The 56257-nt window shown below is 75.3% G+C and carries 49 protein-coding genes and 4 pseudogenes (2 of these 53 running past the window's edge); 35 read left to right on the plus strand and 18 right to left on the minus strand.

The genetic code is table 11. The features are described 5' to 3' along the window. Window positions 1-1286: the 3' portion of an oxidoreductase gene (locus QMQ26_RS28595; protein WP_282203219.1), read on the plus strand. It extends 718 nt beyond the left edge of the window; 1286 of the gene's 2004 nt are visible here — the last part of the coding sequence; its start codon lies off the left edge, out of view; the stop codon is at window positions 1284-1286. 87 nt (window positions 1287-1373) lie between these two features. On the opposite strand, the gene QMQ26_RS28600 is transcribed toward QMQ26_RS28595, so the two are convergent. Further along, on the minus strand, window positions 1374-2249 hold the full coding sequence (locus QMQ26_RS28600; RefSeq protein ID WP_282203220.1) for a S1 family peptidase: 876 nt from the start codon (window positions 2247-2249) through the stop codon (window positions 1374-1376). 284 nt (window positions 2250-2533) lie between these two features. Here QMQ26_RS28600 and QMQ26_RS28605 point away from each other — a divergent pair, with 284 nt between their 5' ends. Continuing rightward, window positions 2534-3196, plus strand: a complete 663-nt coding sequence (locus tag QMQ26_RS28605) for a PadR family transcriptional regulator (RefSeq protein ID WP_404813978.1) — start codon at window positions 2534-2536, stop codon at window positions 3194-3196. On the opposite strand, the gene QMQ26_RS28610 is transcribed toward QMQ26_RS28605, so the two are convergent. Continuing rightward, window positions 3189-3845 carry a TNT domain-containing protein gene (locus QMQ26_RS28610; protein WP_282203221.1) on the minus strand — a complete coding sequence of 219 codons (657 nt, stop codon included), beginning with the start codon at window positions 3843-3845 and terminating at the stop codon, window positions 3189-3191. The genes QMQ26_RS28605 and QMQ26_RS28610 overlap by 8 nt on opposite strands. A 248-nt stretch (window positions 3846-4093) precedes the next feature. Between QMQ26_RS28610 and QMQ26_RS28615 the strand changes: the two genes are divergently transcribed. From QMQ26_RS28615 to QMQ26_RS28630, 4 genes are all read left to right on the plus strand, one after another. Then, window positions 4094-5182: an LLM class flavin-dependent oxidoreductase gene (locus tag QMQ26_RS28615; protein WP_100839722.1), complete on the plus strand. Its 1089-nt coding sequence runs from the start codon at window positions 4094-4096 to the stop codon at window positions 5180-5182. Next, a complete protein-coding gene (locus QMQ26_RS28620) occupies window positions 5179-5811 on the plus strand; it encodes an FMN reductase (protein ID WP_282203222.1) in 633 nt (210 codons plus the stop codon). Before QMQ26_RS28615 ends, QMQ26_RS28620 begins: the two co-directional genes overlap by 4 nt. An 18-nt stretch (window positions 5812-5829) precedes the next feature. After that, complete coding sequence (locus QMQ26_RS28625) at window positions 5830-6141, plus strand: GNAT family N-acetyltransferase (RefSeq protein ID WP_100839720.1); 312 nt, start codon at window positions 5830-5832, stop codon at window positions 6139-6141. A gap of 135 nt (window positions 6142-6276) precedes the next feature. Beyond that, entirely contained in the window at window positions 6277-7089 is an 813-nt protein-coding gene (locus tag QMQ26_RS28630) for a DUF1028 domain-containing protein (protein WP_282203223.1), read from the plus strand. 8 nt (window positions 7090-7097) lie between these two features. On the opposite strand, the gene QMQ26_RS28635 is transcribed toward QMQ26_RS28630, so the two are convergent. Then, window positions 7098-8249, minus strand: coding sequence for a trans-sulfuration enzyme family protein (locus QMQ26_RS28635; protein WP_282203224.1), 1152 nt, complete (start codon window positions 8247-8249; stop codon window positions 7098-7100). A 111-nt stretch (window positions 8250-8360) separates the two neighbouring features. Here QMQ26_RS28635 and QMQ26_RS28640 point away from each other — a divergent pair, with 111 nt between their 5' ends. Then, window positions 8361-8843, plus strand: a complete 483-nt coding sequence (locus QMQ26_RS28640; protein ID WP_233533582.1) for an Lrp/AsnC family transcriptional regulator — start codon at window positions 8361-8363, stop codon at window positions 8841-8843. 310 nt (window positions 8844-9153) lie between these two features. After that, window positions 9154-9591: an ATP-binding protein gene (locus QMQ26_RS28645; protein ID WP_100839716.1), complete on the plus strand. Its 438-nt coding sequence runs from the start codon at window positions 9154-9156 to the stop codon at window positions 9589-9591. Window positions 9592-9803: 212 nt separating this feature from the next. Here QMQ26_RS28645 and QMQ26_RS28650 read toward each other — a convergent pair whose 3' ends face one another. Next, a complete protein-coding gene (locus tag QMQ26_RS28650; protein ID WP_282203225.1) occupies window positions 9804-10967 on the minus strand; it encodes an alpha-hydroxy-acid oxidizing protein in 1164 nt (387 codons plus the stop codon). A gap of 158 nt (window positions 10968-11125) precedes the next feature. Here QMQ26_RS28650 and QMQ26_RS28655 point away from each other — a divergent pair, with 158 nt between their 5' ends. Together QMQ26_RS28655 and QMQ26_RS28660 are read left to right on the plus strand one after the other, a co-directional pair. Beyond that, window positions 11126-12046 (plus strand): helix-turn-helix domain-containing protein, encoded by a 921-nt coding sequence (locus QMQ26_RS28655; protein ID WP_282203226.1) that lies wholly within the window; start codon window positions 11126-11128, stop codon window positions 12044-12046. Between the two features lie 172 nt (window positions 12047-12218). After that, entirely contained in the window at window positions 12219-13943 is a 1725-nt protein-coding gene (locus tag QMQ26_RS28660) for a serine/threonine-protein kinase (protein WP_282203227.1), read from the plus strand. A gap of 24 nt (window positions 13944-13967) precedes the next feature. On the opposite strand, the gene QMQ26_RS28665 is transcribed toward QMQ26_RS28660, so the two are convergent. Beyond that, the gene (locus QMQ26_RS28665; RefSeq protein WP_282203228.1) at window positions 13968-14915 is read right to left on the minus strand and encodes a GlxA family transcriptional regulator; all 948 of its coding nucleotides are present in this window, start codon (window positions 14913-14915) and stop codon (window positions 13968-13970) included. Window positions 14916-15117: 202 nt separating this feature from the next. Here QMQ26_RS28665 and QMQ26_RS28670 point away from each other — a divergent pair, with 202 nt between their 5' ends. From QMQ26_RS28670 to QMQ26_RS28680, 4 genes and pseudogenes are all read left to right on the plus strand, one after another. Next, complete coding sequence (locus QMQ26_RS28670; protein ID WP_282203229.1) at window positions 15118-16035, plus strand: NAD-dependent epimerase/dehydratase family protein; 918 nt, start codon at window positions 15118-15120, stop codon at window positions 16033-16035. A 350-nt stretch (window positions 16036-16385) separates the two neighbouring features. Further along, a pseudogene (locus tag QMQ26_RS28675) lies at window positions 16386-18055 on the plus strand (MDR family MFS transporter). Continuing rightward, window positions 18004-18357 carry a hypothetical protein gene (locus tag QMQ26_RS38420; protein ID WP_404813979.1) on the plus strand — a complete coding sequence of 118 codons (354 nt, stop codon included), beginning with the start codon at window positions 18004-18006 and terminating at the stop codon, window positions 18355-18357. The pseudogene QMQ26_RS28675 and the gene QMQ26_RS38420 overlap by 52 nt, the downstream one beginning before the upstream one ends. Before the next feature lie 161 nt (window positions 18358-18518). After that, window positions 18519-19509, plus strand: a pseudogene (locus QMQ26_RS28680) (YdcF family protein). 4 nt (window positions 19510-19513) lie between these two features. Here the strand turns inward: QMQ26_RS28680 and QMQ26_RS28685 are convergent. The 3 genes from QMQ26_RS28685 to QMQ26_RS28695 form a co-directional block, all read right to left on the minus strand. Further along, window positions 19514-20233, minus strand: coding sequence for a class I SAM-dependent methyltransferase (locus QMQ26_RS28685; RefSeq protein ID WP_282203230.1), 720 nt, complete (start codon window positions 20231-20233; stop codon window positions 19514-19516). Window positions 20234-20318: 85 nt separating this feature from the next. Further along, window positions 20319-21146: a helix-turn-helix domain-containing protein gene (locus QMQ26_RS28690; RefSeq protein WP_282203231.1), complete on the minus strand. Its 828-nt coding sequence runs from the start codon at window positions 21144-21146 to the stop codon at window positions 20319-20321. 191 nt (window positions 21147-21337) lie between these two features. Next, entirely contained in the window at window positions 21338-22270 is a 933-nt protein-coding gene (locus QMQ26_RS28695) for a 1-phosphofructokinase family hexose kinase (protein ID WP_282206636.1), read from the minus strand. A gap of 261 nt (window positions 22271-22531) precedes the next feature. Here QMQ26_RS28695 and QMQ26_RS28700 point away from each other — a divergent pair, with 261 nt between their 5' ends. Beyond that, complete coding sequence (locus QMQ26_RS28700; RefSeq protein WP_100839708.1) at window positions 22532-23380, plus strand: DMT family transporter; 849 nt, start codon at window positions 22532-22534, stop codon at window positions 23378-23380. A 29-nt stretch (window positions 23381-23409) separates the two neighbouring features. Here the strand turns inward: QMQ26_RS28700 and QMQ26_RS28705 are convergent, their stop codons facing one another. After that, entirely contained in the window at window positions 23410-24825 is a 1416-nt protein-coding gene (locus QMQ26_RS28705) for an aminotransferase-like domain-containing protein (protein WP_282203232.1), read from the minus strand. A gap of 67 nt (window positions 24826-24892) precedes the next feature. Between QMQ26_RS28705 and QMQ26_RS28710 the strand changes: the two are divergent. Then, window positions 24893-25779, plus strand: a pseudogene (locus QMQ26_RS28710) (DMT family transporter); the annotation flags it as partial. A 113-nt stretch (window positions 25780-25892) separates the two neighbouring features. On the opposite strand, the gene QMQ26_RS28715 reads toward QMQ26_RS28710, so the two are convergent. Further along, window positions 25893-26390, minus strand: coding sequence for a hypothetical protein (locus QMQ26_RS28715; protein WP_282203233.1), 498 nt, complete (start codon window positions 26388-26390; stop codon window positions 25893-25895). 144 nt (window positions 26391-26534) lie between these two features. Between QMQ26_RS28715 and QMQ26_RS28720 the strand changes: the two genes are divergently transcribed. Then, window positions 26535-27977 carry an MFS transporter gene (locus QMQ26_RS28720; protein WP_282203234.1) on the plus strand — a complete coding sequence of 481 codons (1443 nt, stop codon included), beginning with the start codon at window positions 26535-26537 and terminating at the stop codon, window positions 27975-27977. Here the strand turns inward: QMQ26_RS28720 and QMQ26_RS28725 are convergent. Together QMQ26_RS28725 and QMQ26_RS28730 are read right to left on the minus strand one after the other, a co-directional pair. After that, complete coding sequence (locus QMQ26_RS28725) at window positions 27971-29065, minus strand: sugar ABC transporter substrate-binding protein (protein WP_100839704.1); 1095 nt, start codon at window positions 29063-29065, stop codon at window positions 27971-27973. The genes QMQ26_RS28720 and QMQ26_RS28725 overlap by 7 nt on opposite strands. A gap of 161 nt (window positions 29066-29226) precedes the next feature. After that, complete coding sequence (locus QMQ26_RS28730) at window positions 29227-30240, minus strand: EamA family transporter (RefSeq protein WP_282203235.1); 1014 nt, start codon at window positions 30238-30240, stop codon at window positions 29227-29229. Between the two features lie 246 nt (window positions 30241-30486). Between QMQ26_RS28730 and QMQ26_RS28735 the strand changes: the two genes are divergently transcribed. Beyond that, a complete protein-coding gene (locus QMQ26_RS28735) occupies window positions 30487-31974 on the plus strand; it encodes a lipase maturation factor family protein (protein WP_282203236.1) in 1488 nt (495 codons plus the stop codon). A gap of 252 nt (window positions 31975-32226) precedes the next feature. After that, window positions 32227-34119 (plus strand): hypothetical protein, encoded by a 1893-nt coding sequence (locus QMQ26_RS28740; protein ID WP_282203237.1) that lies wholly within the window; start codon window positions 32227-32229, stop codon window positions 34117-34119. A gap of 84 nt (window positions 34120-34203) precedes the next feature. Here QMQ26_RS28740 and QMQ26_RS28745 read toward each other — a convergent pair whose 3' ends face one another. Both QMQ26_RS28745 and QMQ26_RS28750 read right to left on the minus strand, forming a co-directional pair. Further along, complete coding sequence (locus QMQ26_RS28745; RefSeq protein WP_404813980.1) at window positions 34204-34692, minus strand: nucleoside deaminase; 489 nt, start codon at window positions 34690-34692, stop codon at window positions 34204-34206. Between the two features lie 78 nt (window positions 34693-34770). Beyond that, window positions 34771-35532, minus strand: a complete 762-nt coding sequence (locus QMQ26_RS28750; RefSeq protein WP_282203239.1) for a DeoR/GlpR family DNA-binding transcription regulator — start codon at window positions 35530-35532, stop codon at window positions 34771-34773. A gap of 90 nt (window positions 35533-35622) precedes the next feature. Between QMQ26_RS28750 and QMQ26_RS28755 the strand changes: the two genes are divergently transcribed. From QMQ26_RS28755 to QMQ26_RS28770, 4 genes are all read left to right on the plus strand, one after another. After that, window positions 35623-36918 carry an MFS transporter gene (locus QMQ26_RS28755; RefSeq protein ID WP_282203240.1) on the plus strand — a complete coding sequence of 432 codons (1296 nt, stop codon included), beginning with the start codon at window positions 35623-35625 and terminating at the stop codon, window positions 36916-36918. Window positions 36919-37030: 112 nt separating this feature from the next. Then, entirely contained in the window at window positions 37031-37936 is a 906-nt protein-coding gene (locus tag QMQ26_RS28760; protein ID WP_282203241.1) for an EI24 domain-containing protein, read from the plus strand. Between the two features lie 83 nt (window positions 37937-38019). Next, window positions 38020-39219 (plus strand): cytochrome P450, encoded by a 1200-nt coding sequence (locus tag QMQ26_RS28765; RefSeq protein ID WP_282203242.1) that lies wholly within the window; start codon window positions 38020-38022, stop codon window positions 39217-39219. Window positions 39220-39240: 21 nt separating this feature from the next. Continuing rightward, entirely contained in the window at window positions 39241-41691 is a 2451-nt protein-coding gene (locus QMQ26_RS28770) for a tetratricopeptide repeat protein (protein WP_282203243.1), read from the plus strand. A gap of 56 nt (window positions 41692-41747) precedes the next feature. Here the strand turns inward: QMQ26_RS28770 and QMQ26_RS28775 are convergent, their stop codons facing one another. Further along, window positions 41748-42005 carry a Prokaryotic metallothionein gene (locus QMQ26_RS28775; protein ID WP_100839697.1) on the minus strand — a complete coding sequence of 86 codons (258 nt, stop codon included), beginning with the start codon at window positions 42003-42005 and terminating at the stop codon, window positions 41748-41750. A gap of 166 nt (window positions 42006-42171) precedes the next feature. Between QMQ26_RS28775 and QMQ26_RS28780 the strand changes: the two genes are divergently transcribed. Further along, window positions 42172-42510 carry an antibiotic biosynthesis monooxygenase family protein gene (locus QMQ26_RS28780; RefSeq protein ID WP_159073298.1) on the plus strand — a complete coding sequence of 113 codons (339 nt, stop codon included), beginning with the start codon at window positions 42172-42174 and terminating at the stop codon, window positions 42508-42510. Window positions 42511-42555: 45 nt separating this feature from the next. Here the strand turns inward: QMQ26_RS28780 and QMQ26_RS28785 are convergent, their stop codons facing one another. Then, a complete protein-coding gene (locus QMQ26_RS28785; RefSeq protein ID WP_100839695.1) occupies window positions 42556-43011 on the minus strand; it encodes an Lrp/AsnC family transcriptional regulator in 456 nt (151 codons plus the stop codon). A gap of 135 nt (window positions 43012-43146) precedes the next feature. Here QMQ26_RS28785 and QMQ26_RS28790 point away from each other — a divergent pair, with 135 nt between their 5' ends. Then, entirely contained in the window at window positions 43147-43779 is a 633-nt protein-coding gene (locus tag QMQ26_RS28790; protein ID WP_100839694.1) for a LysE family translocator, read from the plus strand. 111 nt (window positions 43780-43890) lie between these two features. On the opposite strand, the gene QMQ26_RS28795 is transcribed toward QMQ26_RS28790, so the two are convergent. After that, window positions 43891-44346, minus strand: coding sequence for a MarR family winged helix-turn-helix transcriptional regulator (locus QMQ26_RS28795; RefSeq protein WP_100839693.1), 456 nt, complete (start codon window positions 44344-44346; stop codon window positions 43891-43893). Between the two features lie 328 nt (window positions 44347-44674). Between QMQ26_RS28795 and QMQ26_RS28800 the strand changes: the two genes are divergently transcribed. The 10 genes and pseudogenes from QMQ26_RS28800 (at window position 44675) to QMQ26_RS28845 (ending at window position 55369) form a co-directional block, all read left to right on the plus strand. After that, window positions 44675-45322 carry a beta-ketoacyl-[acyl-carrier-protein] synthase family protein gene (locus QMQ26_RS28800; RefSeq protein ID WP_282203244.1) on the plus strand — a complete coding sequence of 216 codons (648 nt, stop codon included), beginning with the start codon at window positions 44675-44677 and terminating at the stop codon, window positions 45320-45322. Beyond that, on the plus strand, window positions 45280-45612 hold the full coding sequence (locus tag QMQ26_RS28805; protein WP_282203245.1) for a 3-oxoacyl-[acyl-carrier-protein] synthase III C-terminal domain-containing protein: 333 nt from the start codon (window positions 45280-45282) through the stop codon (window positions 45610-45612). The genes QMQ26_RS28800 and QMQ26_RS28805 overlap by 43 nt, the downstream gene beginning before the upstream one ends. A gap of 570 nt (window positions 45613-46182) precedes the next feature. Next, window positions 46183-47211 carry an AfsA-related hotdog domain-containing protein gene (locus tag QMQ26_RS28810; RefSeq protein ID WP_282203246.1) on the plus strand — a complete coding sequence of 343 codons (1029 nt, stop codon included), beginning with the start codon at window positions 46183-46185 and terminating at the stop codon, window positions 47209-47211. Beyond that, window positions 47202-47924 (plus strand): HAD family hydrolase, encoded by a 723-nt coding sequence (locus QMQ26_RS28815; protein ID WP_282203247.1) that lies wholly within the window; start codon window positions 47202-47204, stop codon window positions 47922-47924. Before QMQ26_RS28810 ends, QMQ26_RS28815 begins: the two co-directional genes overlap by 10 nt. A 159-nt stretch (window positions 47925-48083) precedes the next feature. After that, window positions 48084-49160: a 3-oxoacyl-ACP synthase III family protein gene (locus QMQ26_RS28820; RefSeq protein ID WP_100839689.1), complete on the plus strand. Its 1077-nt coding sequence runs from the start codon at window positions 48084-48086 to the stop codon at window positions 49158-49160. A 184-nt stretch (window positions 49161-49344) separates the two neighbouring features. Further along, window positions 49345-50735, plus strand: a pseudogene (locus QMQ26_RS28825) (MFS transporter). A 188-nt stretch (window positions 50736-50923) separates the two neighbouring features. Next, the gene (locus tag QMQ26_RS28830) at window positions 50924-52603 is read left to right on the plus strand and encodes an FAD-dependent monooxygenase (RefSeq protein WP_282206637.1); all 1680 of its coding nucleotides are present in this window, start codon (window positions 50924-50926) and stop codon (window positions 52601-52603) included. An 81-nt stretch (window positions 52604-52684) separates the two neighbouring features. Next, window positions 52685-53638: an aldo/keto reductase gene (locus QMQ26_RS28835; protein ID WP_100839687.1), complete on the plus strand. Its 954-nt coding sequence runs from the start codon at window positions 52685-52687 to the stop codon at window positions 53636-53638. Between the two features lie 133 nt (window positions 53639-53771). Continuing rightward, window positions 53772-54689, plus strand: coding sequence for a quinone oxidoreductase family protein (locus tag QMQ26_RS28840; RefSeq protein WP_282203248.1), 918 nt, complete (start codon window positions 53772-53774; stop codon window positions 54687-54689). A gap of 5 nt (window positions 54690-54694) precedes the next feature. Continuing rightward, entirely contained in the window at window positions 54695-55369 is a 675-nt protein-coding gene (locus QMQ26_RS28845) for an MBL fold metallo-hydrolase (RefSeq protein ID WP_282203249.1), read from the plus strand. A gap of 147 nt (window positions 55370-55516) precedes the next feature. Here QMQ26_RS28845 and QMQ26_RS28850 read toward each other — a convergent pair whose 3' ends face one another. Next, window positions 55517-56257 carry the 3' portion of a PucR family transcriptional regulator gene (locus QMQ26_RS28850; protein WP_282203250.1) on the minus strand. 699 nt of this gene lie beyond the right edge of the window, so only the last 741 of its 1440 coding nucleotides appear in the window; the start codon falls outside the window, past its right edge; its stop codon occupies window positions 55517-55519.

The raw sequence follows: 56257 nt of genomic DNA on the forward strand, positions 1-56257 counted from the left end.
TCGAGGCGGCCGGGGCCACCCTGATCAACACCGGCATCGGCTGGCACGAGGCCCGCATCCCCACCATCGCCACCTCGGTGCCGCGCGGCGCCTACGCCTGGGTGACGAAGAAGCTGATGGGGAAGGTCGGCATCCCGCTGGTCACCACCAACCGGATCAACACCCCCGAGGTCGCCGAGCACCTGCTCGCCACCGGCCACGCCGACCTGGTCTCGCTGGCCCGGCCGATGCTCGCCGACCCCGCCTTCGTCAACAAGGCCGCCGCCGGCGCCCCCGAGGCGATCAACACCTGCATCGGCTGCAACCAGGCGTGCCTGGACCACACCTTCAGCGCGAAGATCACCTCCTGCCTGGTCAACCCGCGCGCCTGCCACGAGACCGAACTCGTCCTCGCCCCCACCCGCCGGGCCAAGCGGATCGCCGTGGTCGGCGCCGGACCGGCCGGCCTCGCCTTCGCCACCTCCGCCGCCGACCGCGGCCACCACGTCACCCTGTTCGACGCCGCCGACGCGATCGGCGGACAGCTGAACGTCGCCCGGCGGGTGCCCGGCAAGCAGGAGTTCGACGAGACGCTGCGCTACTACCGGCACGAACTCGCCCGCACCGGCGTCGAGTTGCGCCTCGGGACGGTCGCCGACGCGGACACCCTGACCGGCTGGGACGAGGTGGTGCTGGCCACCGGCGTCAGCCCGCGCGTCCCGGAGATCGACGGCGTCGACCACCCCAGCGTGCTCGGCTACCTGGACGTGCTGCGCGACGGCGCGAAGGTCGGCGACCGGGTCGCGGTGATCGGCGCGGGCGGCATCGGCTTCGACGTCGCCGAGTACCTCACCGACCCGGGCAGCGGCGCCGACTTCCTCGCCCAGTGGGGCGTCGACCGCGAGCACACCGCCCCCGGCGGCCTGGCCGCCCCCGTCCGGGCCGCGAGCCCGCGCAGCGTCTTCCTGCTCCAGCGCAAGAGCGGCAAGGTCGGTGCCGGGCTCGGCAAGACCACCGGCTGGATCCACCGCACCGAACTGCGCCACCGCGGCGTGGTGATGGTCCCCGGCGTCGAGTACCGCCGGATCGACGACGCGGGCCTGCACGTCACCGTGGGCGGCGAGGAGCAGGTCCTGCCGGTCGACACCGTGGTGCTGTGCGCGGGCCAGGAGCCCCGCCGCGAGCTGCTCGACGCGCTGCGCGGGCGCGGCGTCGAACCGCACCTGATCGGCGGCGCCGACGTGGCCGCCGAACTCGACGCCAAGCGCGCCATCGACCAGGGCACCCGGCTGGCCGCCGCGCTCTGAGCGCGCGCCGACGCCCACCGGGGCCGGGGCTCCGGTGGGCGTCGGGCGGGCGTCGGGCGGGTCCGGTGGGGCGGCCCCGCGCCGGGATCAGTAGAGCGAGACCCCGTACGCCGACAGCGCCTCGGTGACGGGCTGGAAGAACGTGGTGCCGCCGGAGGTGCAGTCGCCGCTGCCGCCGGAGGTCAGGCCCAGCGCCTTGGTGCCGTCGTACAGCGGGCCGCCGGAGTCGCCGCCCTCGGCGCACACGGTGGTCTGGATCAGGCCGCTGACGGTGCCGCCGTCGGAGTAGCGGACGGTGGCGTTCAGGGCGGTGACCTTGCCGCTGTGGGTGCCGGTGGTCGAGCCGGTGCGCTTGACGGACTCCCCGACGACGGCGTTGGCGGCGGTGAAGCCGCCCGGGTGGCTGAGCGAGGTGTTGGTGTAGCGGACCAGGGCGTAGTCGTTGCCCGGGAAGCTGGAGCCGGAGGTGGTGCCGGCCACCGTGCTCTGGCCGGAGTTGGTGTACCAGGTGCTGGCGATGTTGCCGCAGTGCCCGGCGGTGAGGAAGTAGTACGTGCTGCCCTTGACCACGTTGAAGCCCAGCGAGCAGCGGTAGCCGCCGCCGTAGATCGCGGCGCCCGCGGACAGTTTGGGGCTGAAGGTGCCGGAGGTGCGCTCGACCTTGAGGCGGGCGGCGTCCGCCCCGGCGGCCGCGGTGAGCCGGGCCAGCGCGGCCGGGGTGACGGTGCTGTCGGCGGTCACCACGATCCGTCCGGTGGCGGTGTCGGTGTGCCAGGCGATGCCGCTGACGCCGCTGAGCTCGACCGAGTCGCTGACCCGGGCCAGCGTCGCGGCGTCCGGCGCCGGGGTGGCGGCCCCGGCGGCGGGCACCGCGAGGGCGGTCGCCGCCGCGAGGGCGGCGGCCACGGCGAGCAGGCGGCCGCCGGTGCGGCGCGGGCGGGAGGTGGTGCGCGTGGTCCTCACAGATCTCCTCCTGGGGGAGTGGGAGAGGCCCTGGGGTAGGGGCCGTGAGGCGCGGGCAGGAGCGGTCGGGACCGGCCTCATGGGCCGGTTTTTGATGTGCTCCTGACAGGCGCTATCCGGGAGTATGCGGACCGGCGGCGGGGCTGCGCAAGACCCCGCAAGAGTTTTCCCGCCCGGAGACCCGGCGTCAACGCCCCTGCGGCGGGCCGCACTTGGCGTCCCGTCACCGCGCGCCGCCCGGCCCGCGCGGCGGTCCGGACCGGCCCCACCCGTACGATCGCCGCATGTCACTGCCGCACGCGATCCTCACCGCCCTGCTGGAGAAGCCGTCCTCGGGGCTGGAGCTGACCCGGCGGTTCGACCGGTCGATCGGGTTCTTCTGGTCGGCCACCCACCAGCAGATCTACCGCGAACTGGGGCGGCTGGAGCGCGAGGGGCTGGTGCGGGCGTCCGGGCCGGCGGCCGGGCGGGGGCAGCGCAAGGAGTACGAGGTGCTGCCGGAGGGGCGGGCGGAACTGGCCCGGTGGACCGCCCTGGCGCAGGACCCGAAGCCGGTCCGCGACCCGCTGCTGCTGCGGCTGCGGGCGGCCGCCGTGCTCGGGACGGGCGGGCTGGAGGCGGAGCTGGCCCGGCACCGCGAGCTGCACCGGGCGCAGTTGGCGGAGTACCTGGAGATCGAGCGGCGGGACTTCCCGCCGGAGCGGGCCGAGACGGAGAACCGCCCGCAGCACCTGGTGCTGCGGGCGGGCATCCAACTGGAGTCGTTCTGGTTGGCCTGGCTGGACGAGGCGCTGGCCGGCCGGGCCGGGGGCGGTGCGGGCCTGTCCGGGGAGGGCGTCGGCCCGGGCGGGAGCGGTGTCGGTTCGGGCGGGAGCGGGGCGGTGCGGGCCGGGGGCGGCGGTGCGGGCCCGGGCGGTGTCGGCCCGGCCGGGGGCGGCGTCAGATGATCCGATCGAGGTAGCCGTTGGCGACCAGCCAGGCCACGTTCAGCCGGCTCGGGGCGCCCGGCACCAGGGCGCCGTCCAACTGGTACTGGAGGCCCAGGCCGGGCTGGCCGAACCAGGGCGCGATCGGGCCGGAGTGCACCTCGAACGGCTTGAGCACCCGGTAGTCGTGGTAGTTGCACCCGGCCGCCGGGCTGCCGTCCAGGCTGGACGGCGGGATCGAGCGGTTGGCGTACGGCAGGCCCTCGGGGGCGAGGAACGCGCCGTACTCGCTGCCGTAGCGGTCGACGGCCTGGCCGGGCCGCAGGGTGGTCTCGCCCTCGATCGGGGTGCCGTCGGGCAGCAGCAGGTAGCCGTCGGAGGGCGGGTACTTCCAGCTGCCCGCCGCGCTGTCGTAGTAGGTGCTCAGGAACTGCTGCTCGCCGAGCAGCCCGGTGCGCAGGTAGCCGAACAGCTGGCGGCCGACCGGCCCGGCGTCGGGCAGCCGGTCGGGGCCGAGGCGGGCGTCGTCGTGCCGGAAGGCGGCGGAGCACTCGGTGCCGAGGCCGAGGCCGATCCGCACCTCGACGGGGGCGGCGGACGCGCCGGGCGCGGCGGTGGCGAACAGGGCGACGGCGGCGACGAGCGGGGCGAGGAACTGGCGCAGGCGCACGGACACTCCGGGGCGGTCGGGCGGGACGCGGGAGGGCTCCGGCGCGGCGGGGTGACCGTCCGCTTCCGGTGCCGCACCTCAGGTAAGCGGACCGGACGTCGGCCGGTCAACTCTGCGTGCCCGTACGATCGCTGAGAGTGTCGGCGATTCGGTCAACCCCGGGAGCGCCGTGGCGGGAATAGGTCGGGGTGGCGTCCCGTTGTCGCGAGTGGTTGAATGTTGAATCAACCTCGAAGGAGTTGAGAACGGTGCAGTTCGGCATCTTCAGCGTCGGCGACGTGACCACCGACCCCACCACCGGGCGGACCCCCACCGAGCACGAGCGGATCAAGGCCATGGTGGCCATCGCGCTCAAGGCCGAGGAGGTCGGGCTCGACGTGTTCGCCACCGGCGAGCACCACAACCCGCCGTTCGTCCCGTCCTCGCCGACCACCATGCTCGGCTACGTCGCGGCCCGGACCGAGAAGCTGATCCTCTCCACCTCCACCACGCTGATCACCACCAACGACCCGGTGAAGATCGCCGAGGACTTCGCGATGCTCCAGCACCTCGCCGAGGGCCGGGTCGACGTGATGATGGGCCGCGGCAACACCGGCCCGGTCTACCCGTGGTTCGGCAAGGACATCCGCCAGGGCATCCCGCTCGCGGTCGAGAACTACGCGCTGCTGCACCAGCTCTGGCGCGAGGAGAACGTCGACTGGCAGGGCCGCTTCCGCACCCCGCTGCAGTCCTTCACCTCCACCCCGCGCCCGCTCGACGACACCCCGCCGTTCGTCTGGCACGGCTCCATCCGCAGCCCCGAGATCGCCGAACAGGCCGCCTACTACGGCGACGGCTTCTTCGCCAACAACATCTTCTGGCCCAAGGAGCACTTCCAGCGCCTGATCGAGCTCTACCGGGAGCGCTACGCCCACTACGGCCACGGCACCCCCGAGCAGGCGATCGTCGGCCTCGGCGGGCAGGTCTTCATGCGCGCCAACTCCCAGGACGCGGTCCGCGAGTTCCGCCCCTACTTCGACAACGCCCCGGTCTACGGCCACGGCCCCTCGCTGGAGGAGTTCACCGAGCAGACCCCGCTCACCGTCGGCAGCCCGCAGGAGGTCATCGAGAAGACGCTCGCCTTCCGCGAGACCTTCGGCGACTACCAGCGCCAGCTCTTCCTGATGGACCACGCCGGGCTCCCGCTCAAGACCGTCCTGGAACAGCTCGACCTGCTCGGCGAGGAGGTCGTCCCGGTGCTGCGCAAGGAGTTCGCGGCCGGCCGCCCCGCGCAGGTGCCCGACGGCCCCACCCACGCCGCGCGGGTCGCCGCCCGCGAGGAGGTGACCACCCCGTGAACGCCCTCGACCTCGTCGTGGTGACGGCCGGCCTGAGCGTCCCGTCCTCCACCCGGCTGCTCGCCGACCGCCTCGCCGAGGCCACCGCCCGCGACCTGCGCGCGGCCGGCCGGGCGGTCGACGTCCGGGTGGTCGAACTGCGCGGACTCGCCCGGGACATCGCCGACAACCTGGTCACCGGCTTCCCGCCGCCCGCGCTGCGCGACGCCGTGCGGGCGGTCGAGGAGGCGGACGGGCTGATCGCCGTCACGCCGATCTTCTCCGCCTCCTACAGCGGGCTGTTCAAGTCCTTCGTGGACGTGCTCGACCGGGACGCGCTGACCGGCAAGCCCGTGCTGATCGCCGCCACCGGCGGCACCGCCCGGCACAGCCTCGCCCTCGAACACGCCCTGCGCCCGCTGTTCTCCTACCTGCGCGCCGCCGTCGTCCCCACCGCGGTCTTCGCCGCCTCCGAGGACTGGGGCGCCGACGGCACCGACGGCGGCGACGGCTCGCTCGCCGGACGGATCGCCCGGGCGGCCGGCGAACTCACCGAGAGCCTCGCCGGCCGGCCCGCCACCCCCCACGCCCGGCCGACCGAGCAGGTCGTCCCCTTCGCCCAGCAACTCGCGGCGCTGCGCGCCCACTGACCCGAGGAGCAGACACCGATGGAACCCCAGATCCGCGACAACGCCGAGCAGTCCCGCTTCGAGATCAGCACCGACGCCGGCCCCGCCGGCTTCGCCGAGTACCAACTCCGCGACGAGGGGCGGACGTTCGCCTTCGTCCACACCGTCATCGACCCCGCCTTCGAGGGCCAGGGCCTGGGCGGCAAACTGGCCCGCGCCGCCCTGGACACCGTCCGCGACCGCGGCGCGAACGTCCTGCCGTACTGCCCGTTCATCCGCGGCTGGATCGCCAAGCACCCGGAGTACGTGACGCTGGTGCCGGAGGAGAAGCGCGCCACGTTCGACCTCTGAGCGCGGGGGGCTGCCGCGCCGGACGGCGGAACCGGGGGTGCGGGGAACCGCGCCCCTGTCGCGCGTTGTGCCGGGGTTTGCCGGGGGGTCGCCGGGCGTGGACGAACCGCCCGGGGAGGGCTATCGTCGCCGGTCGTGACCTTTTCCATCGTGGCCCGGCAGGGCAGTGCGCTCGGTGTGGCAGTGGCGAGCAAGTTCCTCTCGGTGGGGGCGTTGGTGCCCGCGGCCGAGGCGGGGGTCGGGGCGTTGGCGACGCAGGCGTGGGCCAATCTGGCGTACCGGCCGCAGGGGATGGCGATGCTGCGCAGCGGGGCCTCGCCGGCGGAGGCGGTGGCGGCGCTGCTGGCGGCCGACGAGCGGCGCGCGCACCGGCAGTTGGGCGTGGTCGGGGCGGACGGGCGGGCGGAGACGTACACGGGGGAGGAGTGCCTGCCCTGGGCGGGGGGCCTGGCCGGGGACGGGTACGCGGTGCAGGGGAACATCCTGACCGGGCCCGAGGTGGTGCGGGAGATGCGGTCGGCCTGGCTGGCCTCCGCCGAACTGCCGTTCGCCGGACGGCTGGTGGCCGCCCTCGCGGCCGGGGACGCGGCGGGCGGGGACGCCCGCGGGCGGCAGGGCGCCGCGCTGTACGTGGTGGACCCGGGGAAGGGCGTCGGCGGGTGGGGCGACCTCGCGTACGACCTGCGGGTGGACGACCACCCGGACCCGGTGGGCGAGTTGGGGCGTCTGCTGGCCGTCCACGAGGTGCTGCACGGGGTGTCCGACCCGGCCGAGCTGCTCCCGCTGGAGGGTGAACTGGCCGAGGAGGTGCGGCGGTTGCTGGGCGGGCTCGGGTACGACTCGCTGGACCGCTGGGCCGGGGTGGAGAACCTGGAGGGCCGCCTCGCCGAGGGCCGGATAGACCCGCTGGTGCTCGACCACCTGCGGGCGGCCTCCGGGGTGCGGTGACGGCCCGCTCAGCGCAGCAGTGCCTTGGCCAGGTCGGCGATCAGGTCGTCCGGGTCCTCCAGGCCGACGGAGAGCCGCAGGACGGCCCCGGCGGGCTTGTGCGCGGCGGCCACCGGGCGGTGGGTGAGCGAGGCGGGGTGCTGGATCAGGGTGTCGACGCCGCCGAGCGAGACCGCGTGGGTGATCAGTTCGCAGCGCTCGGCGATCGCCGCGGCGTGCGCCGAGCCGCCGACCGCCTCGAAGGCCAGGGTGCTTCCGCCGCCGCGGAGTTGGCGTCCGAGCAGCGGCGAGCCGGAGCGGCCGGGGTAGTGCACGGCGGCGACCTCGGGCTGTTCGGCCAGCCAGTCGGCGATCCGGGCGGCGGAGGCGGAGGCGGCGCGCACCCGCAGCGGCAGGGTCTGCAGGCCGCGGTGCAGCAGGTACCCGGCCAGCGGGTGCAGGACGGCGCCGGTGACGGCCCGGACCCGGCGCAGCCGCTCCGCCCACGCGGCGGTGCAGGCCACCGCCCCGGCCAGCACGTCGCCGTGGCCGCCGATCGACTTGGTCGCCGAGTGCAGCACCAGGGTGGCGCCGAACGCGGCGGGGTTCTGCAGGACCGGGGTGGCGAAGGTGTTGTCGACCAGCAGCGGGACGCCGCCGCAGCGCTCGGCGGTCACGGCCAGGTCGAGCAGGTCCAGGGTGGGGTTGCCGGGGGTCTCGACCAGGACGAGCCCGGTGTCGGGGCGCAGCGCGGCGGCCAGCGTGTCGGGGGCGGCCCAGGTCACCTCGGTGCCGAGCAGGCCGGAGTCCAGCAGGTGGTCGGAGCCGCCGTACAGCGGGCGCAGCGCGACCACGTGCCGGCGGCCCTCCGCGGCGGCGGCGAGCAGGCAGGCGGAGAGCGCGGCCATGCCGGAGGAGAAGGCCACCGCCTCGGCGCAGCCCTCCAGTTCGGCCAGCGCCTGTTCGAAGCGGGCGACGGTGGGGTTCCACAGCCGCTGGTAGACCAGGCCGCCCTCGGCGGGCGGGCGTCCGCCGGTGGCCAGCGCCTGGTAGGCGTCGCCGCCGGTGGTGAGGTCCGGTACGGGGTAGGTGGTGGACAGGTCGAGCGGGGGGACGTGCGTGCCGAGTCCGGCGAGGTCGTCGCGGCCGGCGTGCACGGCTCGGGTGTCGAGTCGGCTCATGGCGCTCGATGGTGAACGGGTGGGCGTCGAATGGCCAGAGTGACGGCAGATGATTCGGCGGGGACGGCGGCACCCTTGCGGATGTTCGGCGCGGGCCGCCACGCTGGTGGCGTGCCGAACATTCCACGGGCCCGCGCGGCGGAGCTCGACGAGGTCGACCGCGCGATCGTGCGGGCGCTGCTGGCCGACGCCCGCACGCCCAACAACGCGCTGGCCGAGCAGGTCGGGGTGGCCCCGTCCACCTGCCTGGCGCGGGTGCGGGCGCTGCGCGGGCGCGGGGTGATCGCCGGGTACCACGCGGAGGTGGACCTGCCGGCGGTCGGGCTGCCGCTCCAGGCGATGATCTCGGTGCGGCTGCGGGCGCACACCCGGGAGCAGAACGGCAGCTTCCGGGCCGCCGCGCCCGGGCTGCCGGGCGTGCTGGCGGTGTTCCACATGGCGGGCAGCGACGACTACCTGCTGCACGTGGCGGTGGCCGACCCGGAGGCGCTGCGCTGCTTCGTGGTCGACCACCTGACCACCCACCCGGCGGTCGCGCAGACCCGCACCAACCTGGTCTTCGAACGCATCCCCGGGGCCGGATCGCCGATCTGACGACCCGTCACCCCGCCTGCGGCCGCATCCGTCCGGCACCCGCGGGTGCGGCGTTGCCCCCCGGCGGACCGGGGCCGAGCGGTTCCGGCAGGTCGGCGGACCCGATCCCCGGGATGCGCGGGGTGGTGGCGAGTTGTGGCCACTGTCCAGCATCCGCCGCCGCAGTCGGGCCCGTTCGGCCTTACCGTACTGAGTATCGGTGATCTGTCCGGTTCGCTCGGACGGGGCAGGGCTGCCGAGCCCCGACGCGGCCGGACGACGGCGCCCTTCCGCTCCCACCCCGGTCGCCCCCGTTGCGAAGGGACCGACCATGGCCGTCGCGGACCCACCCCAGAGCGTGCGCTACTGCCTGAGCCTGGCGACCGTGCCCGCGTCCGTACCCGAGGCGCGCCGGGGGGCGCGCGCCGAACTGGCCGCCCGCGGGATCGGCCCGGACGATCCGCTGACCGACACCGTGCTACTGGTGGTCAGCGAACTGGTCACCAACGCGGTCCGCCACGCCGCCCCGCGCTCGCCCCGCACCATGCTCCAACTCGACTTCGGCGCGGGCGAACTGGCGATCCGGGTGCACGACCGGCACCCGCACTGCCCGCAGCGCCCCGAAGTCCCGCACCAGGACGGCAGCGGCGGCTGGGGCCTGGGTCTGGTGCACGAGCTGGCCGCGCTGGCCGGCGGGGTGACGGAGACCGTCGCCGATCCGGACGGTGGCGGCAAGACCATGGTGGTGCGCCTGCCGGTCGAGCCCTGAGCGCGCCGGGGGCGGGCGGGCGCCGAGCCGGGCAGGTACGGGCGCCGAGCCGGGCGGGCGCGCGGGGGAGAGGTCTGGCGCGGGGCCGGCGCCGCGTCCCGGCGGACGCCGGTTGGGAAGACGATCGTCGGACGACCCCGCGGCTCCACTCTGCTGCATGCCAACTGTTATTGCAAGTAAGTCGCAATAAGCCGGAGCGCCGGACCCGGCGCTCAGCAGCGCCGCAGCGCGCCCGGCGCGCGCAGACTCTCCAGCGACGGGTAGCCGTCCACCGCCATCAGCAGGTCCGCCTCCGCCAGCAGCGAGCGCAGCACGTGCACCGCGCCCGCCTCCCCGCCCAGCGCCAGCCCGTACACGTACGGCCGCCCCACGCCCACCGCCGTCGCGCCCAGCGCCAGCGCCTTGACCACGTCCGCGCCGCTGCGCACGCCCGAGTCGAACAGCACCGGCCGGCCGTCCGCCGCCTCGACCACCTCGGCCAGCGACTCCAGCGCGGGCAGCCCGCCGTTCGCCTGCCGGCCCCCGTGGTTCGAGCAGTAGACCCCGTCCACGCCCGCGTCCACGGCCCGGCGCACGTCCTCCGGGTGGCACAGGCCCTTCAGCACGAGCGGCAGCCCGGTCAGCGAACGCAGCCACGGCAGGTCGTCCCAGGTCAGCGGGTTGCCGAAGACCTGCACCCAGTCCATCACCGCGCCCCGCGGGTCCCCGTCCGGGTCCTGGAGCCGGGCCCGGAACACCGGGTCCGAGGTGTAGTTCGCCAGGCAGTGCCCGCGCAGCTGCGGGAAGCTCCCGCTGCCCAGGTCGCGCGGCCGCCAGCCGGTCACCCAGGTGTCCAGGGTGACCACCAGCGCCTTGAACCCGGCCGCCTCCGCCCGGTGCACCAGCGACTCGGCCAGCGCCCGGTCGGTCGGCGTGTACAGCTGGAAGAAGCCCGGGGTGTCGCCCAGCTCCGCCGCCACCGCCTCCATCGGGTCCACCGAGAGCGTCGAGGCCACCATCGGCACCCCCGTGCGGGCCGCCGCCCGGGCCGTCGCCACGTCCCCGTGCCCGTCCGGCGCGCACAGCCCCACCACCCCCACCGGCGCCAGGAACAGCGGCGAGGCCAGCTCCAGCCCGAACAGGTCCACCCGCAGGTCCCGCTCCTTGGCGCCCACCAGCATCCGCGGCACCAGCCCCCACCGCTCGAACGCCGCGGCGTTCGCCCGCTGGGTGTGCTCGTCGCCCGCCCCGCCCGCGACGTACGACCACAGCTCCGGCGCGAGCGCCGCCCGGGCCCGCTCGGACAGGCCCGCGTACGTCATCGGGTACGTCGGGGCGACGCCGAACAGCGCCTCGAAGTAGATCTCGTTCTGGTAGTCGCCGAACTGGGGGGCCATCCGCGCTCCTCGGGGTGGGTGGGGGGAGGCCCCACGTTCCACCGGCCGCCGGGCGGTGGTCAAGGGCCGCGCCACCGGGCCCCCGGCCCCGCGCCCGGCCCTTCCGCCCTCCCGGTGGAAGATCGACCGGAGGTAGCCTGGCAGCGGATGTGGTGACCATGCGAGCGAACCAACCCCAGACGTCCGGGACGGCGATCCCCGAGGTCCCGTTCACCGCGCCACCCGGCGGACCGGCCGGCGTCGAGGTCATGACGCTCGCCGACCTGCGCGCCCGCCGGGCCACCGCCACCGACGGGGACTTCCACCGCCCGCAGCGCCCCGCCTTCCACCACCTGCTCACCCTGGAACGCGGCCGGCTGCGCCACACCGTCGACTTCACCGCGCACACCGTCGAACCCGGCAGCTGGCTCTGGGTCCGGCCCGGCCAGGTCCAGCAGTGGGGCGAACTCGGCGACGCGGACGGCACCCTGGTGCTCTTCGAACCAGGCTTCCCCGACCCGGCGACCGTCGCCGCCGCCCGGCTCGACGACCCCTTCGCCGCCGCCGTCCTGCACACCGACGGCACCGACCGGGAGGCCCTGCTCCACGCGGTGCGCCACCTGCACCGCGAGTACGCCTCCGGCGCGGACCTGCCCGCCGAGGTCCGCCACGCCCTGCTGCGCCACCTGCTGGCCGCGCTGCTGCTGCGGCTGGCCCACCCCGCCGTGCCGTGCGGCAGCGCCGCGAACGAACCCGGCGAGACCTACCGGCGCTTCCGGCAGGCCGTCGAGCACCACTTCACCCGCACCCGCCGGGTCGAGGACTACGCGCGGCTGCTCGGCTACTCCCCGCGCACCCTCTCCCGGGCCACCCTGGCCGCCGCGGGCGTCGGCGCCAAGGAGTTCGTCGACCGCCGGGCCGTCTTGGAGGCCAAGCGCCTGCTCGCCCACAGCGACAGCTCCGCCGCTCGGATCGCCGACCACCTGGGCTTCGCCGACGCCGCCAACTTCGCCAAGTTCTTCCACCAGCGCACCGGCACCACCCCCACCGCCTTCCGCGCCGCCGTCCGCGGCAACGCGACCGGCGCTGACCGGCGCTGACCGGCCCCCGTGTCCGCGGTGCGTCACCGTCAGGTTCCGATCCGGTCTGGAAAAGGGCCGGGCGGTGTCGTCGGGAGGGGGCGGACCTCTAGGGTGCCCGGTGAAGGTCCTGTGATCGGTCGCGGGGGCTTCTCCTGACAGCAGCGCGGAACCAGCCTAGGAGCACGGAACGTTGGAGACTCTCGGGGCGGGCGATCCGCACACGGTCGGCCCGTACCGGCTGCTCGGGCGGCTGGGGGCCGGCGGCATGGGCGAGGTGTTCCTCGGGCGGACGGCGGGCGGCCGGACGGTGGCGGTGAAGACGGTCCGCCAGGAGTTCGCCGGGGACCGGGAGTTCCGGCAGCGCTTCCGGCAGGAGGTGGCCGCGGCCCGGCGGGTCGGCGGCCGGTGGACCGCGCCGGTGCTGGACGCCGACACCGAGGGACCGCAGCCGTGGGTGGCCACCGGCTACGTCGCCGGGCCCTCGCTGTCGGACGCGGTGCGGCAGTTCGGGCCGCTGCCGCCGGTCACCGTGCGGGCGCTGGGCACCGGCCTGGCCGACGCCCTGGCGGCCGTGCACGAGCTGGGGCTGCTCCACCGGGACGTCAAGCCGTCGAACGTGCTGCTGGCGCTGGACGGGCCGCGGCTGATCGACTTCGGCATCTCCCGGGCGCTGGACGCGACCTCCGCCCTGACCAGGTCCGGCTACGTGGTCGGCTCGCCCGGGTTCATGTCGCCCGAGCAGGCCCGGGGCCGACCGTCCGGACCGGCCGGCGACGTGTTCGGGCTCGGCGCGGTGCTCGCCTTCGCCGCCACCGGGCGGGCCCCGTTCGGCGAGCAGGACAGCGCCGCCGGACTGCTCTACCGGATCGTCCACGAGGAGCCGGAACTCGACGGCCTGGACGGCGAGTTGCTCGAACTGGTGCGCAACTGCCTGGACAAGGACCCGGAGCGCCGGCCGACCCCGGCCGCCATCCGGGAGCGGCTGGTCCGCAGCGCCGCGGGCCAGACCGGGCTCGGGGACCGGGGCTGGCTGCCCGGCGCGGTCTCCGAGGAGGTGGCGCGGATGGCCGTCGCCCTGCTCGACCTGGAGTCGCGGCCGCTGCCCCCGCCCACCGTCCTGGCCGCGCCGCCGACGCCCGCCGCGCCGCCGACCGCCCCGTACCAGGCGGCCACCGCCCCGTACCCGGCGTCCCCGGGCTTCGGCCCGCCCCCGCCGGGCTACCCGGCCGCCGCGTCCACCCCGCCCGGCCAGTACCCGTACCCCCAGCCGCACACGCCCGCGCCGTACCCCGCCCCGCAGCCGCCGGCCAAGCGCCGGGTGGCGCCGCTGGTCGCCACCGGTGTCGTCGCGGCGGTGCTGGCGGGCCTGGGCGTGTGGGCCGCGACGGGCGGGACGGGCGGGACGGACGACGTCGCGGACGGCCCGTCCGGCAGCCCGGCGGTCACCAGCAGCCGGAGCGCCCGGCCGACCGGGACGGTCACCCCGGCCGGGCACGACAGCAAGAAGGCCGAGCCCGCGCCCTCGCCCTCCCCGTCGGCGTCCCCCTCGCCCTCTCCCTCCGACGACGGGGACGCCGTCGCGGACGCGTTCCTGGGCATCTTCGAGGGGCCGATCAGCGCGTCCGGGAACGGGCCGCGGCTCGTCATCCGGATCACCGTCCACCAGGGTGCGGTCGGTGACACGATCGCCTTCGTGGAGAGCGACGGCGGCCTGGGCACCAATCAGGTCGTGTGCACCAACGAGGCGGCCCTGGTCTCCGCGACCAAGACCCGCCTGGTGGCCCGCTCGCTGCCCGAGACGGTCAGCGCCGGCTGCACCCCGCTCGCCGGCGACGGCGTCCTCACCCCGAACAAGGACGGCTCGCTGCACTTCGTCCAGCAGGGCTTCACCGGGGACCTGGCGCGCCACTCCTGACACCGGCGCACCGTGGCGCCGCGGTCACCCGCGCCGGGTGAACGCGGCGCGGTAGGCGGTCGGGGTGAGGCCGGTGCGGCGGGCCAGGTGGTGGCGCAGCGAGTCGGCGGTGGCCAGGCCGCTGAGCTCGGCGACCCGCGGGACGGGCAGGTCGGTGGTCTCCAGCAGCTCCCGGGCGCGGTCGACCCGCTGGTGCAGGAGCCACTGGAGCGGCGTCAGGCCGGTCTCGGCCTCGAAGCGGCGGGTCAGGGTCCGGACGCTGACCTTCGCGTGCGCCGCGAGGGCGGGGCGGCCGAGCGGCTCGTGCAGGCGTTCCAGCGCCCAGGCGCGGGTCGGGGCGAGCGAGGCGCCGGCCCGGTCCGGCGGCAGCGGCGACCGGATGAACTGGGCCTGCCCGCCCGGCCGGACGGGTGCGGCGACGATCAGCCGGGCGGCGGCGTTCGCGGCGGCGGTGCCGTGGTCCAGCCGGATCAGGTGCAGGCACAGGTCGATGCCGGCGGACAGCCCGGCCGAGGTCAGCACGGTGCCGTCCTCGACGAACAGCACGTCCGGGCGGAGCGTCACCGCCGGGTAGCGGCGGGCGAACTCCGCCGACCGGGCCCAGAAGGTGGTGGCGGTGCGGCCGTCCAGCAGCCCGGCCTCGGCGAGGACGAACGCGCCGGTGCAGATCGAGGCGATCCGCGCGCCGTTCGCGTGCGCCCGGCGCAGTGCGGCCAGCACCGCGGGGTCGACGTCGTCGCGGGCGCCCGTGCCGGTGACCAGCACGGTGTCGGCGTCGTCGACGGCCTCCAGCCCGTGCGGGACGGCCACCTGCAGGCTGCCGCCGGAGGCGACCGGCCCCGGCGCGCTGCCGCAGACCCGCACCCGGTAGGCGCGGTGGCCGTCGACCCGGGCCTCGCCGAGGACCAGGTCGGGGATCGACAGGTCGAAGGCGGTGACGGGCGGGACGGCGATGACGGCGACGCGGTGCATGACCCGGACCTCCGGAGGCGCTGGTGTGCGGGCCGCCAGGCTACGGGCCGCCGGGAGCGGCCCCGGGCGGGGGAGCGGCGGGTGGCCCGAACTTCCGCACGGACGGCATCCGGGCCACTGCCCGGCGCCCGGCCCGGGGAGCAGGCTGGCGGGACCGGGGCGCGCAAGGCCCCGGCGTTCCCGGAGCGAGAGAAGAGCACGCATGTCCTCCCTGTACGTCGTCGTGGGCGCCGGAGCGACCGGAGCCGCCACCGCGCTGCTGCTGGCCCGGGCCGGTGAGCGGGTCCGGCTGGTGACCCGCCGGGGCGCGGGCCCGGTCCACCCGCGGATCGAGCGGATCGCCGCCGACGCCACCGACCCGGTCCGGCTGGCCGGACTCGCCTCCGGCGCCGCCGCGCTGGTGAACTGCGCGATGCCCCCGTACCACCGCTGGCCGGAGGAGTTCCCGGCGCTGGCCGCCGGGCTGCTGGGCGCGGCGGAGCGGACCGGCGCCGGGTACGTGATGCTGGGCAACGTCTACGGCTACGGGCCGGTGGACGGCCCGGTCACCGAGGACCTGCCGCTGCGGCCGAGCAGCGTCAAGGGCGAGGTGCGGGCCCGGATCTGGGCGGACGCGCTGGCCGCCCACCGGGCGGGCCGGGTCCGGGCGACGGAGGTGCGGGCCGGGGACTTCCTCGGCGCGGGCGCCGTCTCGCCGTTCACCCTGCTGGTGGCCGCGCCGGTGCTGGCGGGCCGGCCGGCCGCCTACCCCGGCGACCCCGACGCCCCGCACAGCTGGACGTACACCGGGGACGCCGCCCGCACCCTGGTCGCCGCCGCCCGCGACGAGCGCTCCTGGGGCCGGGCCTGGCACGTGCCGTCCGCCTCGCACGCCCCGGCCCGCGAACTCGCCGTCCGGCTGGCCCGGTTGGCGGGCGCGCCCGCCCCGCGGCTGGACCGGATGAGCACCGAGGTGCTCGCCGGGGCCGCCCGCGCGGACGTGGTGATGGCCGAGGTCCCGGAGATGCTCTACCTGTACGACCGCCCGGCCCTGATCGACTCCACCGCCACCGAGACCGCCCTCGGCCTCCCGCCCGCCACCCCGCTGGACACCGCCCTCACCGAGACGGCGGCCCGCTGACCGCCGCCGCGCCCGGCCCCGCCGCCCGGCTCGGACGGTCGTCCGGGCGGGGGAGGTGACCAGGGCGGCCGGCCGGGCGAGGGCGAGGGCGAGGGCGAGGGCGAGGGGCGAGGGCGAGGACGGGGTGCCGGTCGTCGTCGGGCGGTCCGTGGCCCTCGCGCGCGGCGGCCCCGGGCCCTTGTCGCACCACCGGCCGATCGTGCGGCGCAGTGGCGGGGTGTCGGACCGGACAGAACGGGACGAAGTGTGACGATGCGAGGGTGACCACCTCCAGCCAAGTCAGCCAGGCAGCCCCGCCCGTCCTCGACCGGCGGCAGCGGAACGTCGTGTTCGGCACCATCGTGCTCGGCATGCTGCTGGCCGCCCTCGACCAGACCATCGTCGGCACCGCGCTGCCCACCATCGTGGCCGACCTCGGCGGCGCCGCCCACATGTCCTGGGTGGTGACCTCCTACCTGCTCGCGGAGACCGTCACCACGGCGCTGGTCGGCAAGATGGGCGACCTGTTCGGCCGCAAGATCGTCTTCCAGGTCTCCACGATCGTCTTCATCATCGGCTCGTTCCTGTGCGGTCTGTCCACGAACATGCTGCTGCTGATCGTCTGGCGGGCGGTCCAGGGCGTCGGCGCCGGCGGCCTGATGGTCACCTCGATGGCGCTCATCGCCGACGTCATCCCGCTGCGCGAGCGCGGCAAGTACCAGGGCGCGATCGGCGCGGTGTTCGGCGTGGCCACGGTCATCGGCCCGCTGCTCGGCGGCCTGTTCACCGACCACCTGTCCTGGCGCTGGGCGTTCTACGTGAACGTGCCGATCGCGATCGTGGTGGTGATCGCCGCCGCCCGGAACATCCCGTGGTCAAGTCCGCCGTCCGCCCGGTCATCGACTACCTGGGCATCGCGCTGGTCGCGATCGGCGCCAGCGCCCTGATCCTGGCCACCAGTTGGGGCGGCAACGAGTACGCCTGGGGCTCGGCCACGATCATCGGCCTGTTCGTGGCCGGGGTGGTCGCGCTCGCCCTGTTCTGCTGGGCCGAGACCAGGGCGGCCCAACCGACCCTGCCGATGCGGCTGTTCCGCAACCAGGTGTTCACGGTCTGCTCGATCCTCAGCTTCATCGTCGGCTTCGCCATGCTCGGCGCGCTGACCTTCCTGCCGACCTTCCTCCAGTACGTCGACGGCGACTCGGCGACCGTCTCCGGCGTGCGCACCCTGCCGATGGTGCTCGGCCTGCTGATCGCCTCGATCTTCTCCGGCAACGTGGTCTCCAAGACCGGCCAGTACCGGTTCTTCCCGATCGTCGGCTCGCTGGTGATGGCCGCCGGCCTGTACCTGCTCTCGCTGCTGGACGTCGGCACCAGCGCCTGGCTGGCCAGCCTCTACATGTTCGTGCTCGGCACCGGCATCGGCCTGTGCATGCAGGTGCTCACCATCGCCGTGCAGAACACCGTCGACTACGCGGACCTGGGCACCGCCACCTCGGGCGTCACCTTCTTCCGCACCCTGGGCTCCTCGTTCGGCACCGCCGTCTTCGGCACCATCTACGCCAACACGCTCAAGACCAACCTCGCCGACGGCGTCGCCGAGTCCGCCCGGGCCACCGGCGCCGACCCGCGGCTGCTCGGTGCCGCCGCGCAGAGCCCGCACGGCGTCCACGACCTGCCCCCGACCAGGCCGCGCCGATCATCCAGGCGTACGCCGACTCGCTGCACACCGTCTTCCTGTGGACCATCCCGGTCGCCCTGGTCGGCTTCGTGGTCGCGCTCTTCCTCAAGCAGGTCAAGCTCCGCGACTCCGCCCGGGCCAGCTCCTCCGACATGGGCGAGGGCTTCGCGCAGCCCTCCTCCGGCGACTCCGCCCGGCTGCTCGAACTCGCCGTCGCCAAACTCCTCGGCAGCGCCGGGCTGGACACCGCCCGGGAGGTCGTCCACGTCTCCGGCACCCGCCTCGACGTGGCCGGCGCCTGGGCCGTCATGCAGGTCGAACTGTTCACCCGCACCGTCGGCCACGCCAGCCTCAACCTGATCGCCGCCCGCCGCCGCATCCCCCCGGAGGTGCTCCAGCCGGTCTTCGACCGGATGGTCGCCGAGGGCTACCTGGAGGGCGACAGCGGCTTCTACCAGCACACCCCGGCCGGCGCGCAGGAGGCCGCGACCATCACCCGCACCTGGGCCGACTGGCTCAACCGCCGCCTGGAGGAGGACCGCGGCCGCCCGCGCAGCGCCGAACTGCGCGCCGCCGCCGACACCATCGCCAAGCGGATGATCGCCGAGGACCTCGCCGAGGGCATCCCGGTGGTCGGCAGCACCCTCGCCGGCCGCCGCTGACGGCCCGTTCACCGACCCCGGCCCGCCGCGCCGCGCCCGCCCCCGTCCGGCTCCGTCCCGCCCCGCCCCGTCCGGCCCCGCCCGGCCCCGCCCGGCCCCGTTCCGCTCGGCCCGCGGGCGGGGCCGTCGGGCGGTGCGAGGACAGGCCCTAGGCTGCCCCCATGCTCCTGTACGCCCTCGCGCTCGTCTTCCTGTTGCTGTTCGGCGTCGGCGTGCTGCGCGACCGGCGCCGCTTCGGCAACGCCGTCTGCCTCGGACTCTCCGTCACCCTGCTCACCCTCGCCCTGCTCGCCACCCTCCACCGGGCCGACTCGGTCGCCGCCGAGGCCGTCCTGATCGTGGTGGTGCTGGCCCCCGCGCTGGGCAGCCTGGTCCTTGCCGGGTTGCTGATCGCCAACGGGCTCAAGATGGTCCGCAAGGAGGGCCGCAGCCTCGGCAGCCTGCTCGCCCTGCTGGCCGGCCTCGCCATCCTGGCGGTGTTCGCCCTGCTGCTGGCCGCGACCGGGGCCGACTCCGAGGTGCTGGTCGCGATCGCCCGCACCGTCTTCGTACTCGCCTGCTACCTCTCCTTCCTGTTCGTCTGCTTCGTCGGCTACGCCTACCTGTACGGCCGCCTGACCCCCGCGAGGACGTCGACTACGTGGTCGTCCTCGGCACCGGCCTGCGCGACGGCAGCCGCGTCCGCCGCTGCTCGCCAGCCGCCTGGAGCGCGGCCGCCGCCTGTACGAGCGGCAGGTCGAGCGCGGGCGCTCCCCGTTCATGATCGTCTCCGGTGGCAAGGGCTCCGACGAACAGCTCCCCGAGTCCCACGCCATGGCCGACCACCTGGTCGAGCACGGCTTCCCCGCCGACCGGATCATCCGCGAGGACCGCTCCCGCACCACCGAGGAGAACCTCCGCTTCAGCCACGCGATCATGGCCGCCGACGACCCCGACTACCGCTGCGTCGTCGTCACCAACAACTTCCACGCCTTCCGCGCCGCCGTGTTCGCCCGCCGCGAGGGCGTCAACGGCCACGTGGTCGGCTCGCCCACCGCCGCGTACTTCTGGCCCAGCGCGACCATCCGCGAGTTCGTCGCCGTGCTGGTCACCTACCGGTGGGCCAACCTCGCGGTGGCCGCGCTGCTGGTGCTGGAGTCGCTGAGCGTCTGAACCGTCAGCCGTCCTTGCGCAGTTCCAGCATCGACACCGGCAGCCACGGCCCGCCGTACCAGTACGCCGGGCCCAGGCCGCGGACGGTGCCCGCGCCCAGGTGGGCGGCGTAGCGGCGGACCATCGGGGAGAAGTCGGCGAGCAGCAGCCGGCCGCCCGGGCGCAGCACCCGCAGCGCCTCGTCCAGGGCACGCAGGCGGGCGGCCGGGTCGGGGACGTTGTGCAGGACCAGGGCGGAGGTGACCAGGTCGAAGGCCGCGTCCGGGAACGGCAGCGCGGTGACGTCGCCGGTGTGCACCTCGACCCGGTCCCGGACCCCGGCCGCGGCGGCGTTGGCGAGCGTCGCGGCCGGGGTGTTGCCGCTCTGGTCCTTCGACGCCCACAGGTCCACCCCCACCGCCCGCCCGCGCGGCAGCCGCCGGGCCGCGCCGATCAGCACCGCGCCCCGGCCGCACCCCAGGTCCAGCAGCCGCTCGTCGCCGCGCAGCCCCAGCGCGTCCCACTCGCGCTCCCACACCCGCAACTTGCCGCGCAGCGTGGTGTACAGGTACACCCCCGCCTGCGCCAGCAGCCCGGCCCCCAGGCCCGCCACCGCCGCCCGGCCCCGGAACGGGCGGGCGGCGGCCGCGAACGCGCAGGCCGCGCCGAGGGCGGTGGTCGAGGAGACGAAACCGGGCGCGTCGACGCCGTACCGGGACAGGGACGTGAACAGGTTCTCGGTCATGCCCGCAGTCTCGCGGCCCGGACCGGGACGGGTCTTGGACGAATGTTCCGGTGTCCCGGTGTCCCGGTGTTCCGGCCTTCCGGCGCTACCCGTTCAGGTAGCCCGGGGCGGACCAGGCCACCTCGTCCACCGACAGCCACGGCTCGCGCGCCACCGCGGACGGCGTCACCCGGGCGAAGTCGGCGACCTCCCGGTGCAGGTGCGACTGGTCCGCGTACCCCGCCTCCGCGGCGACCGCCGCCGGGCGGTGGCCCGCCGCCAACCGGTGCGCCGCGTGGTCGAACCGCACCAGCCGGGCCGCCTGCTTCGGCGACAGCCCCACCTGCGCCCGGAACCGCGACCACAGCCGCTTGCGGCTCCACCCCGCCGCCGCAGCCAGCCCGTCCACCCGCGCCGTCCCGTGCGAGCGCGCCAACTCGCGCCACGCGTAGGCGACTTCCGGGTCCACCCGGCGGCCCTCCGGGAACCGGGCGGCCAACGCCCCGGCCACCAGCGCGAACCGCGACTCCCAGGACGGGGCCGCCCGCAGCCGCTCCTCCAGCCGGACGGCGTCCCGGCCCCACACCTCGTCGAGCCCGACCAGCGGGCCGCCCTCCGCCGCGAAACCCGCCAGCACCGCGTGCGCGACCAACGGCGACATGCGCACCTGTAGGCACTCCACCTCCCGCCCGCTCCCGCGCAACCCCTCCGGGGCCAGCCCCACCACCGCGCTGCCGCCCACCCGCCGCCCCCCGTCCGCGACCACCAGCGGCTCCGCCCCCAGATCGATCGCCAACGTCACCGCCGGAAACGGCACCACCCCCAGATCCGCCGCCCCCCGCGCCCGGAACCCGGCCATCGCCACCCCGGGCAGCCGCCAGGCCCGCGACGGCGTCGCGATCTCCCACAGGGCAAGCGGCTCGACGGGCTGCACCCCTCCAGCCTAGAGAGCCGAACGGCCCGGGGGGAACGGCGGGTCGATGCCGCTGCGCGCCGGAGCCGTCGGAAAGTCCGTGCCACCGGCGGCTTCTGCCGCCAGGAACCCCAGCAGCCCCGGTACCGTCCGGCAGCCCCGGTACCGTCCGGCAGTCCCGAGACCGCCGTTCTCGCCGGGCCCCGGTGCGGTCAGGAGGTGAGGGAGGTGGCGGCGTCGACCCGGGTGGCGGTGAGGGTGGCGCGCAGGTGGTGGTAGGCGGGGGTGTCGAAGTGGCCGGCGCGGGGGTGCAGGACGGTGGCGGCGGAGAGGGCGACGGCGTCGGGGAGGACGGCGGGCCAGCCCGCGTTGCCGGAGAGGCCGGCGGCGAGGGCGGCGACCACGGAGTCGCCCGCGCCGGTGGGGTTGCCGGTGACGGCGGCGGGCGGGGCGCAGCGCCAGGTGCCCTGGCGGTCGACGGCGAGCAGGCCGTCCGGGCCGAGCGAGGCGAGGACGGACTCGGCGCCGCGCCGGATCAGCACCCGGGCGGCGTCGCGGGGGTCGGGCAGGCCGGTGGCGGCGGTGAGTTCGGCGGCGTTCGGCTTGATCACGGTGGGGCCGGCCGGGAGCGCGGCGAGCAGCGCCGGGCCGTCCGCGTCGAGCACCACGGGCAGGTCGAACCGCCGCCCCAGCGCGACGAGTCGACCATAGCCGTCGGCGGGGGCGCCGGGCGGCAGGCTGCCGGAGAGCACCAGGACGGCGGCCTGCGGCAGCTGCCGGGCGGTCTCGTCGAGCAGGGCGTCCCACTCGGCGGCGGTCAGCGCCGGGCCGGGTTCGTTGAGCACGGTGGCGTCGGCGCCGTCCGCGACGGTGACGGTGCGCCGGGTGTCGCCGCCGATCGGCACCGCGGCGTGGTCCAGCCCGGCGGCGGCCAGGTCGGCGCGCACCGCGTCCCCGGTGGGCCCGCCGAGCGGCAGCACGCAGCGGACGGAACGGCCCAGTGCGGCGAGCACCCGGGCCACGTTGACGCCCTTGCCGCCCGCCTGGGCGGCCACCTCGGTGACCCGGTGGCTGGTGTGCGGGCGGAACCCGGGCACGGTGTAGGTGACGTCCAGCGCCGGATTCGGCGTGACGGTGAGGATCACGGCGGACGCCCCCAGGGTGGTGGTCGGTTGTTCGTCGGACGGGTGCACGGACGGTGTGCATGACTGAATCTGCGTGATCATATCGGTTTTCGAGCAGATTCGAGCATGAAAGTGGGATTCTCGGCCGTTCGGCCCGAGGGTGGTGCCGGTCGGGGCGCGGTCGGGGTGCGGCCGGGGCGGGGGCGGTGATAGTCGGGGCGGCGAGGGACGCTAAGTTGGCTGTACATCTTTTGGGGTCGGACCGTTGTGGAGGGAGAACCCGTGAGTCAGGGCGCCGTCCCGTTCGTGGTGCTCGCCGCCGCGCTGCTGCACGCCGTGTGGAACGCGCTGGTGCACGGGGTGCGCGACCGGATGGCCGGGATCGCGCAGATGAACCTGGTGTTCGTGGCCTTCGGCGGGGCGCTCGCGCTGTTCGTCCCGCCGCCCGGCGCGGGTGCCCTGCCGTACCTGCTGGCCTCCGCCGCGCTCCAGACCGGGTACCAGCTGCTGCTGGTCCGCGCCTACGGGCTCGGCGACTTCGGCCAGCTGTACCCGATCGCCCGCGGCACCTCCCCGGCGGTGGTCGCGCTGCTCTCCGCCACCGTCCTGCACCGCCCGCTGCCCGCCGGGCAGTTCGCCGCCGTCGCGGTGATCTCGCTCGGCCTGGCCGGGCTCGCGCTGGTCGGCGGCGTCCCCGGCCGGGACCAACTCCCGGCGATCGGAGCCGCGTTGGGCAACGGCGTACTGATCGCCGGGTACACCGTGGTCGACGCGGGCGGGGTCCGCGCCGCGCACTCGGCCGCCGGGTACATCGCCTGGATGTTCCTCCTCCAGGGCCTGGCCGTCCTCGCCGCGGTGGCCGCCGTCCGCCGCGGCACCCTGCGGCCCGCGCTGCGCGAGGGCCGCGCCGTCGGCCTGGCCGGCGGGCTGATGTCGCTCACCGCGTACGGACTGGTGGTCTGGGCGCAGACCGTCGGCGACCTGCCCACCATCGCCGCCCTGCGCGAGACCTCCATCGTCATCGCCGCCCTGATCGGCACCCTGGTCCTGCGCGAACGCCTCGGCACCCTGCGGCTGGCCGCCAGCGCGACCGTGCTGGCGGGCATCGCGCTGCTGGAACTCGCCCACTGAGATCTCAAAGAAGGAGAGTTGACGGGCCGTCAGTCGAAGGACTCCAGGGCGGCGGCCAACCGGTCTGCTGCGGTGGCGAGTTGGGCGGGATGCTCGGCGGCGGCGAGGCTGACCCGGGTGCGGGGGCCGGGCTCGGCGGTGAAGTAGTTCCGGCCGGGGGAGAGGGCGACGCCGTGGCGCAGGGCGGCGGCGGTGAAGGCGGCCGGTTCGATCCGGTCGGGCAGCGGCAGCCAGAGGTGGAAACCCCCGCGCGGCAGGCCCGGCGGCAGCAGGGCGGGCACCCGGGCGGCCAGCGCGGTCGCGAAGAGCTGCCGTCGCTCGGTCAACTCCCGTGCCAGCGACCGCAGGTGGCGCGGCCACTCGGCGGCGGTGACCAGCTCCAGGGCGGCCTCCTGGAGCGGGCGGGGCACGAAGAAGGAGTCCACCGCCTGGACGGAGCGCAACCGGGCCAGCGCCGGGCCCCGGGCCACCAGCGCCCCCACCCGCAGGCTCGGCGAGGCCGCCTTGGTCAGCGAGCGGACGTGCACCACCACGCCGTCCGGATCGTCGGCGGCCAGCGGCGCGGGCAGCTCGCCCGCGTCGGTGTGGGCCAGCAGCCGGGCGAAGTCGTCCTCCACCACGAACGCCCCCGCCCGCCTCGCCGCCGCCAGCACGGCCCGCCGCCGCCCCGCGGGCAGAACGGAGCCGGTCGGGTTCTGGAACAGCGGCTGGCAGACGAACAGCCGCGCCCCCGACGCCGCGAACGCCTCCTCCAGCAGCTCCGGGAGCACCCCGTCCGCGTCCACCGGCACCGGCACCGGGCGCAGCCCCGCCGCCCGGGCGATCGCCAACAGGCCCGGGTAGGTGGGGGACTCGACCAGCACCGGCGCGCCGGGCGGGGCCAGCGAGCGCAGCGCGCAGGTCAGCGCGCTCTGCCCGCCCGCGGTGACCAGCACCTCCGCCGCCGTGACCCCGCCGCCCACCTCCCGGGCGAACCAGCCGCGCAGCTCCGGCAGCCCCTCCAGCGGCGGCCGCCCCCACGCCCCGGGACGCCGGGCGGCCCGGGCCAGCGCACCGGCCAGCGCCCGCTCCGGCAGCAGCGAGGCGTGCGGGTAGCCGCTGTTCAGGTCGATCACCTCCGGCGGGGCCAGCGCGAGCGCCGCCAGCACCCCCGAGGCGTCCACCACCCGGGCGGGCGGCGCGCCCGCCTGCGCGCTCAGCGCCACCTCCTGCCAGGAGAAGTCACCCCGCGCGGCGGGCGCCGGCCGCGGCCCGGCCCGGAACACCCCCGCGCCCGGACGCGACACCACCACGCCCTCCGCGACCAGCTCGCGGATCGCCCGCGACACCGAGACCGGGCTGACCCGGTAGCGCTCCACCAGCTCCCTGCTACTGGGAATCCGCTCCCCGGGGGAGTAGCGCAACACCGTGCCGCGCAGCGCGTCGGTCAGCTCCTGGACGGTCATCTGCTGTTCTCCTCCGGGGCGCGGGACGGCCCTTCCGGGCGGCGGGCGACAACTGCTACCGTCCTGTATGTCAGACAAAGATAGCGCTACCGCACTTCGCCCGATAGCGGTCGGCGGCACCGCCCAGGCCGCCCTCGGGGTGTTCGCCTTCTCGTTCAGCTTCCCCGCCACCGCCTGGGCCCTGGAGGGCTTCGGCCCGTGGACGGTCACCGGCCTGCGCGGAATCCTCGCCGGACTGCTGGCCGGGCCTGCCTGCTGGCCACCGGCGCCCGCGTTCCGCCCCGGTCCGCCTGGCCGGGCCTGGCGGCCGTCGCGGTGGGCTGCGCGGTCGGCTTCCCGCTGCTGTCCACGCTCGCGCTGCGGCTCTCCTCCACCGCGCACTCCGCCGTGGTGATCGGCCTGCTGCCGCTGGCCACCGCCGCCGTCGGCGCCCTGCGGGCCGGGTCGCGGCCCCCGCGCGCGTTCTGGGCCGCCGCGCTGGCCGGGGCCGCCGTCGTCCTCGCCTTCACCGTCCAGCAGAGCGGCGGCGCGGGCCTGACCACCGCCGACCTGTACCTGTTCGGGGCCCTGCTGGTCTGCGCGTTCGGCTACGCGGAGGGCGGGCGGCTGGCCCGGCGGATGCCCGGCTGGCAGGTGATCGGCTGGGGCGTGGTCGCCGCGCTGCCCGTCACCGCGCTCACCGGCGCGCTCGCACTGACCGTCGAACCCGTGCACTGGAACTGGCACGGCGTCACCGGACTGGCCTACCTGGCGGCGGTCTCCCAGTTCGGCGGCTTCGTCGTCTGGTACCGCGGCATGGCCGCCATCGGCGTCCCCCGCGCCAGCCAACTCCAGCTCGCCCAACCGCTGCTGACGCTCTGCTGGGCCGTCCTGCTACTCGCCGAGACACTGCCGGCCACCGCCGTCCCGACCGCCCTCGCCGTCGTCGCCTGCATCGCGGCCACCCAGCGGGCCGGGCGGAAGCGGGCCTGGTGGAAGGGAGCCGGGCGGAAGCGGGCCTGGTGGAAGGGGATGGCGGAGGAGAACGTGGCGGAGAAGGGGGCGGAGCGGGTGCGGGCGGCGGACGGTCAGGCGGTCAGGACGCAGTAGAGGTGCTGTCCGTCCTGCTGCGCGCGGCGCGCCAGGACGCCCAACTGGTGGATCAGCTTCATGAGTTCGATCCGCTCGACGCTCTTCACCTCTTCGGTGCGGGCCCACTGGCTGGTGAGCTGGGGCAGTCGCTTGCGCTGCACGCCGGCCAGGGCGTCCCGGGTCTCGTCGGAGAGTTCGACCACCCAGGGGCCGGTCATCCACGGGTCCTCGAAGTCGATGGCGGTGGCCGGGGCCTCCTCGTGCCAGGGTTGCAGGCCGGTCGGCCACACCGAGCGGTCCGGGCCGTCCTTGGCGGTATCCGGGGCGTCCTCCTCGCGCAGCGCGCACACCAGGCGGGGCAGGACCACGGTCGGGTCGATCCCCCGGGCCCGCACCGATTCGAACACCTCGGCGGCCGGGCGCTCCCCGCTCGTCATCACCTTCCGCACGGCGGCCTCGTCGGCGGCCCGGAAGTAGTCGGTCTGCACGTCCATGTCGCGACGCTCCCCCTCGTTCGGCAAGGCGCCCAGTGCATCACAGCCCGGGCCGCCACGGGTACCGCGTCGCCGTCCTGTGATCTCGCTCCCAGTCGCCGGGAGGACGTTCCGCCACGGCGGTTCGCGTACTAGCTTCCGCCTGTGAGCGCTGAGCCGAACCGTCCGCTGCGGGTGCTGCTGGGCGCGTCCGTGCTGGCCAACACCGGCGACGGCGTGCTGCGCACCGGCCTGCTGCTGGTGGTGGCGCACCTGACCGGCTCGGTGAACGCCTCGTCGCTGGTGATGGCGGTGAGCACGGTGCCGTGGCTGCTGTTCGGGATCCCCGCCGGGCTGCTCGCCGACCGGGCCGGGCGCAAGGCGCTGATGGTGGCCGCGGACGGGGCGCGGGCGCTGCTGATCCTCGGGATCGCGGCCGCCGCCTGGGCCGGGACGCTGCCGCCGGCGCTGCTGCTGGCCCTGGCGTTCCTGGTCGGCACCGCCGAGACGGTGTTCAACACCAGCAGCGAGACCGTGCTGCCCACCATCGTTCCCGCCGGGGAACTGGCCCGGGCCAACGGGCAGTTGGCCACCACCGTCCGGGTCACCAGCCAGTTCGTCGCCCCCGCGCTGGCCGGCTGGCTGACCGGGCTGGCCGCCCCGGTCACCTTCCTGGTCGCGGGCGCGGGCTACCTCGGCTCGATGCTCCGGCTCACCGCGCTGCCGCGCGGGGTCGGCCGCGTCCCGCCCCCGGCGGGGGAGGCTCCGACGCGGGAGGCTCCGACGCGGGAGGTTCCGGCGCGGGAGGGGGTGGAGGAGGAGAAGGGCACGGAGCGGTCGCGGCTGTGGGACGGTCCGGCGTTCCTGCTGCGCAACCGGGTGATCCGGGTGATCACCCTGGCCGGGGTGCTCACCACGCTCGCCAACACCTCGTTCCTGGCGCTGTTCGTGGTGTACGCGACCAGCGGCCCGCTGCACCTCGGCGACGCGGGCTACGGCGTGCTGCTCAGCTCGGTGGGCGTCGGCACCGCGATCGGCTCGCTCACCGCGCACCGGGCCGAACGCCGCTTCGGCGGCGCGCCGGTGCTGTGCGCGACCCGGCTCGGCTGGGGGCTGATGTTCACCGCGCCGGTGTTCCTGCACGGCCCGGCACTGTTCGCGGCGATGACGGTCGGCAGCTGCCTGGGCGGCATGTGGGGCGTGCTCACCGTGACGATCCGCCAGCGGCTGACCCCGCCGCGGATCCGCGGCGCGGTGGGCGGCGCCTACCGCGCGGTGATCATGAGCGCGATGCCCGCGGGCGCGGCCGTCGGCCTGCTGCTCCAGCGGCTGCTCGGCACGCCCGGCACCTTCCTGCTGTTCGGCGCCGCCATGGTGGTGCTGGCCGTCCCGGTCTGGCGGGCCGTCACCGCCGACGAGCGGCGGGGCGGGCCGACCGGGACGGACGAACCGGCCGAGACGGGTGAACCGGCCGAACCGGTCGGACCTGCTGAGACGGGTGAACCGACCGGGACGGGTGAACCGACCGGGACGGGTGGTTCCGTCGAGGTGGAGCGGGCGGGGCGGCACCCCCGCACAAGGTGCCGCGCCGCCCGCTCCGGTCAGTAGGAGCCGGGGATGCCGGCGTCCTTGCAGGCCTTGGCGAACTGCGGGGTGCAGATGTCCTCGGCCTTGTAGAGGCCGCCGTCGATCACCGTCTCGGTGATCTTGTCCTTGGTGACGACGACCGGGGTGAGCAGCATCGAGGGGATCTGCTTGTCGCCGGACTGGGTGACGGCGGCGGCCACCGAGGTGATGTCGATGCCCTTGACCAGGTAGACCGCCATGTTGGCGGCCGCCTCGGCCTCCGGCTGGTACGGCTTGTAGATGGTGTACGCCTGATCGCCGGTGAGAATCCGGCGGATCGCGTCCAGCGAGGCGTCCTGCCCGCCGACCGGCACGTCGGTGCGCCCGGCCTTGTGCAGGGCGTCGATGATCGCGCCGGCCATGCCGTCGTTGGCGGAGTACACGGCCTGGAAGCCGTTCTTGCCTAGCTTGGAGACCGCCTCGTCGATCTTCGCCGAGGCGACCTCGGGCTTCCACTCGCCGGACTCTTCGTAGGAGATTTTCTTGACCTTGCCGTCCAGCGCCAGGTGCGCGCCGGTCTTGAAGGAGGCGGCGTTGGGGTCGGTCTCCGCGCCGTTGATCATTAGGATGTCGGAGTCGGCGGGCTTCTTGCCGGCCTTGCCCATCGCGTCCAGCAGGGCCTGGCCCTGGAGTTCGCCGGTGCGCTGGTTGTCGAAGGAGATGTAGGCGACCACGTCGCCGGCGGCCAGCCGGTCGTACGCGATGACCTTGGTGCCCTTCTTCTTCGCCTCCTCGACCCACGGCGCGGTGACGGCGGCGTTCACCGGGTCGAGCAGGATCACCTTGACCCCGCGGGAGAGCAGGGCGTCGAACTGCTCCTTCTGCACCTTCTCGTCGCCGTCGGCGTTGGCGTAGTCGAGGGCGCACTTGGTGCACAGCCCCTCGACGGACGCCTGGATCAGCGGTTTGTCGAACGCTTCGTAGCGGGTGGACGAGGATCGCTCGGGCAGCAGCAGTCCGATGGACTGGTTGCCCGAGGACGAGGGCTTGTCGTCCCCGCAGGCGGCGAGCGACAGCGCCATCGACACGGCGGCCGTGCCGATGACGAGTCGACGCGTCATCGAGTTCATGGTGGGTGGTGCCTCCCTGACAGCGCCGTGTCCCTACGGCGAGGTGAAGGGGAGTCAAGCCCACCCGTCATGTGTCGTCAAGAAGTAAATCATTGGTGGGGGTGTTTCAGCCAAGTCGTTACCTTCTTGAATGCAATCCGGGAGATTTGCCTACGGAGCGTTCACCGCTCGTTACGCGCCACCAGGAACACGCCGCCGACCACGATCGCGCCGCCCAGCATGATCGGCCAGGTCAGCGCCTCGGAGAGGAAGAGCCAGCCGAGGAAAACCGCCACCACCGGATTGACGTACGCATAGGTGGCCACCAGAGTCAGCGGTGCACGCTGCAGAAGCCAGGCGTAAGACGTGAACGCGACAATGGATCCGAAGAGCACCAGGTACACCAGCCCCGCCCACGACCCGGCGGACACCGCCCCCGGGTCGAACCGGCCCGGCTCGCCCCGGACGAACGCCAGCGCCAGCGCGCCCAGCGCGCCCGCCAGCATCTCGTACACGCTCGCCACGAACGGATCGGCCGGCATCGGCAGCCGCCCCGCCAGCACCGAGCCCAGCGCCCACACCACCGCCGCGATCACCACCAGCAGCAGCCCCGACAGCCCGACCTCGCCGGTCAGGCCCGGCGCGGTCAGCACCCCCAGGCCCACCAGCCCGAGCAGCACCCCCGCCAGGGTGGTCCCGCCGGTCCGGACCCCGAACGCCCGGCGCAGCAGCACCACCCAGAGCGGCACGCTCGCCACCATCAGCGCCGCCAGCCCCGACGGCACGGTGCGCTCGGCCAGCACCACCAGCCCGTTGCCGCCGACCAGCAGCAGCGCGCCCACCAGGAACGCGGAGCCGAACTGAGGCCACGTCACCCGCAGTGCCCGCCACCCCTGACGGGCCGCCAGGCCCGCCCCGAGCAGCAGCGCCGCCGCGCCGAAGCGCAGCGCGCCCGACAGCAGCGGCGGCATGGTCTCCACCACCACCCGGATCGCCAGGTAGGTCGACCCCCACACCACGTACACGATGCCGAGCGCCGCCCACACCGCCGCCCCGAGCCCGCCCGGGCGGACGGCGGCCTTGGTCGCGGTCCTGGTGGGGGAGGTGGGGGCAGGGGGCGCGTCGGAGGGGGGTGCCCCCGGGGTCGGACAGTCGGGGTCGGCGTCGGCCGGGGTCTGCGGGGAGGGCGCGGACATGGGCGTCTCCTGGTCTTGGTCCTGACACGGGCGTTCGGCGGAATGACACCACACTCCGCCCGCGCCCGGCAGGGAGTTTCAGCACCCGGTACGGGTCACTACGGGCGAATCCCCTCCACCGCACGCCGGACAGGGCCGACCGGATGAACCGGCGCACCACCGCGCCCCCGGCCGGGCCGCCCCGGCCGCGCCGGATGGTAGGCATGGGGGCGGGCCCTGGCGCAGCCGATCGGAGGAAGCGGCCGCATGGCATGGTTCGCCGCACCCGAGTACCGGCTCGCCCGCGAGCTGTTCCTGCGCCTGCTCGCCCTCGTCTACGGCTGCGGATTCCTCGCCGCCGCCCGGCAGTTCCGCGCCCTGCTGGGCAGCCGCGGCCTGCTCCCGATCCCGCGCTTCCTGGCCCGCGTCCCGTTCCGCCGCGCCCCCAGCCTGTTCCACTGGCACTACAGCGACCGCCTCTACGCCGTCCTCGCCCGGACCGGCCTGCTGCTGTCCGCCGCCCTGCTCGCCGGAGCCGCGAACCTGCTGCCGCTCGGCGCGGCGATGGCGCTCTGGGCGCTGCTCTGGGTCCTCTACCTGTCGATCGTCAACACCGGGCAGACCTGGTACGCCTTCGGGTGGGAGTCCCTGCTGCTGGAGGCCGGGGCGCTCGCCGTGTTCCTCGGCAACGACCGGGTCGCCCCGCCGCTGCCCGTGCTGTGGCTGCTGCGCTGGCTGCTGTTCCGGGTCGAGTTCGGCGCCGGACTGATCAAGTGGCGCGGCGACGCCTGCTGGCGCAAGCTCACCTGCCTCTACCACCACCACGAGACCCAGCCCATGCCCGGCCCGCTCAGCTGGTTCTTCCACCACCTGCCCCGCCCGCTGCACAAGGTCGAGGCCGCCGCCAACCACGTCGTCCAACTCGTCGTCCCCTTCGGCCTGTTCCTCCCGCAGCCGATCGCCTCCGACGCCGCCCTGCTGATGGTCGCCACCCAGCTGTGGCTGATCGCCTCCGGCAACTTCGCCTGGCTGAACTGGCTCACCGTCGCCCTCGCCCTGTCCGTCCTCGACACCGGCACCCTGCGCCGCGCCCTGCCGATCGGCCCCGACCACGGCTACCCGGGCCAACCCGCCTGGTACCAGGCCCTGGTGGCCGCGTACGCCCTGCTGGTGCTCGCCCGCTCGTGGCAGCCCGCGCGCAACCTGGTCTCCCCGCGCCAGCAGATGAACCGCTCTTGGGACCGGCTCCACCTGGTCAACAGCTACGGCGCGTTCGGCTCCGTCAACCGGACCAGGTACGAGATCGTCCTCGAAGGCACCCGCGACGCGCGTGGCACGGACGGCTGGCAGGAGTACGAGTTCCCCGGCAAACCCGGTGAAGTGCGCCGCCTGCCACGGCAGTTCGCGCCCTACCACCTGCGGCTCGACTGGCTGATGTGGTTCGCCGCGATCTCCCCGTCCTACGCCCGCCCCTGGTTCCTCCCGCTGCTCGCCCGCCTGCTCGTCAACGACCCCGCCACCCTGCGCCTGCTGCGCCGCAACCCCTTCCCCGACGCGCCGCCCGCGCTGGTCCGGGCCCGCCTGTACCGCTACCGCTTCACCGACGGCCCCGAGCTGCGCGACACCGGCGCCTGGTGGCACCGCGACCACGTCCGCGACCACCAGCCGCCCGTCGGGCTCGCCGAACTGCACCGCTTCCTGCCCGCGGACACCGCCCCCGGCGCCCCCGGCCCTACGAGCGGAGAGCGTCGATGACCCCACCCAACGCCCGGCCCCCACCCCGGCGGGGCGTACTGTCGGTGCCGCTCCCTACCATGCGGACCACACGGACGGGCCCGCGCCCACCGCCACCGGTCCGCCGCGGCCCGGTATTTCACGGAGGGCCGGTGCGTGCACGGCTCGAACGCGCACCCGTATTCTGGCCTCCCGCGACGCCACCACCGCCGCAACCACCCCACCCGCCCCGCCAGTCCTTCTGCCCGCCAAACGCCACGAACCGGACTTCACATGACAGTGCGCACCCTGAACGACGCCGACGACGCCGCGTCCGAGACCGCGTCCGCGACGGACGGCGAGACCCGCCAGAGCACCCGTGAGGAACTCGGCCGCTTCGCCGACCAGGGCGGCTTCACCCTCACCGCCGACGCCAACCCCTGGCTGGAGGCCGCCGAGACGCTCACCGGGCCCGAGGACGCCCGCGCCGCGTCCACCGTCCTCGCCGAACTCCGCAGCCGCGACACCCGCGCCGTCGGCCGGGCCGCCAACGCGATCGCCGCCAAGGCCGGCCTCGACATCCCCGACACCCTCGGCGGCCTCACCACCCTGCTCGAACTCCTCCAGCGCGTCCACGCCACCAGCGCGACGCTGCGCACCGAGGTCTACGAGCAGGACCTGGTCGAGCTCGCCGCCGCGACCGGCAGCGCCGCCTACCGCAAGGACAGCGGCGCCAAGCTCGGCTGGAACCGCCGCCGCCAGCTCCGCGCCCAGGCCCGCGCCCTCACCGCCACCGGCACCCGCCCCGGCCGCGCCGACCTGCACGCCGCGCTGGTCGCCGCCGCGGCCGCCCACCGCGACTGGAACATCCTCTCCACCGCGGCTTCCCGCCCCGCGGTGCCCGTGGACGGCACCCTGCTCACCGAGACCGCCAACGTCGTCGAGTCGCTCACCGACGCGGTCCGCTCACTGGCCCGCCTCCTCCCCGAGCGCTCCCTCGACTCCCTCCCGCTCGCCGAACTCGCCGAACTCGTCGACCGCCTGGCCGCGGACGAGGGCACCCTCTACCGCCTCTCCGCCCTGCGCCAGCTGCGGCTGGAACTCGCCGAGCAGGGGCTCACGGAGCTGCTGGACGAGTTGCACGAGCGGCAGGCCGACAAGGACGCTGCGCTGGCGGCGTACGACCGGCACGTCGCCGCGAAGGCCGCGCTGGCGGCGGGGCCGCGGACGGCTGCGGAGGCGGAGGTCGAGACCGCTGTCGAGGAGACGGTGGTGGAGACCGAGACCGAGGTTGTCGCGGTGGAGACCGTGACCGTGACCGAGGTGGAGGCTGAGGTCTCGGAGCCGGTGGCCGAGGAGCCGGCGGTGGAGACCGAGGTCGAGGTTGTCGTCGAGGAGCCGGAGGTCGAGGTCGAGGCCGCCGAGTCCGAGGCTGAGGTCGCCGTCGAAGAGTCGGTGATCGAGGTCGAGGCTGCTGCTGAGGAGCCCGAGGCGGAGATCGCCGTCGAGGCCGTTGAGCCGGCGGCGGAGACCGAGGTCGAGGCCACAGTCGAGATTGCGGAGCCGGAGGCCGTCGAGGCTGAGGCTGTTGTGGTCGAGCCGGAGCCTGTCGCCGTTGAGGCCGAGGTGGCGGAGCCGGAGGCGGTCGAGGTCGAGGCTGTCGCCGTTGAGGCCGAGGTCGTGGAGCCGGAGCCCGAGGTCGAGGTTGTGGCGGTCGAGGCTGAGGCTGTTGTGGCCGAGCCGGAGCCTGTCGCCGTTGAGGCCGAGGTGGCCGAGCCGGAGGTTGTCGAGGTCGAGGCTGTCGCCGTTGAGGCCGAGGTCGTGGAGCCGGAAGCCGTTGTGGCGGAGCCGGAGCCCGAGGTCGAGCCCGTTGCGGTGGAGCCGGAGGTCGTGGAGCCCGAGGCTGCTGTAGTCGAGCCCGAGCCCGAGCCGGAGGTCGTGGAGCCCGAGCCGGAGGCTGTTGTGGTGGCGGCCGGGCCGGTCAAGCCCGAGTTGACGCCCGGCAAGCCGATCACCGGGTACTCCGCGGAGGAACTGGTCGCGTTGGTGGCCTGGCTGGACGCGGACGGGGAGAAGCGCAGTGACGACGAGTTGCTGCGGGCGGCCATGAAGGAGCTCGGGTTCGGTCGGCTCGGGCCGCGGATCAAGGAGGCGCTGGGGGCCGCGGTGGCTTCCGTGCGCGCCTGACGGGCCGTCAGAGTGGGGTTTCCGCCCGTCGTCGTGCCTGGTGCGCGGTGGCGGGCGGTGCCGTTTCGGCGGGGCGGGTGGGGGTCATGCGCCGATGTCCTCGGACCAGAGGTCGGGGCGGGCGGTGACGAAGTCGGTCATCAGGCGTACGCAGCGCGGGTCGTCGAGCAGGGTGATGCCGGTGCCGTGGGCGGCGAGCCAGTCGTGGCCGCCGGTGAAGGTGGTGGACTCGCCGATCACCACGTGGCCGATGCCGAACTGGCGGACCAGACCCGAGCAGTACCAGCAGGGCGAGAGGGTGGTGACCATCACCGTGTCGCGGTAGCCGCGCAGCCGTCCGGCGTTCCGGAACGCGGAGGTCTCGGCGTGCAGGGACGGGTCGCCGTCCTGGACCCGCCGGTTGTGTCCGCGTCCGAGGAGCCGCCCGTCCCGCCGGAAGAGTGCCGCCCCGATCGGGATGCCGCCCTCCGCGCGTCCGGCCTCCGCCTCGGCCACCGCGACGTCCAGCCACGTCCGGGCCTGCTCCGCCGTCACCCGACCGTCCACCGGCCACCTCCGTCGTTCCGTCGTCATCGTCGTCCGTCCCGCCGCTCTTCGGCGTCCACCTTCTCCGGGTACCCGGTGCGGGGCGGTCCGCCACGCCGGGCGGGGTCAGGCGACGGTGACGGTGACGCCGGCGGCTTCGAGGGCGGCGAGTTCGGCGGGCGGGGCGGTGGGGTCGGTGACCAGGGTGTGCAGGTGGTCGGTGGGGACGGCGCGGGCGAAGGCGGTGCGGCCGAGTTTGCCGCCGTCGGCGGCGGCGAGGGTGCGGCGGGCGGCGGCGGTGGCGGCCTTCTTCACGGTGGCGTCGTCGAGGTCGTAGGAGGTCAGGCCGTCGGCGGCGCTGAGGGCGCAGCAGCCGAGGACGGCGGTGTCGAAGCGCAGGGCGGAGAGCGAGGCGAGGGTCAGCGGGCCGGTCAGGGCGCCCTCGGTGGCGCGGGGCTGTCCGCCGGGGACGATCAGGGTGGCCGGGCCGGGGGTGTCGCCGAAGACGTGGACGGCGGGCAGCGAGAGCGGCATCACGGTGACGGGGCGTTCGCGCAGCAGGCGGGCGAGTTCCAGGCAGGTGGTGCCGCTGTCGAGGACGACGGTCTCGCCGTCGGCGATGAGGGCGGAGATCCCGGCGGCGATCCGGCGCTTGGCGTCGACGGCCTCGCGGGCGCGCAGCGCGAACGGGGGTTCCTCGCCGCGCAGCAGCAGGGTGCGGGCCCCGCCGCGGAAGCGTTCCAGGACGCCCTGCGCGGAGAGGGCGTCCAGGTCGCGCCGGATGGTCATCTCGGAGGCGCCGGTCAGCTCGGCGAGTTCCGGGACGGTGGCGCTGCCCGCGTCCCGGACGGTCTGGGCGATCAGGGCGTGCCGCTCCGCGTTGTTCATACCGAGATTGAACCGCACCGCACAACGCACAGGCAATCTGTTCGATATCGCCACTTTCGAACATCGCAGATGTTCGTTATGGTCGTCCGCATGGAACGCTCGCTCCGGGCCGCTCGCGTGGCGACCTACGTCTACTTCGTCCTGTGCGGCACCCTGATGGGCGCGTGGGTCGTGCACATCCCCGCGATCGAGACCCGGGTCGGCATCGGCCACGCCGCGCTCGGCGGCCTGCTGGTGCTGCTGGGCCTCGGCGCCTTCGGCGGCATGCGGGCGGCCGGGCCGCTCACCGACCGCCTCGGCGCCCGGGCCGTCGTCCCGGCCTCCGGCGTCCTGTGCGCCGCGTCGCTGGTGCTGCCCGCCCTGGCCCCGGACCCGTGGACGCTGGCCGGGGCGCTGCTGGTCTTCGGCTTCGCCAACGGCTGCCTGGACGTGAGCATGAACGCCCACGCCGTGCACGTGGAGCAGGCGTACGGGCGTCCCGTCATGTCGGGCTTCCACGCCACCTTCTCGGTCGGCGGCGTGATCGCGGCCGGGGCCGCCGCCGCGTCCGCCGCCGCCGGGCTCGGCCCGGCCGCCACCCTCGCCCTCCTCGGCGCGGCCGGCGCCGCCACCGCACTGCTGACCGCCCGCAGCCTGCTGCCCGGCGGCGCGGCGCCGGCCGGGGACGGGCCCGCACTCGAGACGCCCAAGACGCCCAAGGCACCCGAGACACCGGCCGTGTCGGCCGCGTCCGCCGCGTCCGCCAGGTCGTCCGCCGACAGCGGCACCCGCCGTCGGATCAGGGTCCTCGCGGTGCTGGCGCTGATGGTGATGCTGAGCGAGGGCGCGGCCAACGACTGGAGCGCCCTGCACCTCAAGGACGTGCTCGGCGCGCCCGCGAGCACCGCCGCGTTCGCCTACGGCACCTACGCCGCCGCGATGACCACCGGGCGCCTGCTCGCCGACCGGGTCTCGGCCCGGTACGGGGCGGCGGCCGTCCTGCGGTACGGCGCGGCCACCGCCGCCGTCGGCATCACCGTCGCCGCCCTGACGCCCTGGGTGTGGGCGGCGTTCCTCGGCTGGGCGCTGTTCGGCCTGGGCCTGTCCGGGTGCGTCCCGCAACTGTTCAGCGCCGCCGGGCACGCCGACCCGGCCGCCGCGGGCGCCAACGTCTCGCGGGTCGCCGGGCTCGGCTACCTCGGCATGCTGGCCGGCCCCGCCGTCATCGGCTGGCTCACCCACCTGACCGCCCTCAACCACGCCTTCCTGCTGCTCACCCTGCTGTGCGCCGTCACCGCCGCGGCCGCGGCCGTCCTGCGCCCCGCCGGGCCCACCGCCGCCACCGCCCCCGCCGCGCAGACCCGCGCGTCCGCCCCGGCGGGCGGCCCGGCGGGCGGCCCCCACTAGACCACCCGTGCGGCCCGGGCCGGGGCCGCACGGGTCTGCGCGCCCGGCGCTGACGGACCGTCAGGGGTGGGTGGGCGTCCGCCGGACTTGACGGTTCCTTTAGGGTGCGGGAATGCGAGATTTCGGGGCGGGACTGCGGTTCCTGTTCAGCGGGCAGCGGTGGGTGGCGCGGCACGGGCGGTGGTGGGGCTTCGGGATGATCCCGGCGCTGATCGCCCTGGTCGGGTACGTGGTGGCACTGGCGGTGCTGATCGTCTACGCGGGCGACCTGGCCGCCTGGGCGACGCCGTTCGCGGACGGCTGGAGCGAGCCGTTGCGCGACGCCGTGCGGACGGTCGTCGCTGTGCTGGCGGTCGTCGCGGGCGGGCTGCTGTCGATGCTGACCTTCACGGCGGCGGCGCTGCTGATCGGCGAGCCGTTCTACGAGTCGCTGTCGGCGAAGGTCGAGGAGACCGAGGGCGGCGGCCCGCCGGAGCCGGACGTCCCGCTGTGGCGCCAGCTCTGGGTCGCGGCGCGGGACAGCCTCGCGGTGCTGCTGCGGGCGGCGGCGTTCGGGATCGTGCTGTTCCTGTGCGGGTTCATCCCGGTGCTGGGGCAGACCGTCGTCCCGGTGGTGGCGCTGTGCGTGTCCGGCTTCTACCTGGCCGTCGAGCTGACGGGCACCCCGCTGCAGAAGCGCGGCCTGTCGCAGAAGCAGCGGCTGCGGCTGCTGCGCTCCCGGCTGCCGATGACGCTCGGCTTCGGCGCGGGCCTGGCGCTGCTGTTCCTGATCCCGGTGGTGACGGTGCTGGCGATGCCGGGCGGGGTGGCGGGCGCGACGCTGCTGGCCCGGGAGCTCTCCCCCTACGAGCCCGAGGAGGCGCGGCGGCCGGAGGACGCGGACCCGGACACCGGCGCGGACGCGGACGCGGAGGGCGGTGGCGGCGAGCTGCCGCGGCCGGGCCGGGGGCCGTACGCCGACCCCTACGCCGCCGACCCGTACGGCGCCAACCCCTACCGCGCCGACCCGCGGGCCTGACGGCGGGCGGCCGGGCCGGTCGAGACGGTCGCTCGGTGTCACGGTGATCTGACTCAGCGTCACCGATTGCGCGATAGCGTCCCATGGCCGTCACCGTGCCCGCCGCCCCGCGCGGCACCGATCTCGGCGACCCCGCGTTCTGGCGGCTCCCCGAGGAGGCCCGGGCCGCGGCGTTCGCCCGGCTGCGCGAGCGTCCCGGCCCGGTCGGGTTCACCGACCGGGCGACGGGGCGGCGCTGCTGGGCGCTGGTCCGGCACGCCGAGGTGACGGCGGCCGGCCGCGCGCCGCAGGTGTACCTGTCCGGGCCGGGGTCCGGCGGGCCGGAGCCGGGCCGGTGGGTGCGGGCGCTGTTCGGCGACTCGCTGCTCGACCTGGACGACCCCCGGCACGCCGACCTGCGCCGGACGGTCGGCCGGGCGTTCACGCCCCGGCTGCCGGCCGCGGTCGAGCAGGACGTCCGGGCCACCGCCGCCGAGCTGGTCGACCGGCTGGAGCGGGAGCGCCCGACCGACTTCGTCACCGCCGTCGCGGCCGAACTTCCGTACCGGGTGCTCTGCTCGATGCTCGGCCTCCCGCCGGAGCGCCTGCGCCGGGCCGCGGGCCGGTCGGACCGCGACGCCGACGCCGCCCGGGCCGGGCTGATGCTCCGGCCGGCGGTCCGGCGGGCGGTGGCCGCCCCGGCCCGCGAACGCCGCCGCCGACCGGCCGACGACCTGATCTCCGCCCTGGTCGCCCCCGACCCGGACGGCCGCGGGCTGGGCGTCCGCGAACTCGCCGCGTTCTGCGGGCTGCTGCTGGACCTCGGCGTCCGGGCCACTCGTGACGCGCTCGCCCGCGGCCTGCACCTGTTGACCGGCCACCCCGCCCAGCGGGCCCTGCTGCTCGGCGACCTCGACGCCCACCCGGGCGGCGCGGTCGAGGAGGTCCTGCGCTGCGGCACCCCGGTCGACCGGCTGCGCCGCACCGTCGCCGTCGACCACCGCCTGGCCGGTGTCCGGTTGGCCGCGGGCGACAAGGTGCTCCTCTGCTACGGCTCCGCTCACCGCGACGAGTCGGTCTTCCCCGCCCCCGACACCTTCGACATCACCCGCTCGCCCAACCCCCACCTCGCCTTCGGCGGCGGCCCGCACTTCTGCCTCGGCGCCCACCCGGCCCGCCCCCAACTGCGCGCCCTGCTCAGCGAACTGCTCACCCGCCTCCCGGAGATCCGCGCCACCACCGCTCCCGACACCGTCCCGTCCGCGACCGGCTCGCGGGTCCGCTCGCTAGGGTTCACCTTCTGAGCGCGCGCCGATGGGGGGAACATGGGGAACCGCAACGAGATCAACCGCGGAACGTTTTTCGGATCGGCCATCCAGGCGGAGAACGCCACCGTCGTGCTGCCGGGGACGCGCTGGCGGGCCCTCGGCGGTCTGCCCGCCCCGTCCCGGGTGCTGATCGGTCGGGACGCGGAACTCGCCGATCTGGAAGTGAAGTTGGCTGGTCAGGAACCGATCGGCCGGTTGATCACCGGCCTTCCGGGCGCCGGCAAGACGGAACTCGCCGTGCACGCCGCCCACCGCGCCCTCGCCTCCGGCCGCTACCCGGGCGGGGTGCTGTTCCTCGACCTGTTCGGCTACGACGAAGACCGCCGGGTCGACCCGCACCGCGCCCTCGGCTCGCTGCTGCGCGCCCTCGGCGTCCCGGACGAGCAGGTGCCCTCCGAGACCACGGAGCGCATCACGCTCTACCGCAGCGCGCTCGGCGCGTGCGCGGGGGAGAGTCCGCTACTGGTGCTGCTCGACAACGCCGGTTCCAGCGCCCAAGTCCGTCCGCTGCTCCCCGGAGAGCTGGACGTCCCCGTCCTGGTCACCTCCCGGCACACCCTCAGTGATCTGGGGCTGCGCGTCCTCGACCTGCCCGTGCTGGCTGCCACCGACGGCGCGCGACTTCTCGAACAGGGCCTGCGCGAACTGGACCCGGACGACCGCCGGGCGGCCGAACAGCCCGACGCCGCACGGGAGGTCGCCGAACTCTGCGGCGGACTCCCCCTTGCCCTCGCGGTGGTCACCGCCCTGCTCGGCGACCTCCCGGCCCGCCCGATGGCCGCCATGGCCCAGTCCCTGCGCGACACCCGCCGCCGCCTTGCCCGCCTCGCCCGCGAGGACCTCGCCGTCCGCGCCGCCTTCCAGCTCTCCTACCGGAACCTGCCGCCCGACCAGGCCCGGCTGTTCCGGCTGATGTCCCTCAACCCGGGCCCCGATCTGTCCACCGGGACCGCCGCACACCTGGCCGGCGCGCCGGTCGACGACGCCGAACCGCTCGTCCACGCCCTGGCCCGGGCCCACCTGGTCCAACCCGCCGCCGTCCACGACCGCTGGCGGATGCACGACCTGATGCGGCTGTACGCGGAGGAACTGTGCCGGGAGAAGGAGACCCGGACGGCCCGGACGGCCGCCACCGAGCGGATGCTGGCGCTCTACTGCGACCTCGCGGCCGCCGCCGACCGGCAGCTCCAGCCGGGCGGTGAGCCCGGACCGGGCTTCCCCGACCGGGCCGCCGCGCTGGCCTGGCTGGACGCCGAATACCTCAACCTCCGGGCCGCCGCCCTGGCCGCACCCGAGTTGGGGCGTCCCGACACCGTCGTGCTGCTGCACGTGCTGCTGATCGACTACCAGATCCTGCGGCGTCACCTGGAGGACTACGCGGGCATCGCCCGGAGGGCCCTCGACGCGGCCCGCACCTCGCGCGACCCGCTGACCAGGCTGGCCGAGCCCGAGATCCTCACCAACCTCGGTACGGCCCAGCGCGAGCTGCGCCGGTTCGCGGAGTCGGTGGCGTCCTACCAGCGGGCGCGGAAGCTGTTCGCGGAGCGCGGCGATATCGAGCTCGAAGCCACCGTCCTCACCAATCTCGGCCTGACGTACCAGCAGATGGGCCGATGCTCCGAAGCCGTGCAGGTGCTGCACGAGGCGCTGGCGATGTACCCGTCGAACGGGAGCCTACGGGAGCGCGGAATGGCGTACACCAACCTCGGGCGGGCCCTGCACCAGCTGGGGCGGCTGCCGGAGGCGGCCGAGGCGTTCCGGGCTGACCTCGCCATCTGCCGGGCGATCCGGGACCGCCACGGCGAGGCGATCACGCTCAACAACCTCGGCATGGTGCTGCGCGACCAGGACCTGTCGGCCGAGGCGCTGGATGCCTTCGAGGCGGCGCTGCGGGCCGCGCACGACTCCCAGGACCACTACCTGGCCCTGCAGGTGGGGGCCAATCTCACCCTTGCCCGGGGGCTGGTCGGCGAGGACGATCCGCAAGCGGTCGTCGACCGGCTCGCCGAGGCCGCCGAGAGCATGCACGGACTGAGAGACGTCCACATGGCGGCCCAGGTGCGCCTCCACCAGAGCCTGGCGCTCGTCAAGGCAGGGCGCACGGACGAGGCGGTGGACGTGCTGGGGACGGTCCTGCGGGCCGGGCGCGAGCTGGAGGACCTCCAGCTCCAGTGCACCGCCCTGGACAACGCGGGGATCTTGCTCGCCGGTGCGAGGCGGTTCGCGGAGGCGGTCGAGTGCTGGAGCGAGGCGGCCGACCTCTGCGCGGCCCTCGACGATCACGACCGGCGGGGCAGGTGCCTCGGCCGACGGGCCGGAGCCCGGCAGGCGCTCGGTGACGCGGCCGGCGCCCGGGAGGACCGTACGGCCGCTGCCGCGGCCTTCCAACTCGCCGGCACCGCTCCTGCGGTGGTCGACCGCCTACTCGCCGGAACGGGCCCGGAGTGACCCCGGGGCGGCCACCGCCGTGCGCGGTGGCCGCCCCGGGGGTCGGGTGGCGGGGGTCAGGACGGGCGGCTGCCCACCGCGTCGCGGACCTCGGCGCCCAGGACGCTGTTGGCGCGGGCGCAGTGGGCGCCGCAGAAGAAGCGGCCGGCGACTTCGACGCCGTGGCCGACGATGCGGACGGTGCACTGTTCGCAGCGGGGGGCGAGCTTCTCCATCGCGCATTCGAAGCTGTCGAAGACGTAGGTGTCGCCGGTGATCGTCTTGATCTCGAAGGACAGCCAGTAGTCGTTCTGGCACACCACGCAGATCGCCATGTCGGGCTCCTCTCGTCGTACGGGTCCACCGCCGAGTCTTGGCCCGGGGCGGGCGGGCGGCAATCGGCGGCGGTCCGAACGGAGAAAACCGGACGGACCGGAACGAAACGGCGGGGTCCGTCCGATAATGGGCAGCAGGGTCCGGGGTCCAGCCGAGGAGGCCGAGATGATCATCCGAATCTGGGAGGCGCAGGTCGCCCCGCACCGGGCGGAGGACTTCTGCGCCAGGCTCGCCTCGACCGTGCTGCCCGGCCTCGGCCGGTGGGACGGCTTCCTCGGCGGCGAACTGCTGCGGGCCTGCGCCGACGGGGACCACCGGGTGCAGATGATCACCCGCTGGCGGGACGAGGAGGCGCTGCGGGCGTACGCCGGGCCGATGTGGCGGATTCGGCCGGTCTGGTCGGAGGGCGAGCTGCGCGAGCTGGAGCACCCGCCGACGGTGGTGCACTTCCACTCGCTGCGCCGGATCGAACAGGCCCCCGGGGAGTCCGCGGCCGCGGCCTGAGCGACGCGGGGAGGGCGGGACGTCGGGGCCCGCCGTGGAGGGGACTCAGGCCACGGGGATGCCGGTGTCGGCCTTCACCCGCTTCATCGTCAGGTGCGAGTGCACCTGCGCGATGCCCGGCAGCCCGGAGAGCACGTCGGTGACGAAGCGCTCGTACGCGGCGAGGTCGGCCACCGCGACCCGCAGCAGGTAGTCCGGGTCGCCGAACAGGCGGTGTGCCTCGACCACCTCCGGCAGCTCGGCCACCCGGCGTTCGAACTCGGCGACGGTGGCCCGGTCCTCGTGCCGCATCACCACCGTGACGAAGGGCTGGAAACCGCGTCCGACGGCGGCCGGGTCGAGCCGGGCGCGGTAGCCGCGGATCACGCCCTGCTGTTCCAGGTGGCGCACCCGGCGCAGGCACGGGGACGGGGTCAGGCCGACCCGGTCGGCCAGGTCGGCGTTGCTGATCCGGCCGTCCTGCTGGAGCTCGTGGAGGATTCTGCGGTCAAGGCGGTCCATGGCGCAACATTCTGCCAGAGCAGGGCGGTGACCAGCGAAAACGGGACATCGGCTGCCAACGGTGGACGGCTAGTGTCCGGGTGCTGAGATTTTCTCCCTCCCAGTGGTCCCCCGAACGCTCTCCCGAAGGTGTCCATGGACCCGCACGCCCTGCTGCTCTTCCTCGGCGTCGACGTGCTGCTGGTCTGCACGCCCGGCCCCGACTGGCTGTACATCGCCGCCCGCGGCCTCGGCCAGGGCCGCCGCGCCGCGCTCACCGCCGTCACCGGCGTCTGCGCGGGCTACGCCGTGCACACCCTGCTCTCCGCCGCCGGGCTGGCCGCCGCGCTGCGGGCCGTCCCCGCGCTGCTGCCCGCCCTGCGCCTGGCGGGGGCCGGCTACCTGGTGCTCCTCGCCGCCGGGATGCTGCTGGCCCTGCGCCGGGGCGGCGGCGGTGCCCGGGCCCTGGCCGCGGCCGGTCCGCAGCCAGCCAGGACGGTGCTGCGGCAGTCGCTGCTGACCGCGCTGCTCAACCCGAAGGGCCTGCTGCTCTACCTGTCGCTGGTCCCGCAGTTCGTCACCCCGGACGGCGCGCTGCCGGTCGGCGGGCAGGTCGCGGCGCTCGGCGCGGTCAACGTCCTGTGCTGTGCGGCCGTCTACTCGGCGGTCGCCCTGGCCACCGCCCGCCTCGGCGGCCGGTTCGGCGCCACCCCGACGGCGGCGCGGCGCCTGTCCGCGGTCTCGGCGGTGCTGCTGCTGGCCGTGGCGGGCGTGACGGCGACCGCCTGAACCCGCGCGCCCCGACCGGGGTGACGGTGCGTCAATTGCCTTGGGGCGGGCCCGGGGTGGAGCCGGAGCGGAGACCGCGGGCCGGGGCGGGGACCGGAAGCCGGGGCGGGCTCAGGAGTCGGCGTGCTCCGACAGGACCTCGATGGCGATGGCGAGCTGCTTGCGGAAGGAGGCCAGGTCCTGGTCGTCGAAGGAGTCCATCAGGCGGCGCTCCACGGCCACGGCTTCGCGGTCCGCCTTGCGGAGCAGGGCCGTGCCGGCCCGGGTGAGGCGGAGCAGGAGGACCTTGGCGTGGTCGGGGGAGTTGGTCCGGCTGATCAGTTTGCGCTGGTCGAGCAGCGAGATGACGCCGTTCATGGCCTGCGCGGTCACGCCGCAGATGCGGGCCAGCCGGGCGCCCGAGATGTTCGGGTTCTCCGCGAGGAGGAGCAGGGCCGAGTACTGGGGGACCGTCAGGCCGAAGGGGCGCAGCACCCGGTTCTTCTCGGCGATCAGGGCCTGTTCGGCCTGCTTGATGAGACTGCCGAGCCGCTGGTCGAACGGCAGCTCCGACTCCGTCGTCGGCATCTTTCCTCCTTGGTGGGACCCCGGTGCGCAGTTCGGACATCCGTGCACGGTTCGGACGTCGGCGGCCCATTGGTTGCTCCAGGCTACCGGTTCGGATGCGTCGGGTGAAGCTCCTGACCTTGTCTTGTGTCAGGGTCAGGGGAGAAAAAATCTAATGACACTTGAATCAAGGTCATGATAGCTTTCAGCCACCGCCAGAGAGTGGCGGCAGGTCACACGGGGGGAAGCCATGTATTTCCGGGAGGTAAAAGGCGGTGGTGAGAGCAGAAGCGGAATACGTTCTGCTGTTCTGCATCTCCCACCCCGGCACGACACATCGGGCGCCGCAGTGCTGGCCGGTCGGGCCGACGCCGACGAGGTGCGGCGGGACGGCTACCGCCGGCTGCCGGTGGACGACCGGCGCGCGGCACCGGACCTCGCCGTCGAGGCGGGGCGGACGGCGCTGGAGCGCGCGGGGCTGACGGCCGACCGGCTGGGCCTGGTCGCGCACGCCTGGATCCACCACCAGGGCCACGACTTCTGGTCCCCGGCGCACTACGTGGCCTCCTCGCTGGGGGCGCGCAACGCCGAACCGGTCGGCGTGCAGCAGATGTGCAACGGCGGCGCGGCCGCCCTGCGGATCGCGCTTGACCGGATGGCGGCCGACCCCGGGGTGGAAGCCGCCCTGGTGACCACGGCGGACAGCTTCCCCGCTCCCGGGTTCGAGCGCTGGCGCGCCGACTACGGTGTGGCGTACGGCGACGGAGGCACCGCCCTGCTGCTCACCCGGGAGCACGCCCGCTACCGGGTGGCGGGCCTGGTGACCGTCGCCGCGCCCGAACTGGAGCTGATGCACCGGGGGACGACGACTTCTCCCCGGCCCCGCGGCAGCACGGTGCGGCGCTCGACGTGCGGCGCACCAAGAAGGCGTTCCTGGTCCGGGCGGGAAAGGAGGTGTTCGCAGAGACGGTCGACCGCTCGCTGCGCCGTGCGGTGACCGGCGCGCTGGAGCAGGCCGGGCTGGGCCCGAACGCCAGCCTGCCGGTGGCCCTGCCGCGCCTGGGCCGCTCGGTCCTGGAGAGTGCCTACCTACCCGCCCTGGCGGGGCTCGTCGAGGGCGAGGTGCTGGACTTCGGCCCGGACACCGGCCACCTCGGCGCCGGTGACGCCGCCGCCTCGCTGGCGGAGGCCGACGCCCGGGGCCTCGTTCCACCCGGCGGCCACCTCCTGGTCATCTCCGCCGGTGCGGGCTTCACCTGGACCGCCCTGGTCGTCCAGGCCCTCTGACACCCCGACGTCCCGACCCGGCGTCCTGAGCCGGCGTCCCGACCCCACGTTCAGACCCCACGTTCCGATCCAGCGTCCAGGCACAGCGTCCCGATCCAGCGTCCCGATCAGACCTCCCGACCCGTTCCCCTGACCCGTTCTCCCGACCCCGCGTCCGGTCTCCGGCGCTCCCGTCCGATTCCCGACGGGCCGGGTCCGCAGCGCAGCCAGGTCCCCCTCCTCCTCCCGGTGCGGCAGCGACGCCGCTCGCCCGGGCCGAGCCGTCGGCCACCGAGCCGACCCCCTCGCTCCCCTCCTCGCGTCCTCGTGGACCCCGCGTGCAGTGCGGCACGCCGGAGGGGACGCCCCCCGTACGTCCTGACCCCACCGGAGCCGTCCGGCACGCCGTCGTGCCCGGTCCGGTGCCGGACGATCCCGCGACTTCCCGCGGTGAGCCCCGTCGTCGCCGTGCCCGGCACGCGGTGGCCGGTCGTTCCGGAGCCCTCGGTGATCCCTCTTCGATCCCTCTTCAAGGAAGGTGTCCCAGTCATGCCGTCCACCGCTCCATCTCGCCAAGAGGCGTCCGCTCCCGTGTCGACACGGATCTCCACGGTGCTGCCGCCGGCCGGCACGGCCCTGCCGCGGACCGACAGCACCATCGACCGCGCCCTGGTGCACCGCAGTGCGCTCAGCGAGGTCTTCGTCACCGCGATGGTCCCCGACCCGCGCGGCGGCACCCTGGCCTCGGCCCAGCTGCCCAGATCGCACGCCTACTGGGGGGACCACTCGCTGGCGCCCGCCTGTCACGATCCGGTGCTGCTGATGGAGGTCTGCCGCCAGGCCGCCCTGGCCGCCTCGCACCTCCAGCACGGGGTGCCCCGGACCGACAAGTTCATCCTGACCCACCAGGACCTGCGGATCACCCGGCCCGAGCTGCTCGCCCGCGGCACCAGGCCGACCACCCTGCTGCTCCGGCTCGACCCGGAACGGGTCCGGGAGCGCGACGGCCGCACCACCGGCGTCGACTACGTCCTCACGCTGGCGGTGGCCGACGGCTCCGGCGCGGTCCAGGACGCCGGGCGGGCCACGGTCGGCCTGCGCTTCAAGGCGGCGGGGGAGTACCAGGAGCTGCGGCTGCGCGGCCGGGAGGGCCGATCGATGGGCTCCACCGCGGACTTCGCCACCGGCGCGGTGGCCGGGGAGCCGGTGGCCGCGCCGCTCGTCGGCCGGCGGCTGCCGGAGAACGCGGTGCTGCTGGACGTGACGGCCACCGGCCGGGGCGCGACGTCGACGCTGCGGATCGCCGGCGACCACCCGAGCCTGTTCGACCACCCGCAGGACCACCTGCCCGGCATGGTGCTGATCGAGGGCGCCCGCCAACTCGCCCTGTACACCGTCCGGGAGCACATCGGGCTGGCACCCGGGAAGGTCCGGGTGCAGGCGGTCGACGCCCGGTACGAGCGCTTCGCGGAGCTGGACTCGCCGCTGCGCCTGGAGGCGCTGCTGCCCGACTGGGAGGCGCTGCTGTCCGGCGCGCCCATTCCGGTCGAGGTGCTGGCCACCCAGGACGGGGCCGCCAACTGCCGGATCGTGGTGGACCTGGAGCTGGCGTGCCGCTGACCCTCGCACCGGCCGAGGCCCCCACCGCCGTGGCGGCCCCGATGGCCTTCTTCGACGTCGACGAGACGCTGATCGCAGTCAAGAGCATGTTCTCCTTCCTCCGGTTCCACCTGGAGCGCCGGGGCGAACGGCCGGAGACCTACGACGCGTTGGTCGGGCAGCTGCACGCGGACGCCGCCGCCGGGACCCCGCGCCACGAGATCAACCGCCGCTACTACCGGCTCTTCGCCGGGGAGCGGGCGGCCGAGCTGGCCGCGTCCGGCCGCGCCTGGTTCGAGGACGCCCTGCGGGGCGCGGCGGAGGCCGGCGGGTCGCTGCTGCTGGCGGAGCCGGTCGCGCATCTCAGGGCGCACCGGGCCCGCGGCACCGCGGTGGTGCTGCTCTCCGGGTCGTTCTTCGCCTGCCTCGACCCGGTCGCCGAACTGCTCGGCGCGGACGGGGCGTTGGGTACCCGGCCGATCGTCCGCCGGGGCGAGCTGACCGGCGAGGTGGTCGGGCCGATGATCGGCGGCCGCAAGGCGAGGGCCGCCGCCGCGGCGGCCTGGCTGCGCGGCGCCGACCTCGACGCCTGCCTCGCCTACGGCGACCACGCCAGCGACCTGCCGCTGCTGGAGGCCGTCGGCCGCGGCCTGGTGGTCGGCGCGGACCCGGTCCTCGCCGAGGCCGCCCGCACCCACGGCTGGCAGTTCCTGGACGCCGCCCCCGGGCACTGAGCCCCGGCGTCCGCCGACCGCCGCGCACCCCCCCCAGGGCCCTGGGCCCCGGCGCCCGTCCGCCGCCGCGCACACCGCCGTGCGCGGCGGCCGGCGGACCGCACCGCCGCACCCCCGGCACGCCGCACCAGCACAGCCAGCACAGGAGGAGAACACCCCATGCCCCCGTACAGCCAGGCCGACCAGGCCCCCGCCGTCGGCATCCTCGGCACCGGTTCCTACCTGCCCGAACGCACCGTCCCCAACGAGGAGATCGCCCCGGCGGCCGGGGTCGTCCCGGAGTGGATCGAGAACCGCACCGGCATCGTGGCGCGCCGCCGGGCCGCGCCGCACCAGGCCACCTCGGACCTCGCCGCGCTGGCCGCGACGCGCGCCCTGGCGGCGGCCGGACTGCCGGCCGACCGGATCGACGTCATCGTCCTGGCCACCTCCACCCCCGACCACCCCCAGCCCGCCACCGCCAGCATCGTGCAGCACCTGATCGGCGCCGGGCAGGCCGCGGCCGTCGACGTCAACGCGGTGTGCAGCGGCTTCGTCTACGCGCTGGCGATGGCGGAGGGCCTGCTGCGGGTCCGCGGCGGCGGCCACGCGCTGGTCATCGGCGCCGACGTCTACTCCCGGATACTCGACTACTCCGACCGCCGGACCGCCGTCCTGTTCGGCGACGGGGCCGGCGCGGTGGTGCTCGGCCCGGTGGCGGCCGACCGCGGCCTGCTGCACACCGTGCTGCGCGGGCACGGCGACGAGCACCGCCTGATCAGCGTCCCGGCGGGCGGCAGCCGGACGCCGCCCTCGGAGAGCACGGTGCGCGAGGGCGGCCACTTCTTCCGGATGGACGGGCGCGGGGTGCGGGAGTTCGTCTCCGCCGAGCTGCCCCAGGCGATCGCCGAACTGCTGCGGGAGAACGGGCTGAGCCCCGAGCAGATCGACCACTTCGTCCCGCACCAGGCGAACGGCGAGATGCTGCGCAGCCTGCTGCCCAGCCTCGGACTGCCGGAGTCGGCGCTGCGCCTGACGGTGCGGGAGTTCGCCAACACCGGGTCGGCCTCGGTGCCGATCACGCTGGACGCGGTGTTCGCCTCGGGCGAGCTGCGGCCGGGCCAACTGGTGCTGCTGGCCGGTTTCGGCGGCGGCATGAACGTCGGCCTCACCCTGCTGCGCTGGGGCGTGGACGCACCCGCACCCGTGCTGAGCAGCGGCCGGAGCGGTCAGGAGCAGCACGTCCTGACCGTCTGACCGACCGGCCGGCCCGGCTCGTCCATGCCATGGCATGTGTCAGGGTCTTTATATTTGATCGACCATCGCTATAGACTCAACCCTCGATACCGCGTGAAGCGTCTATGGCCAATCAAGGACAAACCAGGAGTCCACCGTGACCGTCGTGCAAGACCTCGAACCGGTACAGACCGGTGACGAGCAGATGTCGCAGCGTCAGAAGGCGATCCTGCTCGTACTGCTGGCCACCCAGTTCATGCTGGCCGCAGACTTCTCCATCCTGAACGTCGCGGTGCCGGAGATCGGCTCCTCGCTGCACTTCTCGCTGAGCAGCCTGCAGTGGATCGTCACCGCCTTCGCCCTCACCGCGGCCGGGTTCACTCTGATCTTCGGCCGGGTCGGCGACCTGCTCGGCCGCAAGCGGCTCTTCCTGGGCGGCATGGCGCTGCTCGGCCTCTCCTCGCTGCTCGGCGGCCTCGCCCAGACGCCCACCCAGCTGATCGTCGCCCGGGTCGGGCAGGGCCTGGCCACCGCCATCACCACGCCCTCGGCACTGGCCCTGATCACCACGTCCTTCCCCGAGGGCAAGCTCCGCGAGCGGGCGATGGGCCTCAACGGCGCCCTGATGTCGGCCGGCTTCACCGCGGGCGCCATCCTCGGCGGCGTGCTGACCGGCCTGCTCGACTGGCGCTGGGCCTTCCTGATCAACGTGGTCGTCGCCGTGGCCGTACTGGTCGCCGCGCCCCGGCTGCTGACCGAGAGCCGCTCCGGTCAGCGGGTCTCGATCGACCTGCCCGGCTCGCTCACCGTCTGCACCGGCCTGGTCGCCCTGGTCGTCGGCATCACCCGGGCCGGCGAGCACGGCTGGACGGAGACCTGGGTCCTCGTGCTGCTGGCCGCCGCCGCCGCGCTGCTGGCCGCCTTCTGGGCGATCGAGCGGGTCACGGCCGAACCGCTGCTCCCGGTGCGGCTGCTGGCCCGCCCACCATCAGCTGGGGCAACATCGGCGGCCTGGTCACCTTCACCATGATGTCCTCCGTGGTGTTCCTGATGACCCTCTACCTCCAGGACGCCCTGCACTACTCGCCGCTGGTCACCGGCCTGGCGTTCAGCGGCCTCGGCACCGCGGCCTTCTTCGGCGGCCTCCGGACCGCCCGGATCATCGGCCGCCTCGGCAGCCGCACCGCGCTGGTCCTCGGCCTAGTCATCCAGGGCGTCTCCACCGCCGCGCTGCTGCTGATCGGCACCGCCCACGGCCCCGGCCTGACCCTGATGATCGCCGCCACCACCGTCGGGGGCTTCGGCCACGTGCTGTCGATCGTCTCCTTCATGGTGACCGGCACCCTCGGGGTCTCCGACGACGACCAGGGCCGCGCCACCGGCATCACCTCGATGACGCAGCAGGTCGGCATCACCATCGGCATCCCGATCATCAGCACCCTGGCCACCAGCCGGATCGCCGCCGCCGGCCACGGCGAGAGCGCGGTCGCCGAGGGCGTCCGCACCGCGATCGCCGTCGACGCCGGGGTGGTGCTGCTCGCCGCCCTGCTGATCGGACTGTTCCTGCGCAAGCGGCACCTCTCGGCCGCGGCCTGACGGCCCGACCCGCCGACCGGTCGGCACCGTCCCTGACGGCCGGTCACCCGGGGGCGGGCGGCGCCCCGTGCCGCCCGCCCCACCGTCCGACGGAGTCCGCACCGTCCGCACGGTCCGCACCGTCCGACCACGTCACGCACGTCCGCACCGCCCGCACCCACCGCACCGGAGGAGAAGAGTTGAGCGCCATGGAGCCCGATCGGCCGGTCGGCAGCAGCGAGGTGTTGATCGTCGGCGCCGGCCCGGTGGGCGTCGCCCTGGGCTGCGACCTGTTGCAGCGCGGCGTGCGGGTGCGCCTGGTGGACAGCGCCGCCGCGCCCGCCCCGGCTCCCCGGTCCCGGGCCGTGCTGGTCTGGCCCCGCACCCTCGAACTGCTGCGCGGCATCGGCGTCGCGGAGCGCCTGGCGGCCACCGGCCACCGGCTGACCGGCATCGGCTACCGCTCCGAGGGCCGGCTGCTCGGCCGGGCCGCGGTCGACCGGATCGCCGACACCCCGTACCCGTTCGCCGCCACCCTGCCCCAGTACGAGACCGAACGCCTGCTGCTGGAGCGCCTCGCCGAACTCGGCGGCACCGTCGAGCGCGGCGTCGTCCTGGAGGACCTGCGCCAGGACGCCCGCGGCGTCACCGCGCGGCTGCGCCACCCCGACGGCAACGAGGAGCAGGCGCACGCCCGTTGGCTGGTGGGCGCGGACGGCGCGCACAGCTCGGTGCGCAAGCAGCTGGGCATCGGCTTCGACGGCGACACGGTGGACGTCACCTTCGGCATCGCCGACGCGCCGATCGACGGCCCGGCCGCCCGCGACACCCTCCACTACTGCTACACCGCCGACGGCGCGCTCGGCGTCGTCCCGCTGCCCGACGGCCTGTTCCGGGTCGCCATCAGCATCCCGCACCGCGACCCGGCCGAACCGCCGCCCGCCGGGGTGTTCGCCGAAGCCCTGCGGCGGCGCGCCCCCGGCCTGGGCGAACTGGGCGAACCCCGCTGGACCGGATCGTTCCGGGTCCGCTGCCGGATCGCCGACCGCTTCCGCGACGGCAACTGCTTCCTGGCCGGCGACGCCGCGCACATCATCAGCCCGGCCGGCGGCCAGGGCATGAACTACGGCCTCCAGGACGCCTTCAACCTCGGCTGGAAGCTGGCCGGCGTGCTGCGCGGCACCCTCGACGCCGCGGTGCTCGACAGCTACCACCGCGAACGGCATGCCGCGGTCGCCCGGGTCGCCGCCGTCACCGCCGCCCAGACCCGCTGGGGCATGATCGCGGGCGGCCCGCGCCGGGTCCTGCGCGACACCCTGGTGCGCGGCGCGGCCCTGGGCGGCCTGCTGCGCCGCCGGATCGCGCCGATGATGGCCCAGACCGACGTCAGCTACGCGGCGGACGGCCTCCGGCGCGCCCGCCCCGGCCACCCGCGGCCGGGCGACCGACTGCCGGTCTTCGCCCCCGCAGCCCTCGCAGCCCCCGGCGGACCTGCCGCCACCGCCGCCACCGCGGCCCCCGCCCCGGCCGACCCCGCGCTCGACCGTGACGGCTTCACCGTCCTGGTCCGCCGCCCGTCCGGCTCGTCCGGCCCGTCCGGCCCGTCCGGCCCGTCCGGCCCCGCCGGAGCGGACGACCGGGGCAGCGCCGCGGTGGCCGCCGCGCTCGCCGGGCGTCCCGCCGTGGTCCGCACCGTGGACGACACCGCGTCCGCCACCCTGCTCCGCGCGCTCGGCCCCCGCCCCGTCCTGGTGGCGCTCCGCCCGGACGGCCACGTGCAGTACGTCGCCCCGGCCACCCGCAGCGGCCTGGCCGACCTGGTCCGGCACCTCGACGGCCTGGCCCCGCGCACCCGCACCGCCCCGGAGCCCGCCGCCGCCCGCGGCTGACCCCGGGCCGGCTCCGCCACCCCGCCCGCCCCACCCCGCCCGCCCCGCACCTCCGCACGACGTCCAGGGAGACGAACCGCAATGCACACCACCACCCTCGGTACCACCGGACCCGCGATCGGCCGGATCGGCCTCGGCTGCATGGGCATGTCCTGGGCGTACGACGAGCCCGGCCGGGACGACGCCGCCTCGATCTCCGTCGTCCACCGCGCCCTGGACCTCGGCGTCAACCTCATCGACACCGCCGACGCCTACGGCCCGTTCACCAACGAGTACCTGGTCGGCCGCGCGCTGGCCGGCCGCCGCGCGGACGCGGTGCTCGCCACCAAGGTCGGCCTGGTCGTCGACGGCAGCCGCACCATGCACCGCAACGGCCGCCCCGAGCACATCCGGGCCTCCATCGACGCCTCGCTGCTGCGTCTGGGCACCGACCACGTCGACCTCTACCAGCTGCACCGGGTCGACCCGGCCGTCCCGCTGGAGGAGTCCTGGGGCGCGATGGCCGAGGCCGTGAAGGCGGGCAAGGCCCGCGCCATCGGCCTCTCCGAGGTGAGCGTCGCGGAGATCGAACGGGCCGCCGCCATCCACCCGGTGGCCTCCGTGCAGTCCGAGTTCTCGCTCTGGTCCCGGGACGTCCTGGAGAACGGGGTGCTGGCCCACACCGCCGCGCACGGCATCACCCTGCTGCCCTTCTCCCCGCTCGGCCGCGGCTTCCTGACCGGCGCGATCCGCAGCTCCGCCGACCTCCCGGCCGGCGACTGGCGGCACGGCAGCCCGCGCTTCCAGCCCACCGAGATCGACGCCAACCAGGCGCTGGTGGAGCGGATCGAGGGCGTCGCCGCCCGCCTGGAGACCACCCCGGCCCAGGTGGCGCTGGCCTGGCTGCTCGCCCAGGGCGGGCACGTCGTGCCGATCCCCGGCACCAAGACCGCGCGCTACCTGGAGCAGAACGCCGCCGCGGCCGAACTCACCCTGGACGCCACCGTCCTGGCCGAGCTGGACACCCTGCCCGCCCCGGCCGCGCCCCGCTACTGACCCGGCGCCACCCGCCCCACCCCGTCCCACCCCACCCCACCCCGTCCCACCTCTCCCCAGGAGCAGACCCCATGCGTGCCGTCCTCTTCGACCGCTACGGCGACCCGACGTCCTCACCGAGGCCGAACTGCCCGTGCCCGAGCCCGGCCCGGGCCAGATCTCCGTCGACGTCACCCACGCCGGGGTGAACTTCGCCGAGGTGATGTTCCGCCGCGGCCAGATCCAGGTCGGCCTCCCGCACGTCCCCGGCCTGGAGGCGACCGGCACGGTGCGGGCCGTCGGCGAGGGCGTCACCGGGCTGCGCCCCGGGCAGCGGGTCACCGCACTCACCCTGGACGGCGGCGGCTACGCCGAGGTCGTGCTGGCCCGCGCCGACCTGACGGTCGTCCTGGAGGGCCCGCGGGCGATCGCCGACCCGGCCCTCGCCGCCGCCTTCCCCTGCAACGTGCCGGTCGCCCTGGGCCTGCTGGAGTCCGCCGCCCGGCTGCTGCCCGGCGAGAGCGTCCTGGTGCTGGCCGCGGCCGGCGGGGTCGGCACCGCCGCCGCGCAGATCGCCCGCCGGGCCGGCGCCTCCCTGGTGCTCGGCGCCGCGAGCACCGTCACCAAGGCCAAGTACGCCGCCGACTTCGGCTACGACGAGGTCGTCCCCTACGAGGCGCTGGCCGAGCTGGTCGCGGACCGCACCGACGGCCGCGGCGTCGACGTGATCCTCGACTCGGTCGGCGGCGAGCAGCGCGCCGCGGCGGCCGGGCTGCTCGCCCCGCTGGGCCGCCAGCTGATCTTCGGCGACGCCGCCCAGCAGGACGCGCCGATCCAGCCCGACCACCTGTGGTTCGGCTCCCGGGCCCTGGTCGGCTACAACATCGGCGACCTGGCGCACCGCGCCCCCGAGCTGGTGCGCGGACACCTGGAGCGGGCCGCCGAGCTGGTCGCCGCCGGTGACGTCCGGGTGGACTTCACCGAGTTCGCCCTCGCCGACGCCGCCGAGGCCCACCGCACCCTCACCGACCGCTCCTCCACCGGCAAGCTGGTGCTGCGGGTGAACGGCTGATCCGGATGCTCCTGTTCTCCTTCCCGGCCGGCGGCTTCGGCACCAACTGCTACGTGCTGGCCGCCGAGCCGGGCGGGCCCTGCCTGGTGGTCGACCCCGGGCAGGCCGCCACCGACCCGCTGCTGCGGCTGTTCGCCGAACACCGGCTGGAGCCGGCGGCGCTGCTGCTCACCCACGGGCACATGGACCACAGCTGGTGCGCCCGGGAGCTGGGCGCGCAGACCGGCGCGCCGGCCGTGCTGCACGCCGCCGACCGCTTCATGCTCGCCGACCCGGCCGCGCCGCTGCCCCCGACCTTCCCCGGCCGCCTGCTCGCGGGCTACCCGGAGAGCGAACCGGAACGGCTGACCCTCCTGGAGGGCTCCGCCGACCTGGAACTGGCCGGACTGCGGGTCCGGGCCCACCACGGCCCGGGGCACACCGAGGGCTCCACGATGTTCCGGGTCGACCCGGTCCGGGACGGCGACCCCGCCCTCCTGTTCACCGGCGACACCCTGCTCGCCGACCGCCTCGGCGACTCCGGCCTCCCCGGCGGCAGCCGCACCCGGCTGGAGTCCTCGCTGCGCCGCGTCTGCGGCCCGCTGGACGACAGCACGGTGCTGCTCCCCGGCCACGGCCCGGCCGCCGCGCTCGGCACCGCCCGCCGCGGCCTCCCGCTGCTGCGCGGCGAGGCCGCCTGAACCCCCGTCGCGCCACCGGGCTTTCCCCCGGACCCGGTGGCGCGACGGGACCACGTCGGGGACGGGACCACGTCCGGGGCGGGAGCACGTCCGGGGCGGGAGCACGTCCGGGACGGAAGCGCCCGCTGACGCCGGGTCGGGCCCCCGTCAGGGCAGCGCCGTCGCCGTGTCGTGCGCGGCGAGCGCGGCGCGCAGGGTGAGCAGGTCGGGGCCGCGGACGGCGTCCAGGCCGGTGAGGTCGGCGGTGCGGCGCAGCCGGTAGTCGACGGTGTTGGGGTGCACCTGGAGGTGGGTGGCGGTGCGCCGGCGGTCGAGGCCGCAGGCGAGGAACGCCCGCAGGGTGGCCAGCAGTTCGGGGCGTCCGACCAGCGGGGCGAGCAGCGCGGCGAGCGCGTCGCGGGCCGGGCCGGGACGGCTGAGCTGGTACTCGACCAGGACGTCGTCCAGCAGGTGCAGGCCGGGGCCGCGGCCGGTGGCCTCGGCGACCCGGCGGACCCCGGCGGCCAGCCGGGCAGCGTCGGCGACCTCCCCGGGGACGGCGCGGGCGGCCCCGGCCGTCAGGTCGGCGCCGCAGGCCCGGGCGAGGCGGTCGACCAGGTCGGTGAGCGCGGCACGGTCGGGGGCCGGGTCGGGGGAGTCGTCCGGCAGCAGCACCGGGCCGCCGTCGGCGGCCAGCGCGGCCAGCGGCACCCCGTCCGTGCGGCGCTCCAACTCGGCGCGCAGCCGCCGGAGTTTGCGCCGGGCGACGACCGAGCGGTTGACGCCGGGGCGGGACTCGTCGGGGTGCGGGCCGACGGCCAGCGAGAGCACCAGGTAGCGGGCGGGCAGCCGGATGCCGGCCCGGTCGGCGGCGGCGCGCGGGTCGCCGCCCTCCAGCAGCCGGGAGAG

Source organism: Kitasatospora fiedleri, assembly GCF_948472415.1.
GTDB classification, from domain to species: domain Bacteria; phylum Actinomycetota; class Actinomycetes; order Streptomycetales; family Streptomycetaceae; genus Kitasatospora; species Kitasatospora fiedleri.

Excerpts from the sequence above, each read along its gene's own strand:
- QMQ26_RS28605 (WP_404813978.1), top strand. The coding sequence starts at position 2,534 with ATGTCACTGCCGCACGCGATCCTCACCGCCCTGCTGGAGAAGCCGTCC.
- QMQ26_RS28625 (WP_100839720.1), top strand. The coding sequence starts at position 5,830 with ATGGAACCCCAGATCCGCGACAACGCCGAGCAGTCCCGCTTCGAGATC.
- QMQ26_RS28635 (WP_282203224.1), bottom strand. The coding sequence starts at position 8,249 with ATGAGCCGACTCGACACCCGAGCCGTGCACGCCGGCCGCGACGACCTC.
- QMQ26_RS28645 (WP_100839716.1), top strand. The coding sequence starts at position 9,154 with ATGGCCGTCGCGGACCCACCCCAGAGCGTGCGCTACTGCCTGAGCCTG.
- QMQ26_RS28650 (WP_282203225.1), bottom strand. The coding sequence starts at position 10,967 with ATGGCCCCCCAGTTCGGCGACTACCAGAACGAGATCTACTTCGAGGCG.
- QMQ26_RS28655 (WP_282203226.1), top strand. The coding sequence starts at position 11,126 with ATGCGAGCGAACCAACCCCAGACGTCCGGGACGGCGATCCCCGAGGTC.
- QMQ26_RS28665 (WP_282203228.1), bottom strand. The coding sequence starts at position 14,915 with ATGCACCGCGTCGCCGTCATCGCCGTCCCGCCCGTCACCGCCTTCGAC.
- QMQ26_RS28670 (WP_282203229.1), top strand. The coding sequence starts at position 15,118 with ATGTCCTCCCTGTACGTCGTCGTGGGCGCCGGAGCGACCGGAGCCGCC.
- QMQ26_RS38420 (WP_404813979.1), top strand. The coding sequence starts at position 18,004 with ATGCAGGTCGAACTGTTCACCCGCACCGTCGGCCACGCCAGCCTCAAC.
- QMQ26_RS28685 (WP_282203230.1), bottom strand. The coding sequence starts at position 20,233 with ATGACCGAGAACCTGTTCACGTCCCTGTCCCGGTACGGCGTCGACGCG.
- QMQ26_RS28705 (WP_282203232.1), bottom strand. The coding sequence starts at position 24,825 with ATGACCGTCCAGGAGCTGACCGACGCGCTGCGCGGCACGGTGTTGCGC.
- QMQ26_RS28715 (WP_282203233.1), bottom strand. The coding sequence starts at position 26,390 with ATGGACGTGCAGACCGACTACTTCCGGGCCGCCGACGAGGCCGCCGTG.
- QMQ26_RS28725 (WP_100839704.1), bottom strand. The coding sequence starts at position 29,065 with ATGAACTCGATGACGCGTCGACTCGTCATCGGCACGGCCGCCGTGTCG.
- QMQ26_RS28730 (WP_282203235.1), bottom strand. The coding sequence starts at position 30,240 with ATGTCCGCGCCCTCCCCGCAGACCCCGGCCGACGCCGACCCCGACTGT.
- QMQ26_RS28735 (WP_282203236.1), top strand. The coding sequence starts at position 30,487 with ATGGCATGGTTCGCCGCACCCGAGTACCGGCTCGCCCGCGAGCTGTTC.
- QMQ26_RS28740 (WP_282203237.1), top strand. The coding sequence starts at position 32,227 with ATGACAGTGCGCACCCTGAACGACGCCGACGACGCCGCGTCCGAGACC.
- QMQ26_RS28745 (WP_404813980.1), bottom strand. The coding sequence starts at position 34,692 with ATGACGACGGAACGACGGAGGTGGCCGGTGGACGGTCGGGTGACGGCG.
- QMQ26_RS28750 (WP_282203239.1), bottom strand. The coding sequence starts at position 35,532 with ATGAACAACGCGGAGCGGCACGCCCTGATCGCCCAGACCGTCCGGGAC.
- QMQ26_RS28755 (WP_282203240.1), top strand. The coding sequence starts at position 35,623 with ATGGAACGCTCGCTCCGGGCCGCTCGCGTGGCGACCTACGTCTACTTC.
- QMQ26_RS28760 (WP_282203241.1), top strand. The coding sequence starts at position 37,031 with ATGCGAGATTTCGGGGCGGGACTGCGGTTCCTGTTCAGCGGGCAGCGG.
- QMQ26_RS28765 (WP_282203242.1), top strand. The coding sequence starts at position 38,020 with ATGGCCGTCACCGTGCCCGCCGCCCCGCGCGGCACCGATCTCGGCGAC.
- QMQ26_RS28770 (WP_282203243.1), top strand. The coding sequence starts at position 39,241 with ATGGGGAACCGCAACGAGATCAACCGCGGAACGTTTTTCGGATCGGCC.
- QMQ26_RS28775 (WP_100839697.1), bottom strand. The coding sequence starts at position 42,005 with ATGGCGATCTGCGTGGTGTGCCAGAACGACTACTGGCTGTCCTTCGAG.
- QMQ26_RS28780 (WP_159073298.1), top strand. The coding sequence starts at position 42,172 with ATGATCATCCGAATCTGGGAGGCGCAGGTCGCCCCGCACCGGGCGGAG.
- QMQ26_RS28785 (WP_100839695.1), bottom strand. The coding sequence starts at position 43,011 with ATGGACCGCCTTGACCGCAGAATCCTCCACGAGCTCCAGCAGGACGGC.
- QMQ26_RS28790 (WP_100839694.1), top strand. The coding sequence starts at position 43,147 with ATGGACCCGCACGCCCTGCTGCTCTTCCTCGGCGTCGACGTGCTGCTG.
- QMQ26_RS28795 (WP_100839693.1), bottom strand. The coding sequence starts at position 44,346 with ATGCCGACGACGGAGTCGGAGCTGCCGTTCGACCAGCGGCTCGGCAGT.
- QMQ26_RS28820 (WP_100839689.1), top strand. The coding sequence starts at position 48,084 with ATGCCCCCGTACAGCCAGGCCGACCAGGCCCCCGCCGTCGGCATCCTC.
- QMQ26_RS28830 (WP_282206637.1), top strand. The coding sequence starts at position 50,924 with ATGGAGCCCGATCGGCCGGTCGGCAGCAGCGAGGTGTTGATCGTCGGC.
- QMQ26_RS28835 (WP_100839687.1), top strand. The coding sequence starts at position 52,685 with ATGCACACCACCACCCTCGGTACCACCGGACCCGCGATCGGCCGGATC.
- QMQ26_RS28845 (WP_282203249.1), top strand. The coding sequence starts at position 54,695 with ATGCTCCTGTTCTCCTTCCCGGCCGGCGGCTTCGGCACCAACTGCTAC.